General features: G+C 70.5%; 54 protein-coding genes and 4 tRNA genes (1 of these 58 cut by a window edge). 14 read left to right on the top strand and 44 right to left on the bottom strand.

The window, feature by feature from the left end; translation table 11 throughout:
• From IH09_RS12595 to IH09_RS12540, 12 genes are all read right to left on the bottom strand, one after another.
• Window positions 1-379, bottom strand: the 5' portion of a protein-coding gene (locus tag IH09_RS12595; protein WP_190233271.1) for a LuxR C-terminal-related transcriptional regulator. The gene continues 53 nt to the left of window position 1, outside the view; 379 of the gene's 432 nt are visible here — the first part of the coding sequence; its start codon is at window positions 377-379; the stop codon falls past the left edge of the window.
• Window positions 380-852: 473 nt separating this feature from the next.
• Window positions 853-1326 (bottom strand): DUF1707 and DUF4190 domain-containing protein, encoded by a 474-nt coding sequence (locus IH09_RS12590; RefSeq protein ID WP_052856262.1) that lies wholly within the window; start codon window positions 1324-1326, stop codon window positions 853-855.
• A 308-nt stretch (window positions 1327-1634) separates the two neighbouring features.
• On the bottom strand, window positions 1635-5534 hold the full coding sequence (locus tag IH09_RS12585; protein ID WP_052856261.1) for a DNA-directed RNA polymerase subunit beta': 3900 nt from the start codon (window positions 5532-5534) through the stop codon (window positions 1635-1637).
• Between the two features lie 122 nt (window positions 5535-5656).
• Window positions 5657-9142, bottom strand: coding sequence for a DNA-directed RNA polymerase subunit beta (gene rpoB / locus IH09_RS12580; protein WP_052856260.1), 3486 nt, complete (start codon window positions 9140-9142; stop codon window positions 5657-5659).
• Between the two features lie 626 nt (window positions 9143-9768).
• On the bottom strand, window positions 9769-10152 hold the full coding sequence (rplL, locus tag IH09_RS12575) for a 50S ribosomal protein L7/L12 (RefSeq protein ID WP_052856259.1): 384 nt from the start codon (window positions 10150-10152) through the stop codon (window positions 9769-9771).
• A gap of 81 nt (window positions 10153-10233) precedes the next feature.
• The gene (rplJ, locus tag IH09_RS12570; protein ID WP_052856258.1) at window positions 10234-10785 is read right to left on the bottom strand and encodes a 50S ribosomal protein L10; all 552 of its coding nucleotides are present in this window, start codon (window positions 10783-10785) and stop codon (window positions 10234-10236) included.
• A gap of 291 nt (window positions 10786-11076) precedes the next feature.
• The gene (locus IH09_RS12565) at window positions 11077-11931 is read right to left on the bottom strand and encodes a hypothetical protein (protein WP_052856257.1); all 855 of its coding nucleotides are present in this window, start codon (window positions 11929-11931) and stop codon (window positions 11077-11079) included.
• Window positions 11932-12078: 147 nt separating this feature from the next.
• A complete protein-coding gene (gene rplA, locus IH09_RS12560; protein WP_052856256.1) occupies window positions 12079-12795 on the bottom strand; it encodes a 50S ribosomal protein L1 in 717 nt (238 codons plus the stop codon).
• A 106-nt stretch (window positions 12796-12901) separates the two neighbouring features.
• The gene (rplK, locus tag IH09_RS12555; RefSeq protein WP_052856255.1) at window positions 12902-13336 is read right to left on the bottom strand and encodes a 50S ribosomal protein L11; all 435 of its coding nucleotides are present in this window, start codon (window positions 13334-13336) and stop codon (window positions 12902-12904) included.
• A 168-nt stretch (window positions 13337-13504) separates the two neighbouring features.
• Window positions 13505-14404, bottom strand: coding sequence for a transcription termination/antitermination protein NusG (nusG, locus tag IH09_RS12550; protein WP_052856254.1), 900 nt, complete (start codon window positions 14402-14404; stop codon window positions 13505-13507).
• Window positions 14405-14475: 71 nt separating this feature from the next.
• The gene (gene secE / locus IH09_RS12545; RefSeq protein ID WP_052856253.1) at window positions 14476-14772 is read right to left on the bottom strand and encodes a preprotein translocase subunit SecE; all 297 of its coding nucleotides are present in this window, start codon (window positions 14770-14772) and stop codon (window positions 14476-14478) included.
• A gap of 109 nt (window positions 14773-14881) precedes the next feature.
• Window positions 14882-14954 (bottom strand) — tRNA-Trp (locus tag IH09_RS12540).
• Window positions 14955-15133: 179 nt separating this feature from the next.
• Between IH09_RS12540 and IH09_RS12535 the strand changes: the two genes are divergently transcribed.
• Both IH09_RS12535 and IH09_RS12530 read left to right on the top strand, forming a co-directional pair.
• A complete protein-coding gene (locus IH09_RS12535; protein ID WP_052856252.1) occupies window positions 15134-16372 on the top strand; it encodes a pyridoxal phosphate-dependent aminotransferase in 1239 nt (412 codons plus the stop codon).
• A 177-nt stretch (window positions 16373-16549) separates the two neighbouring features.
• Complete coding sequence (locus IH09_RS12530) at window positions 16550-17569, top strand: adenosine deaminase (protein WP_052856251.1); 1020 nt, start codon at window positions 16550-16552, stop codon at window positions 17567-17569.
• A gap of 22 nt (window positions 17570-17591) precedes the next feature.
• Here IH09_RS12530 and IH09_RS12525 read toward each other — a convergent pair whose 3' ends face one another.
• The 6 genes from IH09_RS12525 to IH09_RS12500 all read right to left on the bottom strand — a co-directional run bounded on the left by IH09_RS12525 (window position 17592) and on the right by IH09_RS12500 (window position 20132).
• Entirely contained in the window at window positions 17592-18647 is a 1056-nt protein-coding gene (locus IH09_RS12525; RefSeq protein ID WP_052856289.1) for a UDP-N-acetylmuramate dehydrogenase, read from the bottom strand.
• A 62-nt stretch (window positions 18648-18709) separates the two neighbouring features.
• Entirely contained in the window at window positions 18710-19144 is a 435-nt protein-coding gene (locus IH09_RS12520; protein ID WP_052856250.1) for a MaoC family dehydratase, read from the bottom strand.
• Window position 19145: 1 nt separating this feature from the next.
• Window positions 19146-19598, bottom strand: coding sequence for a MaoC family dehydratase N-terminal domain-containing protein (locus IH09_RS12515; RefSeq protein WP_052856249.1), 453 nt, complete (start codon window positions 19596-19598; stop codon window positions 19146-19148).
• A gap of 88 nt (window positions 19599-19686) precedes the next feature.
• On the bottom strand, window positions 19687-19851 hold the full coding sequence (gene rpmG, locus IH09_RS12510; protein ID WP_006604855.1) for a 50S ribosomal protein L33: 165 nt from the start codon (window positions 19849-19851) through the stop codon (window positions 19687-19689).
• Between the two features lie 88 nt (window positions 19852-19939).
• A tRNA-Met gene (locus IH09_RS12505) sits at window positions 19940-20012 on the bottom strand.
• Window positions 20013-20059: 47 nt separating this feature from the next.
• Window positions 20060-20132, bottom strand: a tRNA-Thr gene (locus IH09_RS12500).
• Between the two features lie 182 nt (window positions 20133-20314).
• Between IH09_RS12500 and IH09_RS12495 the strand changes: the two genes are divergently transcribed.
• Together IH09_RS12495 and IH09_RS12490 are read left to right on the top strand one after the other, a co-directional pair.
• Window positions 20315-21601, top strand: a complete 1287-nt coding sequence (locus IH09_RS12495; RefSeq protein ID WP_052856248.1) for an amidohydrolase family protein — start codon at window positions 20315-20317, stop codon at window positions 21599-21601.
• Between the two features lie 102 nt (window positions 21602-21703).
• Window positions 21704-22366, top strand: a complete 663-nt coding sequence (locus tag IH09_RS12490; RefSeq protein ID WP_052856247.1) for an NAD(P)H-binding protein — start codon at window positions 21704-21706, stop codon at window positions 22364-22366.
• Window positions 22367-22496: 130 nt separating this feature from the next.
• Here IH09_RS12490 and IH09_RS12485 read toward each other — a convergent pair whose 3' ends face one another.
• Both IH09_RS12485 and IH09_RS12480 read right to left on the bottom strand, forming a co-directional pair.
• Complete coding sequence (locus IH09_RS12485; RefSeq protein ID WP_240151136.1) at window positions 22497-25094, bottom strand: SpoIIE family protein phosphatase; 2598 nt, start codon at window positions 25092-25094, stop codon at window positions 22497-22499.
• Window positions 25095-25502: 408 nt separating this feature from the next.
• Window positions 25503-25584 (bottom strand) — tRNA-Tyr (locus tag IH09_RS12480).
• A 188-nt stretch (window positions 25585-25772) separates the two neighbouring features.
• On the opposite strand from IH09_RS12480, the gene IH09_RS12475 reads away from it, so the two are divergent.
• Window positions 25773-26261: a YajQ family cyclic di-GMP-binding protein gene (locus IH09_RS12475; protein WP_052856245.1), complete on the top strand. Its 489-nt coding sequence runs from the start codon at window positions 25773-25775 to the stop codon at window positions 26259-26261.
• 28 nt (window positions 26262-26289) lie between these two features.
• Here IH09_RS12475 and IH09_RS12470 read toward each other — a convergent pair whose 3' ends face one another.
• Together IH09_RS12470 and IH09_RS12465 are read right to left on the bottom strand one after the other, a co-directional pair.
• On the bottom strand, window positions 26290-27612 hold the full coding sequence (locus tag IH09_RS12470; RefSeq protein ID WP_052856244.1) for a tyrosine-type recombinase/integrase: 1323 nt from the start codon (window positions 27610-27612) through the stop codon (window positions 26290-26292).
• Window positions 27605-28465 carry a helix-turn-helix domain-containing protein gene (locus IH09_RS12465; RefSeq protein WP_190233270.1) on the bottom strand — a complete coding sequence of 287 codons (861 nt, stop codon included), beginning with the start codon at window positions 28463-28465 and terminating at the stop codon, window positions 27605-27607. Before IH09_RS12465 ends, IH09_RS12470 begins: the two co-directional genes overlap by 8 nt.
• A 96-nt stretch (window positions 28466-28561) precedes the next feature.
• Here IH09_RS12465 and IH09_RS12460 point away from each other — a divergent pair, with 96 nt between their 5' ends.
• From IH09_RS12460 to IH09_RS12445, 4 genes are all read left to right on the top strand, one after another.
• Window positions 28562-28780, top strand: a complete 219-nt coding sequence (locus tag IH09_RS12460) for a helix-turn-helix transcriptional regulator (protein ID WP_052856242.1) — start codon at window positions 28562-28564, stop codon at window positions 28778-28780.
• A gap of 143 nt (window positions 28781-28923) precedes the next feature.
• The gene (locus IH09_RS12455) at window positions 28924-29241 is read left to right on the top strand and encodes a hypothetical protein (RefSeq protein ID WP_052856241.1); all 318 of its coding nucleotides are present in this window, start codon (window positions 28924-28926) and stop codon (window positions 29239-29241) included.
• A complete protein-coding gene (locus IH09_RS12450) occupies window positions 29238-30284 on the top strand; it encodes a bifunctional DNA primase/polymerase (RefSeq protein WP_052856240.1) in 1047 nt (348 codons plus the stop codon). Before IH09_RS12455 ends, IH09_RS12450 begins: the two co-directional genes overlap by 4 nt.
• A 125-nt stretch (window positions 30285-30409) precedes the next feature.
• Complete coding sequence (locus tag IH09_RS12445) at window positions 30410-31852, top strand: hypothetical protein (RefSeq protein ID WP_110952246.1); 1443 nt, start codon at window positions 30410-30412, stop codon at window positions 31850-31852.
• 723 nt (window positions 31853-32575) lie between these two features.
• Here the strand turns inward: IH09_RS12445 and IH09_RS38980 are convergent.
• A complete protein-coding gene (locus IH09_RS38980; RefSeq protein ID WP_190233269.1) occupies window positions 32576-32749 on the bottom strand; it encodes a hypothetical protein in 174 nt (57 codons plus the stop codon).
• The gene (locus tag IH09_RS39820; RefSeq protein WP_052856239.1) at window positions 32746-33129 is read right to left on the bottom strand and encodes a hypothetical protein; all 384 of its coding nucleotides are present in this window, start codon (window positions 33127-33129) and stop codon (window positions 32746-32748) included. The genes IH09_RS38980 and IH09_RS39820 overlap by 4 nt, the downstream gene beginning before the upstream one ends.
• Window positions 33130-33312: 183 nt before the next feature.
• On the opposite strand from IH09_RS39820, the gene IH09_RS12435 reads away from it, so the two are divergent.
• Window positions 33313-33591, top strand: a complete 279-nt coding sequence (locus IH09_RS12435; protein ID WP_052856238.1) for a GntR family transcriptional regulator — start codon at window positions 33313-33315, stop codon at window positions 33589-33591.
• Between the two features lie 64 nt (window positions 33592-33655).
• Here the strand turns inward: IH09_RS12435 and IH09_RS12430 are convergent, their stop codons facing one another.
• The 6 genes from IH09_RS12430 to IH09_RS12405 form a co-directional block, all read right to left on the bottom strand.
• Complete coding sequence (locus IH09_RS12430; RefSeq protein WP_318279442.1) at window positions 33656-34792, bottom strand: methyltransferase domain-containing protein; 1137 nt, start codon at window positions 34790-34792, stop codon at window positions 33656-33658.
• A gap of 23 nt (window positions 34793-34815) precedes the next feature.
• A complete protein-coding gene (locus tag IH09_RS12425; RefSeq protein WP_052856237.1) occupies window positions 34816-35730 on the bottom strand; it encodes a radical SAM protein in 915 nt (304 codons plus the stop codon).
• Window positions 35731-35921: 191 nt separating this feature from the next.
• Entirely contained in the window at window positions 35922-36287 is a 366-nt protein-coding gene (locus tag IH09_RS12420; RefSeq protein ID WP_052856236.1) for a hypothetical protein, read from the bottom strand.
• 26 nt (window positions 36288-36313) lie between these two features.
• On the bottom strand, window positions 36314-36550 hold the full coding sequence (locus tag IH09_RS12415; protein WP_052856235.1) for a hypothetical protein: 237 nt from the start codon (window positions 36548-36550) through the stop codon (window positions 36314-36316).
• Between the two features lie 109 nt (window positions 36551-36659).
• Entirely contained in the window at window positions 36660-36935 is a 276-nt protein-coding gene (locus tag IH09_RS12410) for a DUF7848 domain-containing protein (RefSeq protein ID WP_052856234.1), read from the bottom strand.
• Window positions 36932-37186 (bottom strand): hypothetical protein, encoded by a 255-nt coding sequence (locus IH09_RS12405; RefSeq protein ID WP_052856233.1) that lies wholly within the window; start codon window positions 37184-37186, stop codon window positions 36932-36934. The genes IH09_RS12410 and IH09_RS12405 overlap by 4 nt, the downstream gene beginning before the upstream one ends.
• Before the next feature lie 144 nt (window positions 37187-37330).
• On the opposite strand from IH09_RS12405, the gene IH09_RS12400 reads away from it, so the two are divergent.
• The 3 genes from IH09_RS12400 to IH09_RS12390 all read left to right on the top strand — a co-directional run bounded on the left by IH09_RS12400 (window position 37331) and on the right by IH09_RS12390 (window position 39532).
• On the top strand, window positions 37331-38161 hold the full coding sequence (locus IH09_RS12400; protein WP_052856232.1) for a helix-turn-helix domain-containing protein: 831 nt from the start codon (window positions 37331-37333) through the stop codon (window positions 38159-38161).
• The gene (locus IH09_RS12395; protein ID WP_052856231.1) at window positions 38158-38376 is read left to right on the top strand and encodes a DUF397 domain-containing protein; all 219 of its coding nucleotides are present in this window, start codon (window positions 38158-38160) and stop codon (window positions 38374-38376) included. Before IH09_RS12400 ends, IH09_RS12395 begins: the two co-directional genes overlap by 4 nt.
• 409 nt (window positions 38377-38785) lie before the next feature.
• Window positions 38786-39532, top strand: a complete 747-nt coding sequence (locus IH09_RS12390) for an antibiotic biosynthesis monooxygenase (RefSeq protein WP_110952245.1) — start codon at window positions 38786-38788, stop codon at window positions 39530-39532.
• A 48-nt stretch (window positions 39533-39580) separates the two neighbouring features.
• On the opposite strand, the gene IH09_RS12385 is transcribed toward IH09_RS12390, so the two are convergent.
• The 14 genes from IH09_RS12385 to IH09_RS12320 form a co-directional block, all read right to left on the bottom strand.
• On the bottom strand, window positions 39581-39973 hold the full coding sequence (locus IH09_RS12385; protein ID WP_052856229.1) for a YccF domain-containing protein: 393 nt from the start codon (window positions 39971-39973) through the stop codon (window positions 39581-39583).
• A 118-nt stretch (window positions 39974-40091) separates the two neighbouring features.
• The gene (gene htpX / locus IH09_RS12380) at window positions 40092-40955 is read right to left on the bottom strand and encodes a zinc metalloprotease HtpX (RefSeq protein ID WP_052856228.1); all 864 of its coding nucleotides are present in this window, start codon (window positions 40953-40955) and stop codon (window positions 40092-40094) included.
• A 214-nt stretch (window positions 40956-41169) separates the two neighbouring features.
• Window positions 41170-42765: an NADH-quinone oxidoreductase subunit N gene (locus tag IH09_RS12375; RefSeq protein ID WP_052856227.1), complete on the bottom strand. Its 1596-nt coding sequence runs from the start codon at window positions 42763-42765 to the stop codon at window positions 41170-41172.
• Window positions 42765-44384 carry an NADH-quinone oxidoreductase subunit M gene (locus IH09_RS12370; protein ID WP_052856226.1) on the bottom strand — a complete coding sequence of 540 codons (1620 nt, stop codon included), beginning with the start codon at window positions 44382-44384 and terminating at the stop codon, window positions 42765-42767. The genes IH09_RS12375 and IH09_RS12370 overlap by 1 nt, the downstream gene beginning before the upstream one ends.
• 99 nt (window positions 44385-44483) lie before the next feature.
• Window positions 44484-46481 (bottom strand): NADH-quinone oxidoreductase subunit 5 family protein, encoded by a 1998-nt coding sequence (locus IH09_RS12365; RefSeq protein WP_052856225.1) that lies wholly within the window; start codon window positions 46479-46481, stop codon window positions 44484-44486.
• Entirely contained in the window at window positions 46478-46852 is a 375-nt protein-coding gene (nuoK, locus tag IH09_RS12360; protein ID WP_052856224.1) for an NADH-quinone oxidoreductase subunit NuoK, read from the bottom strand. Before nuoK ends, IH09_RS12365 begins: the two co-directional genes overlap by 4 nt.
• Window positions 46852-47538, bottom strand: coding sequence for an NADH-quinone oxidoreductase subunit J family protein (locus IH09_RS12355; RefSeq protein ID WP_110952244.1), 687 nt, complete (start codon window positions 47536-47538; stop codon window positions 46852-46854). The genes nuoK and IH09_RS12355 overlap by 1 nt, the downstream gene beginning before the upstream one ends.
• Window positions 47538-48116, bottom strand: coding sequence for a 4Fe-4S binding protein (locus IH09_RS12350; protein ID WP_052856286.1), 579 nt, complete (start codon window positions 48114-48116; stop codon window positions 47538-47540). The genes IH09_RS12355 and IH09_RS12350 overlap by 1 nt, the downstream gene beginning before the upstream one ends.
• Before the next feature lie 143 nt (window positions 48117-48259).
• Window positions 48260-49225 (bottom strand): complex I subunit 1/NuoH family protein, encoded by a 966-nt coding sequence (locus IH09_RS12345; protein WP_052856222.1) that lies wholly within the window; start codon window positions 49223-49225, stop codon window positions 48260-48262.
• Complete coding sequence (locus IH09_RS12340; RefSeq protein WP_110952243.1) at window positions 49222-50547, bottom strand: NADH-quinone oxidoreductase subunit C; 1326 nt, start codon at window positions 50545-50547, stop codon at window positions 49222-49224. The genes IH09_RS12345 and IH09_RS12340 overlap by 4 nt, the downstream gene beginning before the upstream one ends.
• A complete protein-coding gene (locus IH09_RS12335) occupies window positions 50544-51206 on the bottom strand; it encodes an NADH-quinone oxidoreductase subunit B (RefSeq protein ID WP_052856221.1) in 663 nt (220 codons plus the stop codon). Before IH09_RS12335 ends, IH09_RS12340 begins: the two co-directional genes overlap by 4 nt.
• A complete protein-coding gene (locus tag IH09_RS12330; RefSeq protein WP_052856220.1) occupies window positions 51197-51598 on the bottom strand; it encodes an NADH-quinone oxidoreductase subunit A in 402 nt (133 codons plus the stop codon). The genes IH09_RS12335 and IH09_RS12330 overlap by 10 nt, the downstream gene beginning before the upstream one ends.
• Window positions 51599-51747: 149 nt before the next feature.
• Window positions 51748-52983 carry a MinD/ParA family ATP-binding protein gene (locus tag IH09_RS12325; protein WP_318279441.1) on the bottom strand — a complete coding sequence of 412 codons (1236 nt, stop codon included), beginning with the start codon at window positions 52981-52983 and terminating at the stop codon, window positions 51748-51750.
• A 400-nt stretch (window positions 52984-53383) separates the two neighbouring features.
• Window positions 53384-54730, bottom strand: coding sequence for an EsaB/YukD family protein (locus IH09_RS12320; protein ID WP_052856219.1), 1347 nt, complete (start codon window positions 54728-54730; stop codon window positions 53384-53386).
• A 217-nt stretch (window positions 54731-54947) separates the two neighbouring features.
• Here IH09_RS12320 and IH09_RS12315 point away from each other — a divergent pair, with 217 nt between their 5' ends.
• Window positions 54948-56162: a sensor histidine kinase gene (locus tag IH09_RS12315; RefSeq protein WP_052856218.1), complete on the top strand. Its 1215-nt coding sequence runs from the start codon at window positions 54948-54950 to the stop codon at window positions 56160-56162.
• Window positions 56163-56316: the final 154 nt, after the last annotated feature.

Below are 56316 nucleotides of genomic sequence, written 5' to 3'. Positions count from 1 at the left end.
CGGTGCGCCCCGAGACCCCCAGCTTGCGGTAGATGGAGTGCAGATGGGTCTTGACCGTACGCTCGGCGATCTCCAGCCGGCGGGCGACCAGCCGGTTGGGCAGCCCGGTCACAACCAGCCGGAGCACCTCGCGCTCCCTGGGTGTCAGGGTGTCGACCGGCAGGCGCGTATCAGGGGCCCGCGGACCGCCGTACCGCTCCACCGAGCACTGCTCACGGACCTGAAGATTGTCCTGAAACTGACCCTGCCCGGCCTTCTGCAGGCGCTCCACGGCGAACAGCAGGTCACGGAGCGCGGCTGCCGTACGGTCCAGCGCCGCCGCATCCGCCCCGCCCACAAGAGGTAAAACCTGATCGATCCACGCCTGGTCAACTGACACCGGTACACGACCTCCCCTGTGAATCCACCCAATTGCCCGCAAGCCGCCCGTGCCCGGCGCATGGCGCGACGGTCGGTCAGCCGGGTGTCCAATGATTGGGATAAGCAATGCCGTATTTCACGTGCCGCATCCCGCATGCGCACGGCGGGCGCAAAACGGTAACCCAATGTCACCGTCCCCCAGTTCCCCCATTCCTCACGCTCAGCCTAACAAGTCTTGATCCGAATTCAAGACATGCTCCGAGAGAGCGGAACGCATCCTCCGCATCACCACTCCCGACTCCGGGCCCGCACCCCGCACCGAATACGCGAAACCGCGCGCGCAACAAGAACGCAACAAAGGAAGCCGCTTCTCGCGTGGCGAGAAGCGGCTTCCGGAACAGCGCAAAAACAAAGAAGAAAGCGAGGAGAGGAACAGCCGCGACGACCATGCCTCCCGGCGGACCGGCAGACCCGGTCCCGACGGCCGCGGCCTCAGTGGCCGAAGACGACCGCGAAGGCGATCCCCAGGAGCAGCAACGCCCAGCCGCCGATGCCCAGCCAGCCCATCACCAGGCCGGCGAGCGCCTGACCGTCCCCGCGCTCACCGGTCCGGCGGATCTCCGCACGCGCCTTGTGGCCCAGGATCACGGCCGGGATCGAGGTCAGTCCCCAGGTCGGCAGCGAGAGGATCCCGCAGACCAGCGCACCGGTCGCGGTGCTGCTGGTACGCACCGGCGGCGGCATCTGCATCGGCATGAACGTCGCCGGCACCGGCCGCGGCTCGAACGCCTGCGCAGTCGGACCCTGCGGCAGGTCCGAGACCAGCATCTGGAGCTCGGAGTGGGTCTTCGCCTCATAGGCGCGGCCGATCCGCTGCTCGTACTCGGCCTGCGGCAGCCGCCCCTCGGCGAAGCCCGCCTTCAGCACATCGACCGCACGCTCGCGATCGGCGTGCGAGGCGCGCATGGCCGGCACCTGATTCGACGGCTGAGCGGGCTGCCCGCCCTGCCAGGGCTGAAACGCCACGCGACCTCCCCCGCTCCATAGTGAGCCCTCATCCTGAGCCCTCATCCTCTCATCACAGACGCAATGGAGGGAGGCCAAGTTCCCTCAGGGCACGAAACCGCCGGACACGGCGGCCCGGGGCACCGGTACGGACCCGCGGCACCCCGCACGGAAGGGGGCCGGCGTCCGCCCCGCAACGCCGCAGGGCGGCCACCCCCATCGGGGTGACCGCCCTGCGTACCACGCGCATCCGGACGAACCGGCGGCGCTTACTGGTTGTACGGACCGTAGTCGTAGTCCTCCAGCGGGACCGCCTGGCCGGAGCCGGTGCCGAAGGGCGAGTAGTCGATGTCGTCGTAACCGACGGCCGAGTACATCGCGGCCTTGGCCTCCTCGGTGGGCTCGACCCGGATGTTGCGGTAACGGGACAGACCCGTACCGGCCGGGATGAGCTTACCGATGATGACGTTCTCCTTGAGGCCGATCAGGGAGTCCGACTTGGCGTTGATCGCCGCGTCGGTCAGCACCCGGGTCGTCTCCTGGAAGGACGCCGCCGACAGCCAGGACTCGGTGGCCAGCGAAGCCTTGGTGATACCCATCAGCTGCGGACGGCCGGAGGCCGGGTGGCCGCCTTCCGCCACCACACGACGGTTCTCACCCTCGAACTTCGTACGCTCCACCAGCTCGCCCGGCAGCAGCTCCGCGTCGCCGGACTCGATGATCGTCACGCGGCGCAGCATCTGCCGGATGATGATCTCGATGTGCTTGTCGTGGATCGCCACGCCCTGGTTGTTGTAGACCTTCTGGACCTCGCCGACCAGGTGGACCTGGACGGCCCGCTGGCCGAGGATCCGCAGCACGTCGTGCGGGTTGATCGCACCCACGGTCAGCGGCTGGCCGACCTGGACGTGGTCACCCTCGCCCACCAGGAGACGGGCACGCTTGGAGACGCCGTAGGCGGTCTCGTCGCTGCCGTCGTCCGGGGTGACGACGAGCTTCTTGGTCTTCTCGGTCTCCTCGATACGGACGCGGCCGGCCGCCTCCGAGATCGGGGCGACACCCTTGGGCGTACGGGCCTCGAAGAGCTCGACGACACGCGGCAGACCCAGGGTGATGTCGTCACCGGCCACACCACCGGTGTGGAAGGTACGCATCGTCAGCTGGGTGCCGGGCTCACCGATGGACTGGGCGGCGATGATGCCGACCGCCTCACCGATGTCGACCAGCTTGCCGGTGGCCAGCGAACGGCCGTAGCAGAAGGCGCAGGTGCCCACCGCGGACTCACAGGTCAGGACCGAACGCGTCTTGACCTCCTCGACACCGTGCGCGACGAGCTGGTCGATGAGGACATCGCCCAGGTCGACGTTGGCGGGGCCGATGACCTTGCCGTCGACGACGACGTCCTCGGCCAGCATCCGCGCGTACACGCTGGACTCGACGTCGTCCGCCTTGCGCAGGACGCCGTCGGCACCCTTCGAGGCGATCCGCAGCTTCAGACCGCGCTCGGTGCCGCAGTCCTCCTCGCGGATGATGACGTCCTGCGAGACGTCCACCAGACGACGGGTGAGATAACCCGAGTCGGCGGTACGCAGGGCGGTGTCCGCCAGACCCTTACGGGCACCGTGCGTGGAGATGAAGTACTCCAGCACGGACAGACCCTCACGGAACGACGCCTTGATGGGCCGCGGGATGGTCTCGTTCTTGGCGTTGGACACCAGACCACGCATACCCGCGATCTGACGCATCTGCATCATGTTTCCGCGAGCACCGGAGTCCACCATCATGAAGATGGGGTTGGTCTTCGGGAAGTTCTCATTCATCGCCTCGGCAACCTCGTTGGTCGCCTTGGTCCAGATGTTGATGAGCTCCTGCGTGCGCTCGTCCTTGGTGATCAGACCGCGCTCGTACTGCTTCTGAACCTTCTCGTCCTGCGCTTCGTAGCCGCGGACGATGGCCTTCTTGGCCTCCGGGACGACGATGTCCGAGACGGCGACGGTGACGCCGGACCGGGTCGCCCAGTGGAAACCGGACGCCTTCAGGTTGTCGAGCGTCGCCGCCACGATGACCTTGGGGTAGCGCTCGGCCAGATCGTTGACGATCGCGGAGAGCTGCTTCTTGCCCACCGAGTAGTCGACGAACGGGTAGTCCTCGGGCAGCAGCTCGTTGAAGAGCGCACGGCCCAGGGTCGTCCGCAGCCGGAAGCTGTCACCCTGCTGCCACTCGGGCTCGCCCTCCTCCTGCACCGGCGGGGTCCAGCCACGGGGCGGGACGGTGCCGATCGGGAAGCGGATGTCGACCTTGGCCTGGAGCGAGAGCTCCCGGTTGTCGAAGGCCATGATGGCCTCGGCGACCGAGCCGAAGGACCGGCCCTCACCAATGACCTCGCGCTCCTCTTCATCCGTGGTGAGGAAGAAGAGACCGAGCACCATGTCCTGGGTCGGCATGGTGACCGGACGGCCGTCGGCCGGCTTGAGGATGTTGTTCGAGGACAGCATCAGGATGCGGGCCTCGGCCTGGGCCTCCGCGGACAGCGGGAGGTGGACGGCCATCTGGTCACCGTCGAAGTCCGCGTTGAACGCGGTGCAGACGAGCGGGTGAATCTGGATGGCCTTGCCCTCGACCAGCTGCGGCTCGAACGCCTGGATACCCAGACGGTGCAGGGTCGGCGCACGGTTCAGCAGCACCGGGTGCTCGGCGATGACCTCTTCGAGCACGTCGTAGACGACCGTGCGGCCGCGCTCGACCATGCGCTTGGCCGACTTGATGTTCTGCGCGTGGTTCAGGTCGACCAGGCGCTTCATCACGAACGGCTTGAAGAGCTCCAGCGCCATGGCCTTCGGCAGACCGCACTGGTGCAGCTTGAGCTGCGGGCCGACGACGATGACGGAACGCGCCGAGTAGTCGACTCGCTTACCGAGCAGGTTCTGACGGAAACGGCCCTGCTTGCCCTTGAGCATGTCGCTCAGGGACTTCAGCGGACGGTTACCGGGACCGGTCACCGGGCGACCACGACGACCGTTGTCGAAGAGGGCGTCCACGGCCTCCTGGAGCATGCGCTTCTCGTTGTTCACGATGATCTCGGGCGCACCGAGGTCGAGAAGCCGCTTCAGACGGTTGTTGCGGTTGATCACGCGGCGGTACAGGTCGTTCAGGTCGGAGGTCGCGAAGCGGCCACCGTCCAGCTGCACCATCGGACGCAGGTCCGGCGGGATCACCGGGATGCAGTCCAGCACCATGCCCTTGGGGCTGTTGCGGGTCTGGAGGAAGGCGGAGACGACCTTGAGGCGCTTGAGCGCCCGGGTCTTCTTCTGGCCCTTGCCGGTCCGGATGATCTCGCGGAGGCGCTCGGCCTCCTCCTCCAGGTCGAAGGTCTCCAGTCGCTTCTGAAGCGCGGCGGCACCCATGGAACCGTCGAAGTACGTGCCGAAGCGGTCACGCAGCTCGCGGTAGAGCAGCTCGTCGCCCTCAAGGTCCTGGACCTTGAGGTTCTTGAAGCGGTTCCAGACCTCGTCGAGGCGGTCGATCTCGCGCTGCGCACGGTCACGCAGCTGCTTCATCTCACGCTCGGCGCCCTCGCGCACCTTGCGGCGCACATCGGCCTTGGCGCCCTCGGCCTCCAGCTCGGCCAGGTCGGTCTCGAGCTTCTTGGCGCGGGCCTCCAGGTCGGAGTCGCGGCGCTGCTCGATCTGCTGACGCTCGACGGAGACGTGCGCCTCCAGCGAGGGCAGGTCGCGCGTACGGCGCTCGTCGTCCACCCACGTGATCATGTAGGCGGCGAAGTAGATGACCTTTTCGAGGTCCTTGGGCGCGAGGTCCAGCAGGTAGCCCAGCCGGCTCGGCACGCCCTTGAAGTACCAGATGTGGGTAACGGGAGCGGCCAGCTCGATGTGGCCCATCCGCTCACGACGCACCTTGGCGCGAGTGACCTCGACGCCGCAGCGCTCGCAGATGATGCCCTTGAAGCGGACGCGCTTGTACTTACCGCAGTAGCACTCCCAGTCCCGGGTCGGACCGAAGATCTTCTCGCAGAAGAGTCCGTCCTTTTCGGGCTTGAGGGTGCGGTAGTTGATGGTCTCCGGCTTCTTGACCTCGCCGTGGGACCACTGACGGATGTCGTCAGCGGTAGCGAGGCCGATCCGCAGCTCGTCGAAGAAGTTGACGTCGAGCACTGTCGTCAATCCCACCTTCGGGGGTTCCCCCGACAATTGTCGCTGCCAGGGTCGAGTCTCAATCATGGTCTGGGGGTCCGGGGTTAGCCGGGGCCTCCGTCAGGAGGCCCCGGCCAGACCCGTCAGACCTCTTCGACGCTGCTCGGCTCGCGCCGGGACAGGTCGATACCGAGCTCCTCCGCGGCGCGGAAGACGTCCTCGTCGGTGTCCCGCATCTCGATGGACATACCGTCCGAGGACAGCACCTCCACGTTGAGGCACAGGGACTGCATCTCCTTGATGAGCACCTTGAAGGATTCGGGAATGCCGGGCTCGGGGATGTTCTCGCCCTTGACGATGGCCTCGTAGACCTTCACGCGGCCGGTCACGTCGTCGGACTTGATCGTCAGCAGCTCCTGGAGGGCGTACGCGGCGCCATAAGCCTCCAGCGCCCACACCTCCATCTCTCCGAAGCGCTGGCCACCGAACTGGGCCTTACCACCCAGCGGCTGCTGGGTGATCATCGAGTACGGACCGGTCGACCGCGCGTGCAGCTTGTCGTCGACCAGGTGGTGCAGCTTGAGGATGTACATGTACCCGATCGAGATCGGGTCCGGGAACGGCTCACCGGAGCGGCCGTCGAACAGCCGCGCCTTGCCGGAGCCCTTCACCATGCGCTCGCCGTCGCGGTTCGGGATCGTCGACTCGAAGAGTCCGGAGATCTCGTCCTCGCGCGCACCGTCGAACACCGGGGTGGCGACGTTGGAGCCGGGGGCGACCTCGTCGGCGGAGATGGCGTGGAGGCGCTTCTTCCAGTCCTGGTCGTCACCCTCGACCTTCCAGCCCTGGCTGGCGAGCCAGCCGAGGTGGATCTCCAGGACCTGTCCCGGGTTCATTCGGGACGGGACACCCAGCGGGTTGAGGATGATGTCGACCGGGGTGCCGTCCTCCAGGAACGGCATGTCCTCGACCGGCAGGATCTTCGAGATGACGCCCTTGTTGCCGTGCCGGCCGGCGAGCTTGTCGCCGTCGGTGATCTTGCGCTTCTGGGCGACGTAGACGCGGACCAGCTGGTTCACGCCCGGGGGCAGCTCGTCGCCCTCTTCGCGGTCGAAGACGCGGACGCCGATGACCTTGCCGATCTCACCGTGCGGCACCTTCAGCGAGGTGTCGCGCACCTCGCGCGCCTTCTCACCGAAGATCGCGCGCAGCAGGCGCTCCTCGGGGGTCAGCTCGGTCTCACCCTTGGGCGTGACCTTGCCGACGAGGATGTCGCCGGCCACGACCTCGGCACCGATACGGATGATGCCGCGCTCGTCGAGGTCCGAGAGGACCTCCTCGGAGACGTTCGGGATGTCCCGGGTGATCTCCTCCGGGCCGAGCTTGGTGTCACGGGCGTCGACCTCGTGCTCCTCGATGTGGATCGAGGAGAGGACGTCGTCCTGCACGAGGCGCTGCGACAGGATGATCGCGTCCTCGTAGTTGTGGCCCTCCCACGGCATGAACGCCACGAGCAGGTTCTTGCCGAGCGCCATCTCGCCTTCGTCCGTGGACGGACCGTCGGCGAGGACCTGGCCCTCGATGACCCGCGCGCCCTCGTCCACGACGACCTTCTGGTTGAAGGAGGTGCCCTGGTTGGAGCGGGTGAACTTCGCGACGCGGTACGTGGTGTACGTGCCGTCGTCGTTGGCGACGGTGACGTAGTCCGCGGAGACCTCCTGGACCACACCGTCCTTCTCCGCCTTGATGACGTCACCGGCGTCGACCGCGCAGCGGTACTCCATACCGGTGCCGACCAGCGGGGACTCCGCCTTGATCAGCGGAACCGCCTGGCGCATCATGTTCGATCCCATGAGCGCGCGGTTGGCGTCGTCGTGCTCCAGGAACGGGATCATGGCGGTCGCCGCCGACACCATCTGGCGCGGCGAGACGTCCATGAAGTCGACCTCTTCGGCGGTGACGAGGTCGACCTCGCCGCCACGGCGGCGGACCAGCACACGCTGCTCGGCGAACCGCATGTCCTCGGTCAGCGGCGCGTTGGCCTGCGCGATCAGGAAGCGGTCCTCCTCATCGGCGGTGAGGTAGTCCACCTCCTCGGTGACCTGGCCGTCGACGACCTTGCGGTACGGCGTCTCGATGAAGCCGAAGACGTTGACCCGGCCGTACGAGGCGAGCGAGCCGATCAGACCGATGTTCGGGCCTTCCGGCGTCTCGATCGGGCACATGCGGCCGTAGTGCGAGGGGTGCACGTCACGGACGTCCAGGCCGGCCCGCTCACGCGAGAGACCACCCGGGCCGAGCGCCGACAGACGGCGCTTGTGGGTCAGACCCGACAGCGGGTTGGTCTGGTCCATGAACTGGGACAGCTGGCTGGTGCCGAAGAACTCCTTGATGGAGGCGACGACCGGCCGGATGTTGATCAGGGTCTGCGGCGTGATCGCCTCGACGTCCTGGGTGGTCATGCGCTCGCGCACGACGCGCTCCATCCGCGCCAGACCCGTGCGGACCTGGTTCTGGATGAGCTCGCCGACGTTGCGCAGACGGCGGTTGCCGAAGTGGTCGATGTCGTCGGTCTCGACGACGATCGTCCGGCCGGACTCGCCGGTCGTCTCGGTCTCACCGGCGTGCAGCTTGACCAGGTACTTGATCGTCGCGATGACGTCGTCCGTGGTGAGCACGCCGGCGTCCAGCGGCTCGTCGCCGCCGAGCTTCTTGTTGACCTTGTAGCGGCCGACCTTCGCGAGGTCGTAGCGCTTCGGGTTGAAGTAGAGGTTCTCCAGCAGCGTCTGCGCGGCCTCACGGGTCGGCGGCTCGCCCGGACGCAGCTTGCGGTAGATGTCCAGCAGCGCGTCGTCCTGGCCCTGGGTGTGGTCCTTCTCCAGGGTGGCGCGCATGGACTCGTACTCGCCGAACTCCTCCAGGATCTGCTCGGTCGTCCAGCCGAGAGCCTTGAGCAGAACGGTGACGGACTGCTTGCGCTTGCGGTCGATGCGGACACCGACCATGTCGCGCTTGTCGATCTCCAGCTCCAGCCAGGCACCACGGGACGGGATGACCTTGGCCGAGAAGATGTCCTTGTCGGACGTCTTGTCGATGGAGCTGTCGAAGTAGACGCCCGGCGAGCGGACCAGCTGCGAGACGACGACACGCTCGGTGCCGTTGATGCAGAAGGTGCCCTTGTTCGTCATGAGCGGGAAGTCGCCCATGAAGACCGTCTGGGACTTGATCTCGCCGGTCTCGTTGTTGGTGAACTCGGCGGTGACGAAGAGCGGAGCCGCGTACGTGAAGTCGCGCTCCTTGCACTCGTCGATGGAGTTCTTCGGGGGCTCGAAGCGGTGGTCGCGGAACGTCAGCGACATCGACCCGGAGAAGTCTTCGATCGGCGAGATCTCTTCAAAGATCTCTTCGAGACCGGACTTGGTGGGGACTTCCTGCCCACTCTCCAGCGCAGCCTCGACGCGACCCTTCCATGCGGCATTGCCGAGCAGCCAGTCGAAGCTTTCGGTCTGCAGCGCAAGGAGGTTCGGAACCCCGAGGGGCTCCTTGATCTTCGCAAAGGAGATGCGCAGCGGGGCGGTGCTGTCGCCGTTGTTCGTATTGGCAGTCGAGGCGTTGCGCGAGGCGGCCAAGAGGGGGTCCTTCCGAGGGCTCGGACTCACTACGCGCGTACCGGTCCCGAATCGAGCGATCTAGGGAAGGCCCAGGTCAGGGCGGATCTTCCGGCAGTGCTCGGGCTCGGGCATGCCCCTGGTGACGGGCAGGGAGCAGCTAACAGGCAGCGCAAAGGGTCAGTGTAGCCACTTGGCACACTGATGTCCAGAGCGAGATTCCGGAGACCGGTTCAGCACCGTGATACCGATCTTCTCCCTCCGGGAGGTAACACCCTCCGATCCGGAGGAGTCCCTCGTTGTTCTTCTCTTCGCCCAATGCCCTGCGCCTGCCGAAAGCCCTGCGCCAGTGGCGCACACCGATGCTTCCCTCTTCGTCGGCGATCCATGCCTCGGACCCTGGATCGCTTCTGCGCCGCGTCCCGAGAATTGCGCGCCACGACCGGTTCGTCAAGGCCCCTCGCCTCCGGAGAGATCGTCACACGGGGCGCGTCCGGGCAACGAAGATCACCATACTCGCACTCCGGCCCGAGGCAACGCAGCCGTGGCGAGCACGCCGAAGGGCGACCACCCGCATGGGTGATCGCCCTTCGCTGTGTCCCGGGGCGCCTGAGGCGCTCAGAACGTGAGTCGGAGACTCAGTGAGGTCACTTGACCTCGACGGACGCGCCGGCGCCCTTGAGGGACTCGGCGGCCTTCTCCGCGGCGGCCTTGTCGACCTTCTCCAGGACGGGCTTCGGGGTGCCGTCGACGAGGTCCTTGGCCTCCTTCAGGCCCAGGGAGGTCAGCTCACGCACGACCTTGATGACCTGGATCTTCTTGTCACCGGCGCCGGTGAGGATGACGTCGAACTCGTCCTGCTCCTCGACCTCGGCGGCGGCCGGGGCGCCCGGGGCACCCGCGGCGACGGCGACCGGGGCGGCAGCCTCGACGTCGAACTTCTCCTCGAACGCCTTCACGAACTCGGAGAGCTCGATGAGGGTCATGTCCGCGAACTGCGCGAGCAGGTCTTCCTGGCTGAGCTTCGCCATGGTGGCGGTCCTTCCACTAATTCGGCTGGTGCCGGATGTACATGTCGGCGGGCGTACGGGCCCGCTGGACTACGGGGTGGGTTACTCCGCAGCCTCGGCGGGAGCCGGCGTACCGGCACCGCCCTGCTCGACCTTGCTGCGAAGCGCGTCCGCGGTGCGGACGAACTTCGTGAGCGGGGCCTGGAAGGTCGCCGCGGCCTTGGCCATGGACGCCTTCATGCCACCCGCCAGCTTGGCGAGCAGAACCTCGCGGGACTCGAGGTCCGCAAGCTTCTTGATCTCGTCGGCGGTCAGCGCCTTGCCATCAAGGACACCGCCCTTGATGACGAGATTCGGGTTCTCCTTGGCGAAGTCACGAAGACCCTTCGCCGCCGTGACCGGGTCACCGGTGACGAAGGCGACAGCGGTCGAGCCCTTGAAGTGCTCGTCCAGCTGAATCCCGGCCTCATTGGCCGCAATCTTGGTCAGCGTGTTCTTCACCACACGGTACTGAGCGTTCTCACCGAGCGAACGACGCAGCTGCTTGAGCTGCGCAACGGTAAGACCGGTGTACGCGGTCACTACAGCAGCGTTGGAGTTGCGGAACTTGTCCGTGATGTCCTCGACGGCTGTGACCTTGTCGGGCCTCGCCATGAGCCTCGGCCTCCTTCCGGGTGATGAGGACCGCGCAGAAGGGGCTGGGCAAAACAAACGCCCCGGCGCAGGCGCACGGGGCGTGACTCGACCAGACATACATCCAGGAGTTCATCCACACATACCTGCGCAGGCCGTCCGCAGCTAGCGGATCCTTCGGCCACCGTACGCCCGAGATCAGGCGCACAGAGACAACCAGCGGTCTTTGGCTTCTCGCACACGGTACGGGAGCGGCCCGCGCTCAGGCAAATCGGCCGAGAGGGGGCGCCGGCGACGACGCCCCCGGTGCGGCTAGCCGGCCACCTTGTCGAAGTCCACGGTCTCGCTCGCCGGCGGCTCGGTCACCGCGACCTTGGTGCCGTAGTCCGAGTAGTACACCATCGAGTCGAAGGCGCTCGCCATGCTGTCGCTCCGCTCGCGCTTCTTGACCAGCAGGTTCTCCGAGTCGATCCAGAGATCGATGGTCTCGCTCTCCCTGCCGGTCTGCTGCATCTGCTGCTGGAGCGCCTTGCGGTCCGCCTCGCTGAAGGACTTGGACTGCATACGGGTCAGCTCGGACACCGTGAGCGTGCCGGTGTAGCGGGTCGCCTGGACACCGCGTACGTCCTCTTTGCCGGCTTCCTTGACCTTGCCCGAGGCGATCAGCAGCTCGACCGCGCGGGTCGGGTTGTTGTTCTGCATCTGGTCCTTGAGCAGCGCGCCGGCCGGGCCCAGCTTCCGCGTCAGGGCGTCGTAGTCGTACTTCACCCAGGACTTGCCGCCCACCGGCAGACCGGCCGCGCCCATGTTCATGTACATCGCCTGCGGCGTGTAGAGCGCCTTGACGGGCTTCCCGGCCACCGGGGACTGCCCGCCCGCCTGGGTGATGTCGACGTCCATCCGCATGCCCTGGGACCAGTCCAGCGCGCCCTTCATGGACTGCGTCGACGGGCCGTTCTTGACCGTGCCCTCGACCTTCGCGGACTTCTTGCCGTCCGTCTGCTGCGAGGCCGTCCGCAGCGAGGCCAGCGCGAGCTCGAGCGGAGACTTCTTCACCACCGCCGTGTCCGACGCCGCTTCGCCTCCGCCCTTGCCACCGCCACAGGCCGTCAGACCCGCCATCACCACGACGCCTGCCACAGCGGCGACCATTCGCTTGTTACGCATGTGAGGCTCCCCCTTTACATCTCTTTTATGGACCTCGGGGGCGACTGTAGCCGAGGGCACCGACACCGAACGCGTCAGACCCCGCTCCCTGACGGGGAGCGGGGTCTGACGGCAATGTCACGCGCTACGAGGCGCCGATCGGCGAGATCAGACGGCTTCGTCCTCGACGAGGAGGTTGCGGGTGCGGTTGGCGTCCAGCGGGATGCCAGGGCCCATCGTGGTGGTGATGGTGGCCTTCTTGATGTAGCGGCCCTTGGCGGCCGACGGCTTCAGACGGAAGATCTCGTCCAGCGCCGCGGCGTAGTTCTCCACCAGCTTGGTCTCGTCGAAGGAGACCTTGCCGATGATGAAGTGGAGGTTCGCGTGCTTGTCCACGCGGAACTCGATCTTGCCGCCCTTGATGTCGTTGACGGCCTTGACGACATCCGGGGTGACCGTGCCGGTCTTCGGGTTCGGCATCAGACCACGCGGGCCGAGCACGCGGCCGAGGCGGCCGACCTTGCCCATGAGCTCCGGGGTGGCGACGACGGCGTCGAAGTCCAGGCGGCCCTTGGCCACCTCGTCGATCAGTTCGTCCGAGCCGACGATGTCGGCGCCGGCGGCTTCCGCGGCCGCAGCACGGTCACCGGTCGCGAAGACCAGGACCCGGGCGGTCTTACCGGTGCCGTGCGGGAGGTTCACGGTGCCACGGACCATCTGGTCGGCCTTGCGCGGGTCGACACCCAGACGCATGGCGACCTCGACGGTCGCGTCGAACTTGACGGACGAGGTGTCCTTGGCGATACGGACGGCTTCGAGCGGGGCGTACAGACGCTCCGAGTCGATCTTCGCGTCCGCGTTGCGAAGAGTCTTGCTGCGCTTCACTGCTGCTCCTGAACAGTTGCGTCCACCCGGCTGCCGCCGGATGGCGGATGGAGTCGTGGTGCGGGCCAGCGCCTGGCCCTGCCACGGGGTGCCTACGAGGTGGCGGTCAGCCCTCGACCGTGACGCCCATGGAACGGGCGGTGCCGGCGATGATCTTCACCGCGGCGTCCAGGTCGTTGGCGTTCAGGTCGGGCATCTTGGTCGTGGCGATCTCGCGCACCTGGGCGCCGGTGATCTTGGCGACCTTCTTGGTGTGCGGCTCGCCGGAGCCCTTGTCCACGCCCGCGGCCTTCAGGATCAGCTTCGCGGCCGGCGGAGTCTTCGTGACGAAGGTGAAGGAGCGGTCTTCGTAGACCGTGATCTCCACCGGCACGACCATGCCACGCTGCGACTCGGTCGCGGCGTTGTAGGCCTTGCAGAACTCCATGATGTTGACGCCGTGCTGGCCCAGCGCGGGGCCGACCGGCGGAGCCGGGTTCGCGGCACCGGCCTGGATCTGGAGCTTGATGAGCCCCGTGACCTTCTTCTTCTTGGGAGGCATGCTCTCTCCGGGTCCTAGTGAGAGTTGTTTCGCCTCATCATCCGGTCATCCGGATGGAGGCATACCGCACAACGATAACGGGTATGGTCCTGCGGCCAAAAACCGAGCAGGTCAGAAGGGCTCCAAGAGCCCGTCTGACCTGTGCGGTGGCTGTTGGTCCGGAAGAACCTAGTTCTTCTGGATCTGGTCGAAGCTGAGCTCGACCGGGGTCTCGCGGCCGAAGATCTCGACGAGGCCCTTGACCTTCTTCGAGTCGGCGTTGATCTCGTTGATGGTCGCCTGGAGCGTCGCGAACGGACCGTCGGTGACGGTGACGGAGTCGCCCACCTCGAAGTCCAGCACCTGGACCTCGACCTTGCGGGACGGCGCCGGCCTGCCCTCGGCCGCGGCGGCCTCCTTGGCGGCCTTCTCCTCGGCCTCCGGGGCGAGCATCTTGACGATCTCGTCCAGCGTCAGCGGGTACGGGTCGTATGCGTTGCCGACGAAGCCGGTGACACCCGGCGTGTTGCGGACGACGCCCCAGGACTCATTCGTCAGGTCCATGCGCACCAGCACATAGCCCGGGAGCTTGTTCTGGCGGACCGTACGGCGGTCACCGTTCTTGATCTGGACGACCTCTTCCTGCGGCACCTCGGCCTGGAAGATGTAGTCCTCGACGTTCAGCGAGACGGCGCGCTGTTCGAGGTTGGTCTTCACGCGGTTCTCGTAGCCCGCGTAGGTGTGGATGACGTACCACTCACCGGGGAGGGTGCGCAGCTCGTCACGGAGGGCGGCCACCGGGTCGACCGGCTCCGGCTCCTCCTCCACGGGCTCCGCGGACTCGTCCTCGGCTGCCTCGCCGGCGGCCTCGTCCTCGTCCGCCGCCTCGTCCTCGACGTGCATCGCGGCTTCCTCGGCGGGCTCGCCGGCAGCAGCTTCCTCGGCGTCGAGCTCGTCGGCACCGTCGGCGTTCTCGACGATCTCCAGAGCGGTGTCGTCGCCCTCGACCTCGGCCGAGACGGCCGCGTCAACGTCGGCCTCTGCAGCCGCGACGGGCTCGGCGGCGTCGTTCAGGTTCGGGTCAGACACGTGGCTGCTTCTTCCTTGCTTCAAGGGGTTGAACATGCGAAAAGGCGCCCGCTGAGACGCCCTCCGCGGGGTCAGCCGAAGACGTACCCGACGACTCGGTTGATTCCCAAGTCAATCACGGTTACGAGACCGATGATGATGACAACGAAGACGATCACCACGGAGGTGTACGTCGTCAGCTGGTTGCGGGTGGGCCAGACGACCTTGCGGAGCTCCGCCACAACCTGGCGGTAGAAAAGCGCAAGACGCGCGAAGGGGCCCTTTTTGCCACGCTTGCCGCCACGACGGGGCTTCTTCTCGGATTCCGCGGCTTCGTCCTCGGAACGACCGCGCTCAGGCATGTCGATGGAGCCCAGGGCGTCCGTCACTCGTCCTCACCTGAATCCGGGTCGTGGCCGTGCCGCGCCCGGTAGAGCCGCACGGCGGTGCATTTCAGTACGTACGCGTGCACGCACCTTGGTGAAGAAGTGCGTGTAGCAGGGCCGGAGGGACTTGAACCCCCAACCGCTGGTTTTGGAGACCAGTGCTCTACCAATTGAGCTACGACCCTTTGCAGTCCCCCAACCTACCGCATACGGCCGACCGCACTGGGTGCGTGAGCCGCGGCGACCTGATGGGAGCCAACGGTCAGCGAGTGTACGTGCTTCGGGGCCGGGCGTCGAACAGGAGGCCCCGGGCCGGTCCACAACCCGTGTGCCGGGCCCTCCGGCGTTCTGGGACGATGCCTGTATGAGCGCTGCCACACCTTCCGCACCGTCCCCCGCCGACCGACGGGTTTCGGCCCGCATCGGGGCGATCTCCGAGTCCGCGACCCTCGCCGTCGACGCCAAGGCGAAGGCTCTGAAGGCCGCCGGCCGTCCGGTGATCGGCTTCGGCGCGGGTGAGCCCGATTTCCCCACGCCCGACTACATCGTCGAGGCGGCCGTCGAAGCCTGCCGCAACCCGAAGTACCACCGCTACACCCCGGCCGGCGGCCTCCCCGAGCTGCGGTCCGCGATCGCCGCCAAGACGCTGCGTGACTCCGGCTACGCGGTCGAGGCCGCGAACGTCCTGGTCACCAACGGCGGCAAGCAGGCCATCTACGAGGCGTTCGCGGCGATCCTCGACCCGGGCGACGAGGTCATCGTCCCGGCGCCGTACTGGACCACCTACCCCGAGTCGATCCGCCTCGCGGGCGGCGTACCGGTGGAGGTCGTGGCGGACGAGACGACCGGCTACCGCGTGTCGGTGGAGCAGCTGGAGGCCGCCCGCACGGAGCGCACCAAGGTGCTGCTGTTCGTGTCGCCGTCCAACCCGACCGGCGCGGTGTACACCCGCGACCAGGTCGAGGCCGTCGGCCGCTGGGCCGCCGAGCACGGCCTGTGGGTGCTGACCGACGAGATCTACGAGCACCTGGTCTACGGCGACGCCGAGTTCTCCTCGCTGCCGGTGGTCGTCCCCGAGCTGCGCGACAAGTGCATCGTCGTCAACGGTGTGGCGAAGACCTACGCGATGACCGGCTGGCGCGTCGGGTGGGCGATCGGCCCCAAGGACGTCATCAAGGCCGCCGCGAACCTCCAGTCGCACGCCACCTCCAACGTCTCCAACGTCGCGCAGATCGCGGCCCTCGCGGCGGTCACCGGCGATCTCACGGCCGTCGAGGAGATGAAGGTCGCCTTCGACCGGCGGCGGCGCACGATCGTGCGGATGCTCAACGAGATCGACGGTGTGCTGTGCCCGGAGCCGGAGGGCGCGTTCTACGCCTACCCGTCCGTGAAGGGCGTGCTGGGCAAGGAGATCCGCGGCAAGCGCCCGCAGTCCAGCGTCGAGCTGGCGGAGCTCATCCTGGAGGAGGCAGAGGTCGCGGTCGTCCCGGGCGAAGCCTTCGGCACCCCCGGCTACCTGCGGCTCTCGTACGCGCTCGGCGACGAGGACCTGGTCGAGGGCGTTTCGCGGATCCAGAAGCTGCTGGCCGAGGCCACGGCGTGAGCCGGCCTCCCGCGGCGGCCGTCCGGCGCCCCGGGAGCTGACCGTCGCGAGCGGGCGCCCGGGGCATGCCGGGCGCCCGTTTCCGTGCCCCGGCGGGCGCCCGCTCGCGTGTTCTGCCGGGCATCCCTTTGGAAAAGGCCCTACCGGCGCGGCGGGTGCGTGCGGCAAGATCTCCGGATGGAGAGCGTTCGTGATGTGCGTCGATTGCCGAAAGCCCACCTGCACCTGCATTTCACGGGTTCGATGCGGGCCACGACCCTGCTGGAGCTCGCCGACAAGTACGGCGTCCATCTGCCGGAGGCGCTCCGCAGCGGTGAGCCGCCCCGGCTGCGCGCCACGGACGAGCGGGGCTGGTTCCGCTTCCAGCGGCTGTACGACATCGCACGGTCGTGTCTGCGCTCGCCCGAGGACCTCCAGCGGCTGGTGCGCGAGGCCGCCGAGGAGGACGTCCGCGACGGCTCCGGGTGGCTGGAGATCCAGGTCGATCCGACCTCGTACGCACCGCGGCTCGGCGGGCTGATCCCGGCGCTGGAGATCATCCTGGACGCGGTCCGCGGCGCCTCCGCGGCCACCGGTCTGGGCATCCGCGTGGTGGTCGCCGCGAACCGTATGAAGCACCCGCTGGACGCCCGGACGCTGGCCCGGCTGGCGGTGCGCTACGCCGACGAGGGTGTCGTCGGCTTCGGCCTCTCCAACGACGAACGGCGGGGCTTCGCCCGGGACTTCGACCGCGCCTTCGCCATCGCCCGGGACGGCGGTCTGCTGGCCGCGCCGCACGGCGGCGAGCTGGCGGGCCCGGCGAGCGTGCGGGACTGCCTGGACGATCTGCACGCCGGCCGGATCGGGCACGGCGTCCGGGCCGTGGAGGACCCCGTACTGCTGAACCGGCTGGCGTCGCGGGGGGTGACCTGCGAGGTGTGCCCGGCGTCGAATGTGGCGCTGGGGGTGTACGAGAAGCCGGAGGACGTACCGCTGCGGACGCTCTTCGACGCCGGGGTGCCGATGGCGCTGGGCGCGGACGACCCGCTGCTGTTCGGCGCCCGGCTGGCCGCGCAGTACGAGATCGCCCGCCGCACACACGGCTTCACCGACGCCGAGCTGGCCGAGCTGGCCCGGCAGTCCGTCCGCGGCTCCCGGGCCCCGCAGGACGAACAGCAGCGCCTGCTGACCGGCATCGACGCCTGGCTGGCGGCCTGACGGCCGGGCCGCCGCCGTTCTCCTACAGGCTGACGCCCACCGTCACCGGCTCGTTGACGAGCAGCACGCCGAAGGCCGCGTGCACGCCGTCGCGGACCTCGCGGGCCAGTGCGAGGAGGTCCTCGGTGGTGGCCGCGCCGCGGTTGGTGAGCGCGAGGGTGTGCTTGGTGGAGATCCTGGCCGGGCCGCTGCCGTAGCCCTTGGTGAAGCCGGCCCGGTCGATCAGCCAGGCCGCGGAGGTCTTCACCCGGGAGTCGCCGTCCGGGAAGCCGGGCGGGGTGACGTCCGGGCCGAGGCGGTCCTGGACGCGGCGGACGAAGGCGGCGTGCTCGGCCTCGGTGAGGATCGGGTTGGTGAAGAAGGAGCCGGCCGACCAGGTGTCGTGGTCCGCGGCGTCCAGCACCATGCCCTTGCCGGCCCGCAGCGCGAGGACGGTCTCCCGCGCCTTGGCGGCCGGGACGCGGTCGCCCGCCCCGACGCCGAGGGCGCGGGCCGTCTCGGGGTACTTCAGGGGCGCGGAGAGGCCGCCGGCGTCTTCCAGGGCGAAGCGCACGCGCAGCACGACGAACCGGTGGGGGTCCTGCTTGAAGCGACTGTGGCGGTAGGAGAAGCCGCAGTCCGCGTTGCGGAGCGTGACGGTCTCCTCGGCGCGCCGGTCGTAGGCGACGACCTCGCTGATGGTGGCGGACACCTCCTGGCCGTACGCCCCGACGTTCTGGATCGGGGTGGCCCCCGCGGAGCCCGGGATGCCGGCCAGGCACTCGATACCGGCCAGTCCGGCGGCGACCGCACGGGCCACCGCGTCGGACCAGTTCTCGCCGGCCGCCAGCGTCAGGTTCGTCCCGTCGAGCGCGAACCCGCGGGTGGCGATGCGCAGTGCGGTGCCCTCGAAGCCCTTGTCGCCGATGACGAGGTTGCTGCCGCCGCCGATGATCAGCAGCGGAGTGCCGGTGTCGTCGGCTTCGCGGACGGCGGCGATGACCTCGTCGTCGGTGGTGGCCGTGACCAGGCGCCGCGCCGGGCCGCCGAGGCGGAAGGTGGTCAGCGGGGCGAGAGGGGCGTCGTGGAGTTCCTGCACGCGCACAAGAGTACGGGGGCGGTCCGGCCGTCCCCAGCCGGACCGCCCCCGGCGGCAACGCTTCAGGCGAGGCGGACGACGGCGCGGGACATGCCCAGCACCTTCTGGCCCGCGCTGGTCGCGGTGAGGTCGACGCGGACCGTCCGGGCCTCGTCGTCCAGCTTGGCCGCGACCTTGGCGCTGACCTCGATCAGCGCGCCGGTCTCGTCGTCGGGGACGATGACGGGCTTGGTGAACCGCACGCCGTACTCGGCGACGGCGCCCGGGTCACCGGTCCAGTCGGTGACCACCCGGATCGCCTCGGCCATCGTGAACATGCCGTGCGCGATGACGTCCGGCAGCCCGACCTCCTTGGCGAACTTCTCGTTCCAGTGGATCGGGTTGAAGTCGCCGGAGGCGCCCGCGTACCGGACGAGCGTGGCGCGGCTCACCGGAAAGGACTGGGCGGGGAGTTCGGTGCCGACCTCGACATCGTCGTAGGAGATCTTCGCGGTCATCTCAGGCCCCCTCGGCGGCGCGGGCCACCAGCTTGGTGAAGGCGGTCACGACGTGTTCGCCCGCCTCGTCGTGCACCTCACCCCGGATATCGAGGATGTCGTTGCCCGCCATGGACCTGACCGCCTCGATGGTGGAGGTGACGGTCAGCCGGTCGCCGCTGCGCACCGGGCGGGTGTAGGCGAACCTCTGGTCGCCGTGCACCACCCGGTTGTAGTCGAGCCCGAGCTGCGGGTCCTCGATGACCTGCCCCGCGGCCCTGAATGTGATCGCGAACACAAAGGTCGGCGGTGCGATCACCTCGGGGTGACCGAGCGCCTTGGCCGCTTCGGTGTCGGTATAAGCGGGGTTGGTGTCGCCGATCGCCGCGGCGAATTCGCGGATCTTCTCCCGACCGACCTCGTACGGCTCGGTGGGCGGGTACGTGCGACCTACAAATGACTGGTCGAGAGCCATGGGCCTCGCAACCTCCCTGTCCTGATGCGGTGATAACGCCGTGAGGCCGCCCCCATCGGATGGGGACGGCCTCACGGACGAGCCTGTGTTATCGCGTCTCGCGGTGCGCGGTGTGCGAGTTGCAACGAGGGCAGTGCTTCTTCATCTCAAGACGGTCCGGGTCGTTACGCCGGTTCTTCTTGGTGATGTAGTTCCGCTCCTTGCACTCCACGCAGGCCAGCGTGATCTTCGGGCGGACGTCGGTGGCAGCCACGTGAGTGCTCCTTGACGGACAAATGGACGGATGAACGCATAAAAGAGTAGCCGATCGGAGGACCGACCCCACAATCGGCTACTGTAGGTAGCGGTGACCGGACTTGAACCGGTGACACAGCGATTATGAGCCGCTTGCTCTACCGACTGAGCTACACCGCTGTGATGTAAGAGTTCCCCGCCCGAAGGCGGGATACCTCACACATCAGAGCCCCAATACGGAATCGAACCGTAGACCTTCTCCTTACCATGGAGACGCTCTGCCGACTGAGCTATTGGGGCGAGCGATGAAGACATTACACGGACCGCAGCCAAAGGTGAAATCCGTATCCGGGCCCTGCCCCAGCCGCCCCGCGCACCACACCGGTACGACTATTCCGCGCCTGCTCGAAGCTCTCCCGGCCGCCCCATAGGCTCGGACGAACGCTGCGTGATCTTGCACGCCCGTGCCTTCGAGGAGCGCGATGTCCGACAGCAGTTCACCGCAGCCGCATCCCCAGCCGGACAGGCCGGACCAGCCGGGCGGCCCCGCCGGCACCGCCCGGCACCCCAAGCCGGACGCGGGCGCGCTGGTCCTGTGCGGCGCCCGGCTCGCCGACGGGCGCACGGTGGACGTACGGCTCGGCGGCGGGTGCATCGAGGCCGTCGGGACGACCGGCAGCCTCGGCCCGTACGGCGCCCGCATCGACCTCGCCGGCTATCTCCTGCTCCCCGCCCCCGCCGAACCGCACGCGCACTGTGACACCGCGCTGACGGCGGACTGCGACGGCCCCGCCGCCGACTCCCCCGAGGACGTCCAGCGGCGTACGACGGAGGCCGCGCTGCTGCAGCTCGGGCACGGCGCGACCGCCTGCCGCAGCCACGTCCGGATCGGCGACGTACAGGGCCTGCGCTCGCTGGAGGCGGTGCTCCAGGCGCGCCGGTCGCTGCGCGGGCTGGCCGATCTGGCGGCGGTGGCGGTGCCCCGGGTGCTGACCGGCGTGGCCGGCGCGGACGGGCTGGCGATGCTGCGGGACGCGGTGAAGATGGGCGCCTCGGTCATCGGCGGCTGCCCGGACCTGGACCCCGATCCGGCCGGGTACGCCGAGGTGGTCCTGGAGCTGGCCGGCGAGCACGGCTGCCCGGTGGACCTGCACACAGACGGTGACGACCCCGCGCGGCTGGCGCGCTTCGCGGCGATGGCCGGCGGACTGCGGCCGGGGGTCGCGATCGGGCCGTGCGCGGGCATGGCGCGGATGCCCCGGAGCGTGGCGACCCGGGCCGCCGAACAGCTGGCCGCCGCCGGTGTCGCGGTGATCTGCCTGCCGCAGGGCGACTGCACGGGCCTGGAGCGGCACGGCTCCCGGGTCTCCCGGCCGGCCCCGGTCCGGCTGCTGCGGGCGGCCGGGGTGCGGGTCGCGGCGGGCAGCGGGGCGCTGCGCGATGTGGCCAATCCGGTGGGCCGCGGCGATCCGCTGGAGGCCGCGTATCTGCTGGCGTCGCTGGGTGAGGCCACGCCCGAGGCCGCGTACGAGACGGTGAGCACGGCGGCGCGGGCGACGCTGGGCCTGCCGGAGGTCCGCGTCGAGGCGGGCTTCCCCGCCGAGCTGCTGGCCGTCCGCGGCGAGCGGATCGCCGGGGCGCTCTCGCTCGCCTACAGCCGGATCGTGGTGCACCGCGGGCGGGTGGTGGCGCGTACCAGCGCGGTGCGCGAGTACTGCGACTCGGCGGCCGAGGTGGCGCTGGAGCTGCCCCGGCAGTCGCAGCGCTGACGCCGGGGCCGGCCCGGTCGTCCCGCCGTCCGGTCGTCCGGAGTGGCCGACGCCGCCCCGTCCCGGCGGTGCGGCGCGGGAGTTGCGCGTACGGTCGGCATCATGCGCATTGTCATCGCAGGTGGACATGGTCAGATCGCGCTTCGGCTGGAGCGGTTGCTCGCCGGGCGCGGGGACGAGGTCGCGGGCATCGTCCGGCGGCCCGGACAGGCCGGGGACGTGCTGGCCGCGGGAGCCGAACCGGTGGTCTGCGACCTGGAGTCGGCGACGGTGGCGGATGTCGCGCGCCATCTGGAGGGCGCGGACGCGGCCGTCTTCGCCGCGGGCGCGGGCCCCGGCAGCGGCGAGGCCCGCAAGGACAGCGTGGACCGCGGCGCCGCGGTCCTCTTCGCGGACGCGGCCGAGGCGGCCGGGGTGCGGCGCTTCGTCGTGGTCTCGTCGATGGGCGCGGACCGCGAACCCCCGGCGGACACCGACCCGGTCTTCGCGGCCTACCTGCGCGCGAAGGGCGCCGCGGACGCGGACGTACGCTCCCGCGCCGGACTCGACTGGACGATCCTGCGCCCCGGCCGGCTGACGGACGACGTCGGAACGGGCCTGGTGACGCTGGCCGACGCGACCGGCCGCGGCGCGGTGACCCGCGACGACGTGGCAGCCGTGCTGGCCGCCCTGCTCACCGAACCGGCCACCGCCGGCCGGTGCCTGGAACTGGTCAACGGCGATGTCCCGCTGGCCGACGCGGTACGGGCGGTGGCCGCGCACTGAGGCGGCGTGCCGGCGGGTGCCGGTCCGCTCCTGCGGGTGAGCGACCGCCGCACAGGTGACAGGCCACCGCCGTAAAGCCCGGCCGGTACGCGCTCGGCCGGGCCGTACGGCGGCGGTGCGGCGCGCGCCCTCAGAAGAGCGGCTGTTCGGCCCAGATGACCTTGCCTTCCGAGGTGTACCGGGTGCCCCACCGTTCGGCGAGCTGGGCGACGAGGAACAGGCCGCGGCCGCCCTCGTCCTCCGCGGCCGCGTAGCGCAGATGCGGTGAGGTGCTGCTGGTGTCGGAGACCTCGCAGATCAGGCTGCGGTCGCGCAACAGGCGTACGTGGACCGGGCCGGAGGCGTGCCGGATGGCGTTGGTGATCAGCTCGCTGAGGATGAGTTCGGTGGTGAACACCGCATCGTCCAGGCCCCACCGCGTCAGCTGCCGGCTGACGTCGGCGCGGGCGCCGGCCACGGCCGCGGGGTCGGTGGGCAGCTCCCACTCGGCGACCTGACCGGCCGCCAGGACGTGGGTGCGGGCGACGAGCAGGGCGATGTCGTCACTCTGCTCGGCGGGCGGCAGCACGTCGAGCACCGCCTCGCAGATCTCCTGCGGCGACCGGCCGGGGGCCGCCAGCGTGCGGCTGAGGATCTCCAGCCCGGCGTCGATGTCCCGCCTGCGGTCCTCGATCAGCCCGTCGGTGAACAGGACCAGGCTGCTGCCCTCGGGCAGCGGCAGTTCCGTGGCCTCGAAGGGCATACCGCCCAGACCGAGCGGCGGGCCGGCGGGGAGTTCGGGGAACCGTACGGTGCCGTCGGGGTGGACGAGGGCCGGCAGATGGTGGCCCGCGCGGGCCAGGGTGCAGACTCCCGAGACCGGGTCGTAGATCGCGTACAGGCAGGTGGCGCCCGCGATCACGGGTTCCCCCTCCGCGGCGGACGCCTCCTGGTCGATGCGGCCGACCAACTCGTCGAGATGTCCGAGGAGTTCGTCCGGCGGCAGATCGAGGGAGGAGAAGTTCTGCACCGCCGTGCGCAGCCGGCCCATCGTGGCGGCGGCGTGCAGACCGTGGCCGACCACGTCGCCGACGACCAGGGCGACGCGGGCGCCCGGCAGCGGGATGACGTCGAACCAGTCGCCGCCCACCCCCGACTGGGCGGGCAGGTAGCGGTAGGCGATGTCGAGGGCGTTCTGCTCGGGCAGGCCGCGCGGCAGCAGGCTGTGCTGCAACGTCACGGCCAGGGCGTGCTCGCGCGTGTAACGGCGCGCGTTGTCGATGCACACCGCGGCGCGCGCCGCCAGCTCCTCGGCCAGCGACAGATCGTCCGCCTCGTAGGGGCCGCTCTCCTCGGTACGCCAGAAGTTGACGATCCCCGTCAGCACGCCCCGGGCCTTCAGCGGGACGGTGATGAGCGAGTGGAACCCGTAGTCCAGGACCCGCTCGGCGTGCGCGGCCCCCTGCGTACGCCAGTCGACGGCGGTCCGCAGGTCGGGGACGAGCACCGGATGCCCGCTGATGAACCCCGTGGCCTGCGGAGTGGGCGCGGCGTACGTCACCGGCTCGCCCACCGGGTACAAGGGGTGGTCGTCCCGGGCGCCGCGGACCGCCACCCGGCGCACCTCCGCCGCCGAGCCGCGCACCGCCACCGGCGGCTCCTCGCCCCGCAGGACGGCCGGGGCGAGATCGACGCTGACGTAGTCGGCGAACCGGGGGGTGGCGACCTCGGTGAGCTCCTCGGCGGTACGCGCCACGTCGAGCGTCGTCCCGATGGCGACGCTCGCGTCGTACAGCAGCCGCAGCCGGCCGCGCGCGACCTCGGCCTTCCCCGCGAGCGCGCGCAGCTCGGTGGTGTCCCGCAGGGTGGCCACGCTGCCGGGCGGGCCGCCCCGGCGGTCCGTGGGCCGGTGGTTCACCGCCAGCAGCCGGTCCCCGACGGGGAGCACCTCGTCGGTGGCGACGCGCCGGGAGGCCAGCAGTCCGGCCGCGCGGGCGTCGAGGCCGAGGTCGGTGACGCGGCGCCCCTCCGCGTCCGGGGGCAGGTCCAGGAGGCGGCGCGCCTCGTCGTTGGCGAGCAGGACCCGGCCGTCGCCGCCGATGATCACCACGCCCTCGCGCACCGCGTGCAGTACGGCGTCCTGGTGCTCGTACATCCGGGTCATCTCGGCCGGGCCGAGTCCATGGGTCTGCCGCTGCAGCCGCCGGCTCACCAGCGCCGCGCCGCCGGTCGCCAGGACGAGCGCGGCGGCGCCGGCGCCGAGGAGCACCGGCAGCTGACGGTCGATCGCGCTGCTCACCCGGCTGACCTTGATGCCGGACGCCACCAGGCCGACGACCGCGCCGTGCGCGTCGGTGACCGGGACCACCGCCTGCTCCTCGTCGCCCAGCGGGCCGTGCACGCTCTCGGTGGTGGTGCGGCCGGCCAGCGACGGTCCGATGGTGCCGACGAACTTCTTCCCGATCTCGGCCGGCAGCGGGTGGGTGTAGCGGATGCCCTGCCGGTTGAGCACGGCGATGAAGTCCACCTGGCCCTTTTTGCGTGCCGCTTCGGTCAGCGGCTGGAGCACCGCGGTCGGGTCGGGGCCGCGCAGCGCGTCCACCAGTCCGGGCCCGTGGGCGAACGCCTCGGCCGCGGCCAGCGTACGGTCGCGGGCCGCCTGGAACCTGTCGCTCCGCGCCTGGAGCAGCAGCGTGGCCACCGCGGCCACCACGAGCAGCAGCACGATCAGCAGTTGCAGCACGAACATCTGCCCGGCGACGCTGCGGACGCCCGCCAGCGACTTGGGACGCCGCGCCGACGGCACCCGCGAATCCGGGCTCCGCTCTCGCCGCTCGCGCCTGTGCCCCGGGAGCCAACTGGCGAGCCATCGGCCCGTGAGCCCCCAGGAACGGCTCCGGATTCGGGCCATACCCCCATATCTACCCCGCCACTCCCCCCGCCGCGAGCGCTACGCACCGGCACGGCCCACGGGAGCGACCGGCCCGGTGAACCGGTCACCCGCCGCACGGACGCCGCGAAGCCGCCGGAAATTCGCCGCTGGAGGGAGCGAGCGGGGCGAAGAGCGCAGAGGGCGCGAAGAGGGCACGAGGAAAACCGCATGGCAAAACGGCCCCTGAACTGCATTAATGCAGTTCAGGGGCCGTTTTTCCACCTGTGGCGGCGCCAGGATTCGAACCTGGGAAGGCGAAGCCGGCAGATTTACAGTCTGCTCCCTTTGGCCGCTCGGGCACACCGCCAGGGTTTGCTGCCTGGAGGCCCGCTGTAAGGCGGTTTTCCGGGGCAACGACGTAAACCATACCCGATGGCTGGGGGTGGTTCGCCACTCGATTCCGCACTGCTGGATCACGGGTGGGTGGCTAGGCTTGCGGGGCGGTCCGGATGGGCCGTACCCCTGACGGATCTACGTACGAGGAGCCAACTCAATATGGCCGACTCCAGTTTCGACATCGTCTCGAAGGTCGAGCGGCAGGAGGTCGACAACGCCCTCAACCAGGCCGCCAAGGAGATCTCGCAGCGCTACGACTTCAAGGGCGTGGGCGCGTCGATCGAGTGGTCGGGCGAGAAGATCGAGATGCGGGCCAACGCCGAGGAGCGGGTCAAGGCCGTGCTCGACATCTTCCAGTCCAAGCTCATCAAGCGCGGGATCTCGCTGAAGTCGCTGGACGCGGGCGAGCCGCAGCCCTCGGGCAAGGAGTACAAGATCTTCGCCTCGATCGAGGAGGGGATCTCGCAGGAGAACGCGAAGAAGGTCGCCAAGATCATCCGCGATGAGGGCCCGAAGGGCGTCAAGGCGCAGGTGCAGGGCGACGAACTCCGGGTCACGTCGAAGAGCCGGGACGACCTCCAGGCGGTGCAGCAGCTGCTCAAGGGGAAGGACCTGGACTTCGCGATCCAGTTCGTGAACTACCGGTGATCAACCGGCCTGACCTGCACGAACGCAGCTAGGCAGACTTTGCAGGGCACAACGGGGGCACATCGCCGAGGACAGCCTCGACGGCGGCCCGCGTTGTGTCTTCCTCATCGGGCCACAGGTGCGTATACGTGTCGAGCGTGATCGATGGCTTCGTGTGCCCGAGACGCTTCTGCACGGTCTTCACGTTCTCACCGTGCTTGATCAGCAGCGAGGCGTAGAAGTGCCGCAGGTCGTGCAGGCTGGCGCCTTCGGGGATCACTACCCGGGCCGGTTCGCGCCCCTCGGGCTTGCCGGCGCGTACCCATGCCGCGTGTGCAGTGTCGTACGCCTTGGTGAGCGCCTCGCCCGCAAGCTTGCGGGACCTCCCCCACACCTGCGACCAGGCGCCGCGCCGGAACACTTCGCGACGCTGATTGAGGAAGAGGAGCCGCGCCGTGCGGGTCCGGGGTTTCCGCGGGTCCGTACGATCCTCGATCTTCACGCCATGCGCCGGGAACTGTTCGAGATGCGCGGCGAGTGCGTCGACCACTGCTTTCGTGAGCGGCACCGTGCGATAGCTCTGATGGGTCTTGGGTTCGCCGAGGTACGGCTCGCCGTCGTCCGGGTCGACGAGTTGCTGACGCACCTTGGCCTCCCGGCGCAGGAAGTCGATGCAGTCGACCTCCAGGCCGAACAATTCCCCTTGGCGCAGCCCCGATGACGCCGCGAGCAGGTACAGGGCGCGGAATCTCGGCGCCGCCGCTTCGATGAGCGCCCGTACCGCGTCGTTATGCAGGGGCGTGACCTCGACTCTCCGCTGACGCGGAAGCCGGACGCCGTCACACGGGTTGCTCGCGATGATCCGGTCCCGTACGGCCGACTTCAGGGGCGTGACCAGATAGGCGTACGTGACCTCTAGAGTCGAGGGCGCGAGCACCTGCGAACGGTCCTTGATCCAGGCTTGTATGTCCGACGCCCGTATGCCGGCAACCGGGCGATCACCGAACATCGGATAGATGTGATTGCGCAGCCCACGCTCAACACGTGACGCCGTGGTGGGCCGGTGCACTGCGGACATGCGCCACCGCTCGGCGACGGCTCGGAAGCTCTCCTTGCCGGCCGAGGGGTCGATGTACAAGCCGCGATCGAGGTCGGCCTTGATGGTGGCCGCGCGCGTGTCGGCGTCGGCCTTCTTTCCGAAGTTCTCTTTGCACTGCTTCCCGCCGGCGTCACGCCAGCGGACTTGCCACCGCTTCCCCTTGCCGTGGTCGCTGCTCGGCACGAGCTTGCGCGTCTTGCTGGTGTGCTCGCCGCACTCCTTGTCGTCCTTACCCGGACGGGACTTGTGCCAGCGGTCGTAAACCTCAGCCATCCGTTTCCCTCCGCTTGCTGGACAGACCCTCTGCCGCTGTGGGTGCCGTGCGTTCGTGCTGCGTACTACGCCGTCCCCCGTACGCCTTCACGACTGGTTCCAGCTCGGCCAAGAGCGCTCGTGTGATGTGACCGCGTGCGGACTGGAGGGCGCGCCTCCCTTCCGGTAGGTCGCCCCGCTCACGTAGGCGCGCCTCGCGTTCCGCGGCCAAGCCGTGCCCCCAGGTCTCGCGCGCCGCGTAGGCGACGTAATGCGGCGTGACGCCGAGTCGCTTCGCCGCCTTGGCCTCCGCTTCATCGGGCTTGTCCTGCGTGTAGCGCACCTGTGCGTCGGCCGGCCAGGGGGAGCGCTCCGACAGCTCTGTCACCACCTGCGCCACGCGGCTGGCCAACTCCTCTCCGGTCTGGTCGCTCCACCCCTTCACGTGCCAGCCGCCGGGGGTCCGCAGGGCGCGGGCACTGGGGCTGTAGTCCCCGCCGAGCACGCGCCGCACCTCGCGGTCGTAGACGCCCAGGTCGGGCGTCAGCCAGACCGTTCCCTCGGGCAGCAGCTCCCCCAACGGGCGCCCATAGATCAACGGCAGTACGACCAGCTCGACGGCGGAAAGCGCGCGCTGCCCGCGCTCAATCTGGCCCACAGTTGGGCGGTGCCACGAGAGCCCGAGCTGTTGCGCAGTCCGCGCCACGTCTTCGGCTGTACGCCCCTCCTCCTCCCGCACGCGCTGCAACTGTCGGCCGATCGCCTTACCGAAGGCCGGGGCCTCTTCCAGTGCCCGCGTCCACTGTTCGTCGACGCCACCGGCGGCTGTGGAGCCGCCTTCCCGTTCTCGCTCGTTGCCATCACTTCGACTCATGGAGCGAAAGAATACCTTCCGCTGGACACGAGTGCGAAAGATCGTTAAGTTTCGAGAGAACGATTTGATAACGCTTCAGCCGGAGGAATCGACACCATGTCTCGCGCTCAACTCACCAGCCTCGCCGCCCCGAAGCACCGCAAGCTCGCCACCGCGCAGGAGCTCGCCGACTACTGCGGCGTACCGCTCACCACGGTCTACCAATGGAGTCACCGCGGGGGCGGCCCCCGCATGATCAAGGTCGGCCGCCACCTGCGCGCCCGCTGGGAGGACATAGAGCGCTGGCTCGACGCCCACGCCACCGACGCCGCGTGATGCGCACCCCGCTCGCTCACCCCACCAACAAGGGCCGCCGGCGCAGCCACGCCGACGGCCCGAACGCCCTCGCCCACCACTTCACCAGTGACCAGCGGCACCGGGTGTCTCACCACCCGGGCCGCTCTGAAGGACGCATCACCGTGCAGACTACGCACCCCCGCAGCTCTCTCACCCCGCCCGCCATGGCCTACAGCCTCCCCGTCCGGCACGGATGGGTCGCGCTGCCTCAACCGACTCGGGAGTTCGGTGGGCTAGCCCCTGTCCCGTATGGCTACCGGGCTGACGTCTACATCGGGGCCGCGCGCGATATCGATGCGTACACCGCTCAGCAGCTCGCCTCCGCCCTGGTGAACTGCGCGTTCTACAGCGTGCGCGGCACCGATCCGCAGGGCCTCGCCGCCGTTGGTGACGCGCTGTCTGCCCTGATCGGCGACGTCGCAGCGGGGAGGACCGTTTGAGTTCCCCGGCTCCCGATCCGCTGCGCGTCGCCCTGTGGCTGGCCGGCCAGGGCTACGCCGTGCACCCGCTCGCCCCTGGCTTGAAGGTGCCCGTGCGCGGCTGCGGCCGCTGCTCCCCCGGTGCCTCCGACCGCCCCAACCCTGCCTACGTTGAACGCGACGGGCGCACTTGCCCCTGCCACGCCCAGGGGCTCCCTTGTCATGGGGTGCTGGCCGCCACGACTGACCCCAACCGCCTCACTACCTGGTGGGCGAACATGCCCGCGGCCGGGGTGGGTGTGGCCGCCGGGCCGTCCGGGCTGGTGATCCTCGACGTCGATTGCCACGGCGGAGAGACGCCCATCGATCCCGAGCGGCTGCTGCCCGGCGTTGAACTGCCCGGCGACATAGCCTCAGGCAGTGTCGTTGACGGCCGCGACGTTCTTGCGCTGCTGGTGGAGGCGCGACGCGCCACGCTGCCCGGCTGCGCCCCGGAAACCCTCACCGTCCGCACCCCCTCGGGTGGGCTGCACTACTGGTTCCGGGTCCCCGCCGGTACGCAGTGGCGCCCCCAAGCAGGGGCGCTTGGCTGGCAGTTGGACGTGCGCGCCGGATCGTCGTACGCCGTCGCCCCGGGCACGGTCACCCGTCAGGGCACCTACACCGCGCTCGGGGACTGCCGCACGGTCGCCGAGTTGCCCGTGTGGCTGGCCCGTGATCTCGACCGCACCGGGCACCGCGTACGCCCTGAGCGGCCCCGCGTCGTCCTGCCCTGGCGCCCCCGCCGGATGGGCAACGGGTACGTGGCTGCTGCCGTTGAGGCAGAACTGCGTGCAGTCGCCGAGGCGCAGCCCGGCACTCGGAACGGCACGCTCAACCGCGCTGCGTTCAGCCTGGGTACCTTGTGCGGCGCCGGCCGCCTCGACCGCGCCCAGGTCACCGACGTCCTCACCGACGCCGCCCGGCATGCAGGGCTGCCCGAACGCGAGGCCGAGACCGCGATCCGTTCCGGACTGGCCGCCGGCCAGAACCACCCGCGCACCATGACCGGGGCCGCCGCGTGACTCCTGCCCCGACCTTCAACCCCGCAGCCGCGGCGCGCTCCATCGTCCCCTTCCCCCGATCGGAAGCAGGCGCGGAGCCGCCCCGTGCTCCGAAACCTGAGCGGAAGCCGCCGCAGGCCGATCTGTTGCGCGTACTCGGACAGAACCGCTTCCGCTACCTGCGCCACAACGGCGCCCCCTACGCCGTCCCCCACCACGGCCCGCCGGTCGCCGTACCGCTGCGTGGCACCGCCCACAGCGGATCAGGGAGTCTGCGCCAACACCTCATCCGGGTATGCGTGACCGAGCACAACTTCACCCCCTCGCAGTCCGCGCTCGCTGACGCACTGGCCGCCCTCGACGCGCTCGCCATGAACGCCCCCGAGACCGAGCTACCCCTGCGCATCGCCCCCGACCCGGACGACCCCGCGGTGACCTGGCTCGACCTCGGCCGCCCCGACGGGGAATCGGTACGCCTTGCCCCAGATGGCTGGACGCTTACCCTCCCCGATCCCGAGGCCGGGCCGGTGTGGCGGCGCAGCAAGCTGATCGCCCGCCTACCGCGCCCGGACCGTCCGGCCGGCGGCTGGCAAGCAGGCATCGAGGAGTTCGCCACGCTGCTGCCGTTCACGCCCCAGACGCTGCCGCTGGCCGTCGGCTGGCTGCTCGCTGCCCTGCGTCCCGGCATCCCCCGGCCCGTCGCCTATCTGACGGGCGAACAGGGCACGGGCAAGAGCACGTCGGGACAGATGCTCGCCGGCGTCATCGAGGGTCCACGCGCGCCGCTGCGCCAGGCGCCCGAGAACCCGCGGGACCTCGGGCCGACCACAGCGGCCGGGTGGGTGCTCGCCCTCGACAACCTCTCGGGCATGCACGGCTGGCTGTCCGACGCCCTGTGCCGCATCGTCACCGGCGACGCCCAGGTAACCCGCGCCCTCTACACCGACGACGACGTGAACGTACTCACCTACCAGCGCCCTGTGCTGCTCACCGGAATCGACCTCGGCGCGCTCCGCAACGACCTCGCCGAGCGCATGCTGCCCCTCGAACTTCAACCCATCCCACGAAACAAGCGTCGCACCGCCGGAGCCCTGTGGGCCGCTTACGAGCGGGCGCACCCACGCATCCTCGGAGCGCTGCTCGACCTCGCCGCCGCCGTGTGGTCAGAACTTCCCCATGCTGCGGCAGAGTTGACCGAGCGTCCGCGACTGGCTGACTTCGCCGAACTGCTGCACGCCCTCGACCGCGTCACCGGCTGGCACAGCCTCGACGCCTTCAACAGGGCACAGGACACGCTCAACGATGCCGTTCTCGACGGTCACCCGGTCGCCGCCGCCCTGCGAGCATGGACGGCCTCTCCCGCCTTCCCCGCCGGTGGCTGGCGCGGAACCATGACGGAGCTGCACGACCTGCTTGGCGACCGAGGCGGGAAGTTCACCAAGGGATGGCCCCAAACCCCCGCCATCCTCAGCGCCCGCATCCGCCAGGTTGCCCCCGCACTCCGCTCCCGCGACATCCATGTCAGCCGCGCCACGGGCAGCAACAAGAACGGCAAGCTGTGGGCCATAACCTACGCCCCAACGCCATAACCCACCCCCGCACGACGCGCCCCGGCACGGCACCCGCCGACCGGGGCGCAACCACGTCCGGGGGACGCATGGGGGACGACGGGGGACGCGCCCAAGGTCACCAGGCGTCCCCCACTACGCCCCGCTTCTGCCTGCGGAAACGGACGAACGACCCCAGGTGGGGGACGCGGGGACGCCTCACCCCCTCTCCTCTCTGTCCCATTGAGGAGAGGGGAGAGGAAAGTAGAGAGCAGCCCAGAAACAGCGTCCCCTACGTCCCCGCCGTCCCCAGCCCGCCGCGGAAGTGTCCCGCCGCGACCGGTCGTGTCCTTGCCCGCGCCCGCGCGCGCGAATATCACACCGCAACGACACTTCCACCCAAGGCGTCTGCGTGGCGCCGCGCAGAAGGTTTCCGCCGCCAAGCGCCATTGTTGACGTCAGCCCCAACGATGCCGCCACCATGTCAGGGGTGCATAGGGGATGGTCCCGCCGCGACGCGGCGTCAGCAGCACATCGACCATTTTGGGGGCGCCCTCAAAATGGTCACCGCAATGGGTCCTGGGGTGCCTCCCCTCCCCCACTGCAAGCGTGTTGTGGGTCGGCAGATGTACGGGGTTGGGCCCCGCACTCCGGTACGGCTCACCTCTCCGTCGTCACCAATTCGCCCAACGCCAGGCGCATCTGTGCGCAGGAACGATGAAACCCCCGCCCGAGGACCGGACGGGGCAAGGTGTAGCGCTTCAGTCAGCCGCGTAGCGGCGCGGCGGCCTCCCCAGGAAGTGGGCCCGGGATCAGGCGGGGCGCGCAGTCCGGGCAGGCGTACAGCGTCACGCTGGGGCCGCTCGCCCGTTCGACATAGCGCACCGCGACCGGGGCAAGGGTCAGCCGCTCACAGCGGCAGCAGACAGCGCCGCTCACGCTCCCACCGCCACCCTGGCCGTACGGGCACCGGGCCGGACGTGCACGCCGTGAATCGTGGCCGGGCCCACGTCGATACCGCGTAGGGCCATGTCGAGCGCCCAGCGCCGTTCAGCCTGGGCCCGCTGCTTCGCGTCGTCCGGCCGCCTGCGGGGCTCCGCAAGCACGTACGGACGCACGGGGCTGATCGTGTCCACGAACGGATGCTTCTCGGCCGCCTCGCGGGCATACGGGCTCTTGCGCTCCGGCAGCAAGCGCAAGGGCCGCGAGGACGGGGCAGGCGCCGGTTCGGGCGTGGGGGCAAGGGTGGCGCGGTGCTTCCCGCGCGCGGGGATCAACAGCGCGAGGAGGCGCACAAGGCGCACGATAAAGTCAGTCACGTTCGTCAGCTCCCTAAAGCTGATGGGCCATGCCCCCGGACGTTCGCCGCGTCGCGGGGGTCTTCTTGTGGGCTGACCCTAGACCTACCTGTAAAGGCCTGTAAAGGCCTGTAAAGGCCTGTAAAGGCCTGCGTGAGCCTGTCAGAGAGTGCCGGTATGCCGCCGGCCGGATACCTTCGGCCCATGGAGTACGGGCCGGATGACCAGGTAGAGCGCGACGCGCCCGACGCGCCGTTTCAGCAACTCGCGGGGATCTTGCGCGCACGGGTGAAACGCGGCGACTGGAAACCCAACCGCGCCATCCCCGGCGAGAACACCCTCGCCGACGAGTACGGGCTTTCCCGCCCGACCGTCCGCCGGGCGATTGCTGTACTGGCCGAGGAAGGGCTCGTTTACGCGGTGTCGGGGCGCGGTACCTACGTAGCCGAGCGGAAGCAGGACGGGGCCACCCCGAGCACGTAAGGCTCCGTCCGTCCGTTACGGGGAACAGCGGGCGGACGGAGCGGCAAGGGGTACGGGCGCCGTTCTATTCGATGGTGGCCACCCATTCGCCTCGTTCGATGTGGCACACGCCGTCGGGCTCGACGCGGACGCGGGAGCCGTACAGGCCGAGACTGCCCTCGGTGTTGAACTTGTGGCGGATGCGTTCCAGCTCGCCCCACAGCCGACGGGGGCCGCCCTGGTGAACGGTCGGGGGGGCGGTCCGGTGCGCCTCGGCGCGGGCCCACGATCCGTCAGTGTGGATCATGTACGCCGTCTGGTGCCCGTCTGGGCCCTCTTCGTGGCGGTGCATAATCCCGGGGGCGGTGAGTTCGAGCATGGTCCACAGGTCCCACGCCTCCATCACTTTCAACACGGGGTAACGGCCCGTGCTGACCTCCTCGCCCTCTTTGTTGCGGAGTTCGAGGAACCACTCGGCGCGGCCGGGCGGGTAGTTGTCGCCGTGGCGTGTGGTCATGAATCCGGCCCAGTCGCGTTCGACGCGGCCGACCGCGCCGCCGTCCGTAGTCTTCTCTACGCCGATGATGAGGCAGGTGTCGGCGATGTTGGTCACCAGCCGTCCGCCCGTGCGCAGAGCCGCGAGCAGCGTCGGCGGGATACGGGGCAGTGACACCGTGCACACGATGCGGTCCCACTGGCCAGGTAGCGGCTCCATCACGTCCGCTGTCAGCGCGCGGGGGGCGAGGCCGGCGGCGTCCAGCCGTTCGGCCGCGGCCTTGGTCAGGTAGGGGTCTACGTCGATTGTGGTCACGCGCTCGTTGCCGAACCGGTGGGCGAGGAGTGCGGCGCCGTATCCCGATCCGGTCCCCACGTCGAGGATGTCGAGGCTCTCAGCAGGGCGGACGTGGCGGTACATCTGCAACGTCAGCGAGGGCAGTGTTGCCGATGAGGTGGGCAGTCCCTCGGGGTGGTCGTCGGGGTGGGCGTGGTCTGCGTGCAGGGGGCCGATGCGCGTAAGAACGGTCATGTCGCTGTAGGCGACGCGCATCCACAGGTCCGGATCGGCCGGCCCGTCGGCCAGTACGGGGCCCGTCGGCTCTTTCCACCACCAGCGGGGTACGAACAGGTGGCGGGGCGTGCCCGCGACGGCGCCACGCCAACGGGACTGTGGGTGTGTCACTTTCTCCGCCAGCATGGCGGCGTGCTTGTGCCAGTCGGTCAACGTTGTCTCCCTGGTAGTGGGTGTCAGACGGGGAACTTGGGCAGACAGGCGGGCTGTCCCGGCTGGCATGCGGAGTCGTCGGGAGCACATCCGGTCTGGCCGGGGGACGGCTGGCAGGAGTCCTCTTGGGGGGTGCAGGTGTCGGGGACACAGGTGCCGGCGTTCCTTGGGATCGTTGCCATCTGGTCGGCCCATGCGGGCCCGGTCAGGATCTCGGCGAGTGACTGTTGCCGGATGGTGCCGGCGGTCATCCAGCGGGACATGACGCACGGGGTGACGATGCCGTCGGGGTTGATGGCGGCGCGGTCGGAGCCGCAGCGTCCGCACAGTTCCGCCGGGCTGTGGATGTTCACGCCGGTGGTGTTGCCGTTGCCGATGGCGCGTACGCGGTCAATGCCGATGTGTCCTGTGACGCCGAGTTGCCGCAGTTCGGCGAGGGCCCCGTTGACGTTCTGTTCTTCGAGGACGTGGATGATGCCGGCGCGCAGCGGGATACCGCGGCGGATGGCTTCGGCGACGTTCGCCTTTGTACGGGCGTAGGAACCGCGCCCGCCGGTGATCTTCTCGTGTTCGGCCGCGTGATTGCTGTAGTAGCTGGTGGCGAGGGTGACACCGTCCTGTTCGAACGCGTGCCACATCGAGGGGCGGATGTGAATGAGGTTGGTGAACACCTCTACACGGATGCCCAGGGACAGCGCGCGATTGATGAGCTGCGGAAGGTAGGGGTGGAGGGTCGGTTCGCCCCCGATGTACTGCACCATGGTCACGCCGAGTTCGCTGGCCTGCGCCAAGAGTGCGAACCAGTTTTCGCGGGTCATGGTGCCGTGGCTGCCGGTCGGTCCCGACTGTGCGTAGCAGTGCGTCTTGCAGGTGTTCTGGCACTGGCCGGTGATCTCCAGCGCGAGCGACGTTACGCCAACGGCGGTGCGCTCATCCATGACTGTCAACGCGATCTCCTTCGGTTGATGTTCCGACGTTGGACCGGCCGCCCTCTTCGGGGGAAGAGGGCGCCAGGGTGACCGTTCCGGCCCGTGGGCCGTGCGTGGGAGACATGGGACAACGGGGCGGAACGGAGTGGTACCGGCGGCCGGGCGGGGCTGTCCTCCTTCTCCCGCCGGGCCGCCGGGGTTCAGGGGCGGCCGGGTGAGCCGCGGGGGTCGACCACGTCGAGCAGCACCTCGACGGCCTCGGCCATCGCCACCAGGCCCATGTCCGTCTGGCCGTACAAAGCCTCGGTGAGGTGCTTCACAGCCAGCGCTACCGGTTCGTCGTCACAGGCGCTGGGGTGTCGACGAACGATGGGCACCAGGACCGCGGCATGTGTCCGCAGACGGGGGCGTGAGCGGTAATCCAACGGATCGGCGTCGGCCGCGGCCTGCTTGATCGGTGCGTCGGGCTGCTTGATGCTGACCGAAGCGGGCGCGCCGTGGGCGTCCACACAGGCGGTGGTGATCGCGGCCGGCGGGGTGATGCCGATCAGTGCGAGGACCGACAAGGGTCGCCATAAGGAATCGCGGCCGCTCATCTCGCCGCTTCGATCGCATCTGGCGACGTCGTCCATTCAAGGCCGCCGCCCTCGGGCGCCAGCCATGCCACCGGCGGCGCGTTCGGCACCATGATGACCAGGCCGTACCGGTTGTCTTTCGAGTCCGGCGCGATGGCGCGCAGAACGCCAACCCGGTCGTCGTGTGCGTGGTCAACGACCAGGCGACCAATCAGCGGGTGCGACTGGTGGCCGAGTCCCAGTGAGGTGGTCATCGCGTGCCCTCCAAGGTCACCGGTAACCCGACGTCGAGGGCACACTCGGAACAGATGGTGATGTCGACGCGGCCGAGTACGGGAACCGCGGGACGGGCCAGGGCGAAAGTCACGCCGTACCCCCGTTCGCCCGCACCAGCTCGCCCATCCCCGTCGGGGGCTCCATGACCGCGTAGTCCGAGAAGATCCGGAAGTAGCGGCGGTGCCCGGTCTCCTGCGCGTGCTTGCGCATCCACTCCTCCACGCCGTCAGGAGTGAGCTGCGGACCGGACTCGGCCTCACACTGCGAGTCGTCTCCGGATACGCACTCGGCCTCGTAGGTGGGCTCTGCTGACTCGTCCTGGCCGACGGTGAACGGGACGTAGCGGAACACACGCCAGGTCATGCCCTCGCCCCCTTCCGTCGCGCGCTCCCGTCGGGCCGGAGTGCGGCGGCAAGCGCGCGGGCCGTCCCCACGTTGCAGCGCCCCAAGTCGATCAGCGCGAGCGGGGCAGGCCCGACGCAGGTAGCGGCGTCGAGTCCGAGGGACGGCAGTTGCACCCCCGCCGCCTTGAGCGCATCGCGCAGTTCATCGCGCGCCTGTTCGGCGTCTCTGACCTTGTCCATGGCCGTCTGCTGCCTGCCTACCGTCGTCATGCCTGCCACTCCGTAGCCGTTGGTCGTTCGTCCCTCACGCTGAGCGGGTACTTACGTTGTGTACTCCCAGCATCACCAGCGCGACGTACGCTCAACAGACCGGAAGCCATTCCAACGGAAGCGGAATACTGGGGAGTTGAATAAGTGAGCGAGGCAGTCGACCAGGCGCGCGAACCCGCGAACGGTGCCGCCTACTTCGGCGTGGAGACCAAGGCGCTACGGGAAGCCTTGGGGCTGTCTCAAGGGAAGTTCGCGGAGAAACTGCACTACCAACAGGCGCAAGTCAGCAAGGTTGAAAACGGAACCGTGCTCGCGTCCGAAGCCTTCGCAGAGGCTATGGACCGTGTCGCCGGAACGCCGGGCGTGTACGCCCGTCTTCGCGCCAAGCTGGGCAAGCAGGGGCATCCTGAATGGTTCGTGCCGTACATCACCCTTGAGGAGTCCGCGAGCGGGATCACGGACTACTCATGCACGTTCCTTATAGGCCTGTTGCAGACCCCGGAGTACGCAGCAGCCGTCATACGCGCCGCTTTTCCACGCGAGACAGAGGACCAAATCAAAGAGCGCGTCGAGCTACGCATAAGGCGGCGGGCCGTCATTGAGCGTGATGAACCACCGCTCTTGTGGGTCGTGATCCATGAAGCTGTCTTGCGTGCGTGCGTCGGTGGTCGTTCCGCCCTGATCGGGCAGCTTGAACACCTGACCGTGCAGATGACATCACCCCATGTCACGGTTCAAGTGCTGCCGTACAAAGCCGGCGCCTCGCCCAGCCACTTGCCGTTTACGCTGCTCTCGTTGAACGGCGCACCCCACGCGGTCTACACCGAGACCCCCACCCATGGCGGTCAAGTGGACGACAGCTCCGGCGTGGTGGCGAAGGCCGTTGGCATGTTCGATCGGCTTCGCATGGCGGCACTGTCCGAAGAAGAGTCGCTGACCCTAGTTCGCAAGATCATGGAGGATCACGCCAAATGAGCAGCACGCCCGACCCTCAGCCCATGCGGTGGGTCAAGAGCACCTATAGCGGCGGCGAGGGACAGTGCATTGAATGGGCACCCGCCCACGCGCACGCAACGGGTGAGTTCCTGGTCCGGGACAGCAAGGACCCGCACGGCCCGGCGCTTACCTTCGAATCGTCCGCTTGGTCGTTGTTCGTCACCGCCGTCAAGGGCGGGGAGTTCCCCGTCTGACTCCCGAGCAGCCCCCAAGTATGCGGCCCTCGCCACGCAGCGAGGGCCGTTGTCGTATTGGCAGGCGCGCCCCACCGGTCGCTACTTGCAGCGGGCCGAGTGCCGCATGCCCTCCCGTGCCCCGAGGGCACAGTCAGGGCACAAGGGCGAGGAAAGGCCCGGAAAACGGCGGCAACTACTGAACGTAGTTTTCGCAGCTCACGGGCCCTTCCGAAGCAAGATCGCAGGTCAGACGATCAAGCGGGAAGTCCGTGAACTACCGGTAGGCACTCCCGGCCGGCGGCGGGCCGCCGGTGTCGGAGAGGTGGCCGGGTGGGGCGGTGTGCCGTGGGCGCGCCGCCCCGCCGGTATGCCGGGGCCCCACCCATGGGCTTGACCTCAACTTTGGTTCAGGTCGCAGGGTGGCGGCATGACTTCACTTCATGACGAGGGCACCGGACATGCCGGGCGCCCCGGATACGACGAGCAGCCCGGATTTCTTGTCGACGCTTTTCCCACGATCCGGCGTCCGGATGCCGGAACCGTGCTGATCGGTGAGTGGGACGCGGGCGGCCCCGAGGGGCAGCGGGCCGTGCTGGACGGTGTCGCGCGCGCCTGGGCGCGGACGCCGCTGCCCACGGGCTTTCTGTCACGGGTGCTGCTCGCCGGGACGGACGGCCGCAGCGTGCTCAACTACGCGCAGTGGACGAGCGATGCGGCGCACCAGGAGTTCGTCCGGACCGAGCGCACGGGGCTGCGGGAGCGGGTCGCGGCGGCGCTGGACGGGGCCGGCGTGGCCGGCGATCCCGGTCCCACGCGCTTCCGGCTGCACGGCAGCCTGCTGCGGGACGAGTCGCCGGCGCCGGGCTGCGTGGTCCGCGTCGCCTTCCGCACGACGGGGCACGGCGCCGCCCGGCAGCTCGTCGACGGTCTGCTGGACATGTTCGGCGGCCGGCAGGGCGGCGACGGCGGGATCGCCTCGCACTTCCACATCAGCGAGGACGGCGGACAGGTCGTCAACTACAGCGAGTGGACGGACGCGGAGTCGCACGAGCGGATCGTCGGCACCGCGTTGCGCGACGGCGGGCGGGTGATGGACTTCATCGCGAGTGTGCCGGGCGTGGAGCCGCAGGGGTTCCGGCGCTACACGGCCCCTCGGGGGCTCGTACGGGTGTGAGGCCCGGACGGGGCGAGGGGCCGGGGCGCTGTCGGTGGGCCGGGGCGGTCAGCGGGTGGCGAACGGCTGGTCGGTGGGGACGATGTCGCGGCCCAGCGGCATCAGGGAGACGGGGATCAGCTTGAAGTTGGCGATGCCGAAGGGGATCCCGATGATCGTCACGCACAGGGCGATGCCGGTGACGATGTGCCCCAGGGCCAGCCACCAGCCCGCGAAGATGATCCAGATGACATTGCCGATCGCCGAGCCGACCCCGGCGTCATGGCGCATGACGGTGGTGCGGCCGAAGGGCCACAGGGCGTAGCCGGCGATCCGGAAGGACGCGATGCCGAAGGGGATCGTGATGATCAGGATGCAGCAGATGATTCCGGCGACGACATAGCCGATCGCCATCCAGAATCCGCTGAGGACCAGCCAGAGAACGTTGAGGATGAGCTTCATGATCGGCAGCCTTCCACGGGCACGAATGTGTCTGCCGTGCCAGACGCTCCGGCCATGGTAAATCGTTGCAGTCGAAGGGCGATATCAGACCTGAGGGGGACACCGGCGGGCATGCACCCTAGGGGCGGTGGCCCGCCATCTGTTCGAGACGGGTGATGCGCTCGCGCATCGGGGGGTGGGTGGAGAAGAGCTTGGACATGCCCTCGCCCGCCCGGAAGGGGTTGGCGATCATCATGTGGCTGGCGGTCTCGATGCGCGGTTCGGGGGGCAGCGGGAGCTGCTGGGTGCCGGCCTCCAGCTTGCGCAGGGCGGAGGCGAGCGCCAGCGGGTCGCCGGTGAGCTGAGCGCCCGAGGCGTCCGCCTGGTACTCGCGGGAGCGGCTGACGGCGAGCTGGATCAGTGAGGCCGCGATCGGGCCGAGCAGCATGATCAGCAGCATGCCCACGATGCCGGGGCCCTCGTCGTCGTCGGAGCGGCCCACGGGAATCAGCCAGGCGAAGTTCACCAGGAACATCACCACGGAGGCGAGGGCTCCCGCGACGGAGGAGATGAGGATGTCGCGGTTGTAGACATGGCTGAGCTCATGGCCGATGACGCCGCGCAGCTCGCGTTCGTCGAGCAGTTGGAGGATGCCGTCGGTGCAGCAGACGGCGGCGTTGCGCGGATTGCGGCCGGTGGCGAAGGCGTTGGGGGCCTGGGTCGGGGAGATGTAGAGGCGCGGCATGGGCTGGCGGGCGGCCGTGGAGAGCTCGCGGACCATGCGGTAGAGCTTGGGTGCCTCGAACTCGCTGACGGGGCGGGCGCGCATGGCCTTGAGGGCCAGTTTGTCGCTGTTCCAGTACGCGTAGGCGTTGGTGCCCAAGGCGACGACGACGGCGATGATCAGGCCCGTACGGCCGAAGAGGCTGCCGATGACGATGATGAGTGCGGACAGTCCCCCGAGGAGTACGGCGGTCCTGAGCCCGTTGTGCCGGCGGTGCACGGTACGCCCTCCAAGCGGTGCGGCAGGGGAACCCTTTGCTTCGTTTCTCCACTCTCCAGTGGACCCTTACTCACTGGTCAACGCGAGATGTGGAGAGCTAGTTCCCTTGTGCACGCGGGGCGCGGCGGCGCGAGGCCGGGGCGGTGTACGCGGCGGTGTACGGCCGTCCGGGTGGCTGCGGACCCGGCGCGGGACCGGCGCGGCCCCGCAGCGGCTAGAGGAGGGCGCCCGAGGCGAAGCGGAGGACGAGCTGCGGAGCGCCGGAGAGGGCGATGCCGAGGACGGCGGCGAGGGCGATGGCGGTGGTCAGTGTGGCCGGGACCGCGGCCCGGAGCGGCGCCGCGGCGGCGGCTTCCGCGGGCTCTCCCACCGGCTCTCCCGTTGGCCGTTCGGCGCCTTCCCCGGCTCCCCGGAAGAGGACCGCGGTCCACTGGAGGTAGTAGTAGAGCGCGATCGCGACGTTGACGGCCATGACGACGGCGAGCCAGCCCAGCCCCGCGTCGACGGCCGCGGAGAAGACCGTGACCTTGGCGAAGAGGCCGATGACACCCGGCGGCAGACCGGCGAGGCAGAGCAGGAAGAAGCCGAGGGCGAGGGCGGCAAGCGGATGCCGGGCGTACAGGCCCCGGTAGTCGGCGATGCGGTTGGCGGGGCGCGTACGGGCCACCAGGGCGGCGACGGCGAAGGCGCCGAGGTTCACCGCCGCGTACATCAGGGCGTAGGCGACGGTGGCGCCGATGGCGTGCGCAGGATCGCCGGTGTAACCGGCCGCCGCGATCGGGACCAGGAGGTAGCCCGCCTGGCCGACCGAGGACCAGGCGAGCAGCCGGACGGCGCCGTGCCGGCGGTCCGGGTCCTGGCGGAGGGCGGCGACGTTGCCCGCGGTCATGGTGAGCGCGGCGAGGACGGCCATCGCCGGACCCCAGACGTGCGCGTACGAGGGGAAGCCCCGGACTGTGACGAGGATCAGCCCGGAGAAGCCGACGGCCTTGCCGACGACGGAGAGGTACGCGGCGATGGGGAGCGGCGCGCCGACGTAGGTGTCGGGCACCCAGAAGTGGAACGGGACGGCCGCGGTCTTGAAGGCGAAGCCGACGAGGGTGAGCGCGACGCCGGCGGCCGCCAGGGTGGCCAGCCGGGGGTCCGGCAGGGCGGTGAGGGTGTGCGCCACCTGGGAGAGGTGGAGGCTCCCGGTGGCCGCGTACAGGAAGCTCACGCCGAGCAGCGTCACGGCGGTGGCGACGACCGAGGACAGGAAGAACTTGAGGGCGGCCTCCGAGGAGAGCCGGTCGCCGCGCCGCAGTCCGACCAGGGCGAAGGCGGGCAGTGAGGCGACTTCGAGGGCGATGACGAGGGTGGCGAGGTCCCGGGAGGCGGGCAGCAGGGCCGCGCCGGCCGCCGAGGAGAGCAGCAGGAACCAGTACTCGCCGGCCGGCAGGCGGTGCTCCTTGACGGCGTCGACGGAGAGCAGCGCGGTCAGCAGCGCGCCGGCCAGCACCAGGAACTGGATGACCAGGGCGAACGGGTCGGCCACATAGCTGCACACCTCCGCCGCGAGCGCGGAATGCCCGCCTGCCGGGGCGGTGGCGGGCGACGGCTGGGCGAGGCAGAAGGTGGCGCGGTGGCCGCCCAGGAGGGGCAGCAGCGAGAGTGCGGCGAGGGCGAGCCCGCCGGTCGCGATCCAGCCCAGCAGCGGCTTCCTGGCCGCGGGGAGGAAGAGGTCGGTGACGAGCACCACCAGGGCGGCGGCCGCGGTGAGGGTGGGCGGCGCGATGGCGAGCCAGTCGACGGACTGGACCAGGGACGTCATCACTTACCGCCTCCGAGGAGCTGCTGGACGGCCGGGTCGGTGAGGCCGAGGAGGGCCGCGGGCCAGAGTCCGGCGAGGACGGTGAGGACGGTCAGGGGGGTCCAGGCCGCGTATTCGTAGCCCGCGATATCCGCGACAGCGGGGGCGGGTGCGGGTGCGGGAACGGGGGCGCTGTCGGGCGCGGGCCCGGCCGGTGTCGCGGCCGGGGTGCCGCCCATGCAGACGCGGCGGACGACGAGCAGCAGGTAGGCGGCGGTCAGCAGGGTGCCGAGGCCGGCCAGCACCATGAAGGTGAGGAAGGCGGGGCGGCTGAGGCCCGCGGCCGGCCGGAACGCACCGAACATGGCGAGCATCTCGCCCCAGAAGCCGGCCAGACCGGGGATGCCCAGGGAGGCGACGGCGCCGAAGGCGAGCAGCCCCCCGAAGCGCGGCGCCCTGCCGTACAGGGCCGCTCCGGTGCGGCCCGCGAGCCGGTCGAGGTCGGTGCTGCCGCAGCGGTCCTTGAGGGCGCCGACCAGGAAGAAGAGCAGACCGGTGATCAGGCCGTGCGCGATGTTGGCGAACAGCGCGCCGTTGACGCCGGTGGGGGTCATGGTGGCGATGCCGAGCAGGACGAAGCCCATATGGCCGACGGAGCTGTACGCGATCAGCCGCTTGAGGTCGCCCTTGGCGCCCTTGCGGACCAGGGCGAGGCAGGCGAGCGATCCGTAGACGATGCCGACGGCGGCGAACGCGCCGAGGTACGGCGCGAAGGTGTGCATCCCGTCGGGCGTGATGGGCAGCGCGATACGGACGAACCCGTACGTACCCATCTTCAGCAGGACACCGGCCAGCAGCACCGAGCCGACGGTGGGGGCGGCGGTGTGCGCGTCCGGCAGCCAGCTGTGCAGCGGCCACAGCGGGGTCTTCACGGCCAGTCCGATGCCGACGGCGAGCACCGCGACGAGCTGAACCGTGTGGCTGAGCTGGGCTTTCGGGCCGTTGTCAGTGGCGAGTGCCACCATGTCGAAAGTGCCGGATTTCACGCCGATGAGGAGGAGGCCGAGCAGCATCACGACGGAGCCGAGCACCGTGTAGAGGATGAACTTCCAGGCGGCCGCCTGCCGTTGCGCACCGCCCCAGCGGGCGATCAGGAAGTACATCGGGATGAGGACCGTCTCGAAGGCGAGGAAGAACAGCACGAGATCGAGGACGGCGAAGGTGGCGAGGGTGCCGGCCTCCAGAAGGAGCAGCAGGGCCACGAATGCCTTGGGTGACGGGCCCGTTGGCATCCGGAAGTAGCTGTAGAGCGCGCAGAGGAAGGCCAGCAGCGCGGTCAGGACGACAAGGGGGAGCGAGATGCCGTCGACGCCTAGGTGGATGCGGATGCCCAGGGCCGGGATCCAGCTGATGTCCGTGGTGGCCTGCATACGGCCGGGATGGCCGTGGTCGAAGCCGGCGGCCAGCGCGATCGCGACGGCGAGGACGGCGCCGGTGACGGTCACACCGTGGCGCAGTACGGCCTGGTCGGGGCCGCGGCCCCGCAGTCCGGGCGGGGCCGGCAGCAGGGCGCCGACCGCGCCCAGCAGGGGGAGCACGACGAGTGCCGCGAGGAGGAGTTGCAGAGCGGTGGGGTTCACGGGTCAGGCGCTCCTCAGGGGTTCGGCTCCGGCGAGCCCGGCCGCGAGGGGGGTCGGCTGGGGGTGCGGGGTGCGTGCCCCGGGAGTGTGCGGCATCGGTCAGGCTCCCGTGCCCGTGGCGACGAGGACGGCGGCGACGGCCAGGACGAGCGAGCCCGCGAGCAGCGCGCCGAGATAGCTCTGCACGTTGCCGGTCTGGGCGCGGCGGACGGCGGCGCCCAGCCAGCCGGGGGCGGTGCCCGCGCCGCGCACGTAGGTGCCGATGACCTCGCGGTCGAGGAAGCGGACGAGCGTGGCGGCGGCGCGGACGGGCCGGACGAACAGGGCGGTGTAGACGGCGTCGAGGTGGAAGCCGGTGGCCGCGTGGCGGCGCAGCGGGCCGAGGAGGAGGCGGCTCGGGTCGGCCGGGTCCTGGGCGCCCGCGATGTCCGCGTAGGGCGGGGTGTGGGTGGCGATGGCCAGTTCCTCGGAGAGCCCGGGGGACGCGTCCGGGGCGGCGACGGCCACCCCGATGGGCGTCCGGGCGGCCAGCGCGATGGAGTGCCGCCAGGCCGCGTAGGTGACCAGGCCGCCGATGAGGGCGGCGCCGGTGGCCAGGACGGAGGTGGTCAGGGTCGGTGTGAGCGAGCGCCCGTCGAACCAGTCGGGCAGGAAGGGGGCGCCCAGGCCGAGCGCGGCCGTGGGGATGAAGAGCACCCACAGCACGGCGTTCATGGCGAGCGGCTGCCTGCCGTGGTCGGGGGCCTCGGCGCCGCTGCCCCTGAAGGCGAGCAGCCACAGGCGGGTGGCGTAGGCCGCGGTGAGGAGGGCGGTGACCAGGCCGGAGATCAGTACGGTCCAGCCGACGGCGCCGGGGATGCCGGGCACCGCACCGGTGGTGGCGTGCTCGGCGGCGCCCAGGACGGCTTCCTTGGAGAAGAAGCCGGCGAACGGCGGGATCGCGGCGAGCGCGAGCAGTGCGACGGTGCCCGTCCAGAAGGCGTCCGGGATGCGCCGGGCCAGGCCGCTCATCCGGGACATGGCGGCCAGCGAGTTGGTGCCCGCGGCGTGGATGATCACGCCCGCGCAGAGGAAGAGGAGGGCCTTGAAGGCGCCGTGCGACAGGAGGTGGAAGACGGCGGCGCCGCGGTCTCCGACGGCCAGCGCGCCGGTCATGTAGCCGAGCTGGCCGACGGTCGAATAGGCCAGCACGCGTTTGATGTCGTCCTGGGCGAGGGCCGCCAGACCGGAGCCGACCATGGTGACCGCGGCCAGGACGGCGAGCACGACGAGCGCGGCCGCGGAGGCGGCGAAGACGGGGAGGAGCCGGGCCACGAGATAGACACCGGCCGCCACCATCGTCGCGGCGTGGATGAGCGCCGAGACGGGGGTCGGACCGGCCATCGCGTCCGGGAGCCAGGTGTGCAGCGGGAACTGCGCCGACTTGCCCGCGACACCCGCCAGCAGGAGGAGCGCGATCAGGGTGGGGTGGTCCAGGCCGTCCCGGGCTACGTGGCTGAGGATGCCGGTGATGCGGAAGGTGCCCGTGTCGGCGGCGAGCGCGAAGATGCCGAAGAGGAAGGGGACATCGCCGAGCTTGGTGACGAGGAATGCCTTGAGGGAGGCGGCGCGGGCGGCCTCGGTCTCCCAGTAGTGGCCGACGAGGAAGTACGAGCAGATGCCCATGACTTCCCAGCCGACCAGCAGCACCATCAGATCGCCGGTGTAGACGACGAGCAGCATCGCGGAGGTGAAGAGAGAGACCAGCGCGGCGTAGGAGGGGTAGCGCGGGTCGTCGCGCAGATAGCCGGTGGAGTAGATCTGCACACAGCTCGCGACCACGCCGACGAGTACGCCGATGAGCGCGGCGAAGCCGTCGATGTGCAGGGCCAGGTCGATGGGGACCGAGCCGGTCGGGGTGAGCCGGGTCGCGACGTCGGTGGCCGTGCCGCCGCCCTGCCCGAAGGCGACGGCGATGGCGAGCAGGGCGGCGGCGAGCGTCGGCAGCACGGCCAGCGGCCGGACGAAACCGGGGTGCCGGCGCCCCAGCAGGAAGCCCGCGACGGCCCCGAGGAAGGGCAGCAGGGGGACGAGGACGGCGGTGGTCGTGAGCGTCACGCGGTGGCCTCCGCCTTGGTGTCCGGCTGCTGCGGGTCCCGGTCCGCCGCGTCCGCGTCGTCCGCCCGTTCGGCGAGGTCCCGGAGCCGGTCGAGGTCGGAGCTGCCGCGGTTGCGGTAGACGAGCAGCACGATCGCCAGCCCGATGCCGATCTCGGCGGCGGCGAGCGCGATCGTGAAGAGGGTGAGCGCCTGGCCGGCGTGCAGGGTGTCGCGCAGCCAGACGTCGAAGGCGACGAGGTTGAGGTTGACGGCGTTGAGCATCAGCTCGACGGACATCAGCACCAGGATCACGTTGCGGCGCGCGAGCACGCCGTACAGACCGGTGCAGAAGAGGAGGACGGCGAGGACGGCCGGATAGGCGAGATGCATCAGCGGTCCTCTCGCGGAGCGGGGCCGGCGGTGTCGCCGTCCCCACCGGCGGGCGCGGCGGACGTGCCGGATGCGGCGGACGCAGCCGACGCGGCCGGTGGTGCGGCGATGACCGACGGAGTGGACGTGGCCGATGCCTCCGACGCGGCGGGCGGTTCGCCCTTCTTGCGGGAGAGCACGATCGCGCCGACGAGCGCGGCGAGCAGCAGCACGGACAGCGCCTCGAAGGGCAGCACCCAGTACTGGAAGAGGCTGCGCCCGGAGACCTCGGTGGAGCCCTGGACGGTGTCGAGGCGGATCCAGGTGGCCCGGAACGCGTCCACGACGACCCAGACCAGCGCGACGGCCGAGGCGATGGCCACCGTGAGGGCGGCCCAGCGGTTGCCCGAATCGGCGTCCGGGGAGCGGCCGATGGGCGCCTTGGTGAGCATCAGGCCGAACAACAAGAGGACGACGACGGAACCGACGTAGATCAGGACCTGCACCCAGGCGATGAACTCGGCCGTGAGCAGGAGGTACTCGACGGCGATCCCGCCGAGGGCGACGACCAGCCACAGGGCGGCGTGCACCAGTTGCCTGGTGGTGACGGTGACCACGGCCGCGCCGAGGGTGACGATGCCGACGAGGAGGAAGGCGATCTCGACGCCGGTGGGCGAAAGGAAGCCGGGGCTTGCGGCGGCGAGCATCACGATTCCTCCCCGGGCACGTCCCGTTGCCCCGGCTGATCCGGCCCGGCCTGCTCTTCCGGCCCGGCCGGTCGCTGTTCCCGTTCCGCCTGCCGTTCCTGTTCCGCTTCCTGCTGGGCGGCGAGTTTGTCCGCGGCCTTGCGGGCGGCGGCGGCCTCCTTGGGCTCCTCGGCCGCCGGGTCGAGCGCGGGCGGCTCGGGCACCGTCCACATCCACTCGCGCAGCCGGTCGCGCTCATGGGTCAGCTCAAGGATGTCCGTCTCCGCGTACTCGAACTCCGGGGACCAGAAAAGCGCGTCGAAGGGACAGACCTCGACACAGATACCGCAGTACATGCACAGCGCGAAGTCGATCGCGAAACGGTCCAGCACATTGCGGCTGCGCTCGCGCCCGCCGGGGGCGGCGGGCGGCATCGTCTCCTTGTGGGAGTCGATGTAGATGCACCAGTCGGGGCATTCGCGGGCGCACAGCATGCAGACCGTGCAGTTCTCCTCGAACAGCGCGATGACGCCGCGGGTGCGCGGCGCCAGGTCGGGCTGGGCGTCCGGGTACTGCTGGGTGACCGACCGCTTCGTCATCGTCCGGAGGGTGACGGCCAGGCCCTTGGCGAGCCCGGACCCGGGGAAGCCGCCCTTCTTGCCCGGCTTTCCGGCCGGCCGCGCGTCCGGTGCGGCGTCCGGCTGCTTGCCCGGCGCGTCGGCCGGATCGTGGTACGTGGCCATCAGGAGATCAGCACCTTGACGACGCCGGTGAAGGCGATCTGGGCGAGAGCGAGCGGGATCAGGACCGTCCAGGCGAGCTTCTGCAGCTGGTCCTCGCGGAGGCGGGGGTAGGTGACCCGCAGCCAGATGACACCGAACGCGAGGACCGCGGTCTTCAGCAGCGTCCAGAGCCAGCCGAGACCGTCCGCGCCGAACGGGCCGTGCCAGCCGCCGAGGAAGAGCACCGAGGTCAGCGCGGCGAGCACGACGATCCCGGCGTACTCGGCGAGCAGGAAGAGCGCGAACCGCAGTCCGGTGTACTCCGTGTACGCGCCGAAGATGATCTCCGAGTCGGCGACCGGCATGTCGAACGGCGGGCGTTGCAGCTCGGCGAGGCCCGCGGTGAAGAAGACCAGGCCGCCGACGAGCTGCCACGGCACCCACCACCAGTGGAAGGCGTCGAGGATGCCGGGGAGCGAGAGCGTGCCGGCCGCCATCGCGACGGACGCGGCGGCGAGCAGCATCGGCAGCTCGTACGCGAGCAGCTGCGCGGCCGTCCGCAACCCGCCGAGCAGCGAGAACTTGTTCGCGGAGGCCCAGCCCGCCATGAGCGAGCCGAGCACGCCGACGCCCATCACGGCGAGGACGAAGAACAGGCCCGCGTCGAGGGCCTGTCCGACGGCGTTGTGCGGGCCGACCGGGATGGCGACGAGGACCAGGAGGTACGGCAGCAGGGCGACGGCGGGCGCGAGCTGGAAGATCCGCCGGTCGGCGCCGGCCGGGACGATGTCCTCCTTCTGCGCGAACTTCACACCGTCGGCGACAAGCTGCGCCCAGCCGTGGAAGCCACCCGCGTACATGGGCCCGAGCCGGCCCTGCATATGGGCCATCACCTTGTGCTCGGTCTGCCCGATGACCAGCGGAAAGACGAGAAAGACGACGAAGACGGCGAGGAGGCGCAGCACGATGGCGAGGGTGTCGCTCATGGGGTGTCGCCTCCTGCCTGGTCATGGGGGGTGGGGTGGGCGCCGGGGCCGTCCTGCTGGTTCTGCGGCTGGTCCTGTGCCGGCTCGTCCGGCTGGTCCGGCTGCCGATCCGGCTGCTCCGGCTGCGGCTCTTCCGTCTCCGGCTCCGGCTTTCCCGGCTCCGGCTGCGCCGTCGGCTCGGTGAACGCCGGGCGCGCGTGGTGCCAGGGGGCGTCGGAGGCGGGCGGGGTGGCCGCCGGGGCACCCTCCTCGGCCGCCGCGCCCTTGTCCGGGGCGGCTGTCTCGGTCGGCGTACCCTCCGCCGGTGCCACCTGCTGCTGGCTGGCCGAACCCTCGCTCGCGGAACGCGTACGGCGTGCGGGACGGTCCGTACGCGCCGGGCGTGCGGGACGTTCGGGGCGCGCGGGACGTCCGGCCACGCCCGAGTCACCGGCCGCCGCCTGGGTCCCCGGGGCCGCCTGGGACTCCGGGACCGTCCGGGACTCCGGGGCCGCCGTGGCTTCGGTGCTCGCGCCCGGCCCCGTACCGGTCTCCGGGCCCGCCGCCCGCTGGCCGGCCGATCCCTCGCCGGCCGTCCGTGTACGGCGGACCGGACGCTCGCCCGCGGCGGCGCCGGCCGCTCGCGCACCCCGCGCCTGCCGTGCGGGCGCGGGCGGCAGCTGGCCCTTCAGCGGGCCCCATTCGTTCGGGTCCGGGACACCGGGCGGCAGCATCTGGCGGCGCTTGGGCCCGCCGTGCTCGGACTCGCCCGGCTCCTTCGCGCCCGGCCACGCCTTGGCGACCCGCGCCGCCAGCACGAAGTCCTTGCGCAGCGGGTGGCCCTCGAACGTGTCGGGGAGCAGCAGCGGTACGAGGTGCGGATGTCCGGTGAAGTCGACGCCGAACATCTCGTGGGTCTCCCGCTCGTGCCAGCCCGCGCCCGCGAACACCCCCACGGCGGTGGGCAGCACCGCGGCGTCGTGCGGGACGGTCGTACGGACGAGCAGGCGGTGGACGGTGCCGGGGCGGGCCACGTCCGCGAGGTGGGCGCAGATCCGGAAGCCGGTGCCCGGCTCGTCGACGGCGCTCAGCCAGTCGAAGTAGGTGCAGCCGAGGTCGTCGCGGGCGGCCGTCAGCGCCGTGAGCCAGCGGTCGGCCGGGACGTCGACCGTCAGCAGGTCGTAGGCCAGTTCCGCCGTGGCCCCCGCGCCGAAGATCTCGCTCGCGGGCCGCGGCAGCCAGCCGACGACCGGTTCGGCGGCAACGGGCTCGGCGGCGGACGCCGCGGCGGGCTCGGCGACCGGCTCGGCCGGCTCCCCCGGCTCGGGCCGCTGCTCGCTCATCGGGGCCCCTCCCCCGGCGTCGTGCCACCGCCCGGCTTCGGCGCCGGCGGCGCCACCAGCCCGCTGCGCAGCGCCGCCGCCGAAGGCCGCGCGGCGCCGCCCCCGTGCCCGTACCGCTCCCCCAGCGACTCGCGCGCGATCTTCTCCTGGAGCTTGAGGATGCCCTGGAGCAGCGCCTCCGGCCGCGGCGGGCAGCCCGGTACGTACACGTCCACCGGGATGATCTGGTCGACGCCCTTGGTGACGGAGTACGAGTCCCAGTAGGGGCCGCCGCAGTTGGAGCAGGCCCCGAAGGAGATGACGTACTTCGGCTCGGGCATCTGCTCGTAGAGCCGCTTGATCGCGGGCGCCATCTTGTCGGTGACCGTGCCGGAGACGATCATCAGGTCGGCCTGGCGCGGACCGGGCGCGAACGGGATCACGCCGAGCCGGATGAAGTCGTGGCGGGCCATGGACGCGGCGATGAACTCGATGGCGCAGCAGGCCAGACCGAAGTTGAAGACCCACAGGCTGTAGCGGCGGCCCCAGTTGAGGACCACCTTCATCGGCTCGGGGGCCAGACGGGCCAGTGTGCCCAGGCGCCGCGGCTCCGGCAGGTAGACGGGGACGGCGCACTCGGCGTCGCCGGCGGAGCCGTCGGAGGCGGGGGTCACGTCCATTCCAGGACGCCCTTCTTCCATGCGTAGAGCAGGCCGACGGTGAGGAAGCCGAGGAAGATGAACATCTCCACGAGCGTCGTGCCGCCGAAGCCGGGGGCGGCGAAGACCGTCGCCCAGGGAAAGAGGAAGATCGAGTCGACGGCGAAGATGACGTAGAGGAAGGCGTAGACGTAGTAGCGGACCTGGGTGTGTGCCCAGCCCTCGCCGACGGGGTCCACGCCGCATTCGTACGTGAGCAGCTTCTCGGGCGTCGGCACCACGGGCCGCAGCAGCCGCCCGGCCCCGAAGGCCACGGCGACGAAGAGCACACCGATCACGGCGATGAGCCCGACGACCGAATAACTCTGGAAATAGTCCGCGGCGACGGTGGTGCGTACGGTCGCGTCCGGCACGTCCGCCCCTCGCTCCCTGACTGCGCTTGTTCAACGACTTCGACGATCTGTACGCACGGGAGTCTAGGCCCTGCACCGCCCACCCTGACCAGCCGCGTCACGCCGATGGCAGGAAGTCCCCGCTTCTTCCGGCCCGGTCACCCGCACGTTCACCGGGGCGGGCCGGGGGCGGGCATGCCGGGACCCGAGGGGCTTCCGTAGGCCGTGGAGACCGCCGGGGACGGCAGGACCGGCGGAGCTGACGGGACCGGGGGGACCGACGGGACCGGCAGGGCTGCCGGGGCGGGCGGGGCTGCCGGAGCCGGCCGGGCGGTGGGGACCGGCCGGGCGGTCGGGGGCATTGGGCCAGGGGGAGGTGTCGGGGCGCCAGGGGTCGTAGAGGTGCCAGGGGACGCGGGTACGCCGGACGACGTGGGGGCGGGTGCGCCGGGGGCGGCGACCGGTGCGCCCGCTCCGGTGCGGCGTCGGCCCGGGGTGCGCGAGACCGCGCGGTTCATCACCTCGGCCGCGATCCGCGCCGCGGCCTGGAGCGTCCGCTCGCCGAGCAGATCGGTACGGATCGCGCCGCCCGCCGCGAGATGGCGGTCGTACGGCAGCGGCAGCACGACCGCGCCGCCGATGCCCAGATGCTCGGCGGCCCTGCGGAGGTCAAGTCCCGTATCGGGCGCGGCATGGCTGACCACCACGACCGTCGTCGGCAGGATGCCGGGGTGCACACCGCCCACCCAGTCCAGGACGGCGCGGGTGGCCACCACGCCCTCCGGGGTCGCCGGGGAGACCAGCACCCGCGCCTGCGTCGTCACCAGCGCGGTGCGCGCCACCTCGGCGGGCAGCGTCTCGCAGTCCACGACGGTGGTGGCGAAGTACCGGCGCAGCGAGGTCATCACCACCCGGTACGTCTCGATGTCCAGCCTGGTGCCGATGGCGCCCTGGCTGCCGGGCAGCAGCCAGCCGCCGCCCGGGAACGGCAGCAGATACCCCGTCAGATCCGTGATCAGCATGGCCGGGTCGACGATCTGCGCCAGGTCGCTGCCCGACCAGCGCACCTCCCGCGCGCCCAGCCGGTGCGGCAGCGTCCCGAGCGCCGGGTCCGCCTCGACGGCGAGCACCGGGTCGGAGCGGTAGTGCGCGTAGGTGAGGGCCAGCAGGGCGGCGACGGTGGACTTGCCCGCGCCGCCGCGGATGCTCGACACGGATATCTGCCGCCCGGAGGTCACCGGCTGCTGAATGGCGTACGCGGCCTCCGTCACGGCGGCCGTCTCGGCGGCCGGTGACGACGCGATGGCCCGGCGCACCACCCGCCCCGCCCGCTGGACGACGTTCTCCCCGTGCCGCGGCTTGCCCCGCAACGCCTCCGCCTCGGGCGGCAGCAACGGTACGGACACGGGGGTCGGAGCGGCGCCCGGCCCACGGACCAGGGGAGAGGAGGAAGGGGTGGGCGCGGGGGCCCGTACCGGTACCGGTCGCCCCACCGGACCGCCAGGCCCGCCCCGCCCTTCCGCCCCGCGCGGCCCGTACGGACCGTCCGGCCCATGCGGCTCGCGCGACCCGTCGGGGCCGTACGAACCGTCCGGTCCGTCCGTACCGCCGTAGGGCCCGTGCGCTCCGTACGACCCATGCGCTTCGCGTGGCGCGTACGTCCCGTCCGGCCCGTACGGCCCCTGCGATCCGTTCCATCCGTCTGCTGACATGACCCCTCTGCCCCTGCCGCCGTCTCCGCCGCTGCCGCTGCCCCCACCGCTCTTCCGGGCATCCGGCCCGGACCGTTCGGAACGCTCAGATCGCTCAGAACATGTGCGGCAGCCGGCTGTAGACCCCGAACGCCCCGAGCGCGACCGGAATCAGCGCCACCACCCCGGCCGACTCGACGAGGTTCGTCAGCCGGCGCAGCCGGACCCGGACATGCTCCGGTACGCGCACCATGAGCGCCACCAGGGGCAGCACCGCCAGTACGCACAGCGCGGCCAGCGCCCCCGCCGGATTGTCCGCACCGGCCGCCCACCGCACCACCAGGCACACCGCCACCGCGGTGCCGGCCGCCAGCAGCGCGATGACCTCCACCGCCAGCGGATACGCGCGGGACCGCGAGCACAGCACCACGCACAGCAGCACCGCGGCCGCCACCGACCAGCCGTCCTGTGACCCCGCGGCGAGGACCCCCGCCGTACCCGCCGAGACCGCCATGGTGACGGTGGCGAGCGCGAGTCCGCGGTGGGTCGCGCCCAGAGCGGTGGCCACCCGGTGCCTGCTGACCGGTGTGCCGCCGGAACGCCGGTCGTCCAGCCGGGTCAGGCCGGCCCCCCTCAGGGCCAGCCGGGGCAGCCAGCCCAGGACCAGCACCGATACCAGACCGAGCGCGACTCCCGTACGCGGCACGCTCGTCAGCGCCAGCCCCGCTTCCCAGGCGCCCACACCGAGCGCGACCACCGCCGCCCCGATGAGGCCGCCGCGCCCCAGTTCCGTACCGAGTCCCAGCAGGGCGAGCGCGGCGGCGACGGTCAGTCCGACGGCCGCCGGCCGTACCGCGCCGTCCGTGGTGGCCTGCCATGCGGCGAGTACCCCGAGCGTGCCGCCCCACAGGAGCAGCGCGGCACCCGGCGCCCGACGGCCGCGCCGCCCAGCGGCCACTCCGGCCGCCGCGGCGCACACCGCGACGGCGCCGAGCCAGCCGGCGGCGCGGTCCGGCCCGTACCAACTCCCCGCGGACACCCCGGCGATCAGCGCCAGCAGCACGCTCGCCGCACCGGCCGTCCAGGTCCGGCTGCGGTCGCCCCACCGCCAGCCGCGCACCTCGAAATCTTCGGCGGCCTCGTCGGCGGGGCCGGGTGCGTCCGGCGCCGCCGGTCCCCCGGTCTCCCGTACGAGCCGCAGCACGGCGCCGTCGGGCACCTCCGCCGACGCCAGCGAATCGTCCGGCGAGAGCACCGCGCCCGCCTCGGTGACCAGCCGTCGCGACGGCGTCCCCGGGTCCGGCCGGTCGCCGAGCAGCCGCGCGATTTCGGGCAGCAGCACGCCGATGGGTTCCTGCGCGGGCAGCGCGAGATCGATCCGCCGCCGCTCACCGACCAGGGTCACCCGGCTGAGCGGGGCCCCCTGTTCCGCCTGTTCCGCCCCCGTACGCATGCTCACCATGCGGTCGCCCCTCCCCCGCTTCCCTGCCGCACACCCTACGGTCCGCCGTCCCCTCCCCCTACAGCCGCTCTCCGGCCAACCGGTCTTGCGCGCACGCATCGGTTCGGCGGAGCGACCGGCCCGAGGCGACGCGGGGCGGCGGGGGTAGGGGAAACCCCACCCCCGTTACCCTACGTACCCCATGGCACGCCGGGCCGCGGGCAGGCAGGCTGGGGGTATGACAGACAGTTCCCGGACCAGCACTGCCGATGACGCCGTCGACGGCACCGTCCTGCCGCCGCCCAGGGCGCCCCTCGGTCCCTCCACCTGGCGGGAAATGGCCTACCTGCTGTCCAACTTCCCGGTGGGTGTGGCCGCCTTCTGCGTGCTGGTGGTGTGGCTCGTGGCGGGCATCGGGCTGTCCGTCACGGTGATCGGGCTGCCGCTGCTGGCGTCGGGGCTGACGGCGTGCCGGTGGTTCGGGAGGCTGGAGCGGGCGCGGGCCCGTGCGCTGCTCGGGATACAGGTGGCGGAGCCGAGCCCGGTGCGGCCGCGGCACCCGGGGTTCTTCCCGTGGCTGTGGACGTGCCTGAAGGACCCGGTCGGCTGGCGGCACGCCCTGTACTCGTTCGTCCGGCTGCCGTGGGCCATCCTCACCTTCGCCCTCACGCTCGTCCTGTTCTTCGTGGGGTGGCCGGCGCTGCCGTGGGTGGCACGCTGGCTGTCGAACGTGGACCGGGCGATGGTGCGCGGGCTGCTCTCGCCGTCCGACGAACTGGAGCGGCGGATCGCCGAGCTGGAGTCGGACCGCGTGACGGTCACCGACACCGCGGCGGCCGATCTGCGGCGCATCGAGCGCGATCTGCACGACGGTGCGCAGGCCCGGCTCGTCGCGCTCGCCATGGGGCTCGGCCTGGCGAAGGAGAAGCTGCTGGAGGACCCGGACGCGGCGGCGGCGATGGTGGACGAGGCGCACGGCGAGGTGAAGCTGGCGCTCCAGGAGCTGCGCGACCTGGCCCGCGGCATCCATCCGGCGATCCTGACCGACCGGGGGCTGGGGCCCGCGCTGACCTCGCTGGCCGGACGCTGCACGGTACCGGTCAGGGCCGCCGTGGACCTGGCCGAGCGGCCCGCCCCCGCCATCGAGGGCATCGCCTATTTCACCGTCTCCGAGCTGCTGCAGAACATCTCGAAGCACAGTGCGGCACGGCAGGCGACGGTCGAGGTGTGGCGGGCCGAGGACCGGCTGATGATCCAGGTGCGGGACGACGGACGGGGCGGGGCGCGGCTGGACGGCGGCACCGGTATGTCCGGGCTCGCCGAGCGGCTGGGGTCGGTGGACGGACTGTTCGTACTCGATTCGCCGGTCGGCGGGCCGACGCTGGTGACGGCCGAACTGCCGTGGCGGGCACGGACGCTGAACGAGGCCACGGGCCGGGCGGTGCGCGGCTGAACGACTGATCGGCTGAGCCGCTGAGCGGCTGAGCGGCGGGCCGAGCGCACGGGCCGGACGGGTGCTGGCCCGGTGCCGGCCCTTCGGCATGTCCCCGTACACCGCCGATATCACCCCGGACCTGGGCAAATACGCTCAACCCCCAGACCGGGGG

It is taken from the genome of Streptomyces celluloflavus, assembly GCA_000720995.1.
Taxonomy (GTDB): Bacteria; Actinomycetota; Actinomycetes; order Streptomycetales; family Streptomycetaceae; genus Streptomyces; species Streptomyces celluloflavus.
The sequence above is the reverse complement of the archived record's forward strand: the minus strand, read 5'-3'. Positions and strand labels throughout refer to the sequence as shown.

What these genes read in the sequence shown, in the direction of transcription:
- IH09_RS12590 (WP_052856262.1), bottom strand. Translation starts at nt 1,326, where the DNA reads ATGCGCGCCTCGCACGCCGATCGCGAGCGTGCGGTCGATGTGCTGAAG.
- rplL (WP_052856259.1), bottom strand. Translation starts at nt 10,152, where the DNA reads ATGGCGAAGCTCAGCCAGGAAGACCTGCTCGCGCAGTTCGCGGACATG.
- rplJ (WP_052856258.1), bottom strand. Translation starts at nt 10,785, where the DNA reads ATGGCGAGGCCCGACAAGGTCACAGCCGTCGAGGACATCACGGACAAG.
- IH09_RS12565 (WP_052856257.1), bottom strand. Translation starts at nt 11,931, where the DNA reads ATGCGTAACAAGCGAATGGTCGCCGCTGTGGCAGGCGTCGTGGTGATG.
- rplK (WP_052856255.1), bottom strand. Translation starts at nt 13,336, where the DNA reads ATGCCTCCCAAGAAGAAGAAGGTCACGGGGCTCATCAAGCTCCAGATC.
- IH09_RS12535 (WP_052856252.1), top strand. Translation starts at nt 15,134, where the DNA reads ATGAGCGCTGCCACACCTTCCGCACCGTCCCCCGCCGACCGACGGGTT.
- IH09_RS12530 (WP_052856251.1), top strand. Translation starts at nt 16,550, where the DNA reads ATGGAGAGCGTTCGTGATGTGCGTCGATTGCCGAAAGCCCACCTGCAC.
- IH09_RS12520 (WP_052856250.1), bottom strand. Translation starts at nt 19,144, where the DNA reads ATGACCGCGAAGATCTCCTACGACGATGTCGAGGTCGGCACCGAACTC.
- IH09_RS12515 (WP_052856249.1), bottom strand. Translation starts at nt 19,598, where the DNA reads ATGGCTCTCGACCAGTCATTTGTAGGTCGCACGTACCCGCCCACCGAG.
- IH09_RS12495 (WP_052856248.1), top strand. Translation starts at nt 20,315, where the DNA reads ATGTCCGACAGCAGTTCACCGCAGCCGCATCCCCAGCCGGACAGGCCG.
- IH09_RS12490 (WP_052856247.1), top strand. Translation starts at nt 21,704, where the DNA reads ATGCGCATTGTCATCGCAGGTGGACATGGTCAGATCGCGCTTCGGCTG.
- IH09_RS12485 (WP_240151136.1), bottom strand. Translation starts at nt 25,094, where the DNA reads ATGTTCGTGCTGCAACTGCTGATCGTGCTGCTGCTCGTGGTGGCCGCG.
- IH09_RS12475 (WP_052856245.1), top strand. Translation starts at nt 25,773, where the DNA reads ATGGCCGACTCCAGTTTCGACATCGTCTCGAAGGTCGAGCGGCAGGAG.
- IH09_RS12470 (WP_052856244.1), bottom strand. Translation starts at nt 27,612, where the DNA reads ATGGCTGAGGTTTACGACCGCTGGCACAAGTCCCGTCCGGGTAAGGAC.
- IH09_RS12465 (WP_190233270.1), bottom strand. Translation starts at nt 28,465, where the DNA reads ATGAGTCGAAGTGATGGCAACGAGCGAGAACGGGAAGGCGGCTCCACA.
- IH09_RS12460 (WP_052856242.1), top strand. Translation starts at nt 28,562, where the DNA reads ATGTCTCGCGCTCAACTCACCAGCCTCGCCGCCCCGAAGCACCGCAAG.
- IH09_RS12435 (WP_052856238.1), top strand. Translation starts at nt 33,313, where the DNA reads ATGGAGTACGGGCCGGATGACCAGGTAGAGCGCGACGCGCCCGACGCG.
- IH09_RS12425 (WP_052856237.1), bottom strand. Translation starts at nt 35,730, where the DNA reads ATGGATGAGCGCACCGCCGTTGGCGTAACGTCGCTCGCGCTGGAGATC.
- IH09_RS12415 (WP_052856235.1), bottom strand. Translation starts at nt 36,550, where the DNA reads ATGACCACCTCACTGGGACTCGGCCACCAGTCGCACCCGCTGATTGGT.
- IH09_RS12410 (WP_052856234.1), bottom strand. Translation starts at nt 36,935, where the DNA reads ATGACCTGGCGTGTGTTCCGCTACGTCCCGTTCACCGTCGGCCAGGAC.
- IH09_RS12405 (WP_052856233.1), bottom strand. Translation starts at nt 37,186, where the DNA reads ATGACGACGGTAGGCAGGCAGCAGACGGCCATGGACAAGGTCAGAGAC.
- IH09_RS12395 (WP_052856231.1), top strand. Translation starts at nt 38,158, where the DNA reads ATGAGCAGCACGCCCGACCCTCAGCCCATGCGGTGGGTCAAGAGCACC.
- IH09_RS12390 (WP_110952245.1), top strand. Translation starts at nt 38,786, where the DNA reads ATGACTTCACTTCATGACGAGGGCACCGGACATGCCGGGCGCCCCGGA.
- IH09_RS12385 (WP_052856229.1), bottom strand. Translation starts at nt 39,973, where the DNA reads ATGAAGCTCATCCTCAACGTTCTCTGGCTGGTCCTCAGCGGATTCTGG.
- IH09_RS12375 (WP_052856227.1), bottom strand. Translation starts at nt 42,765, where the DNA reads ATGACGTCCCTGGTCCAGTCCGTCGACTGGCTCGCCATCGCGCCGCCC.
- nuoK (WP_052856224.1), bottom strand. Translation starts at nt 46,852, where the DNA reads ATGCATCTCGCCTATCCGGCCGTCCTCGCCGTCCTCCTCTTCTGCACC.
- IH09_RS12355 (WP_110952244.1), bottom strand. Translation starts at nt 47,538, where the DNA reads ATGCTCGCCGCCGCAAGCCCCGGCTTCCTTTCGCCCACCGGCGTCGAG.
- IH09_RS12350 (WP_052856286.1), bottom strand. Translation starts at nt 48,116, where the DNA reads ATGACGAAGCGGTCGGTCACCCAGCAGTACCCGGACGCCCAGCCCGAC.
- IH09_RS12345 (WP_052856222.1), bottom strand. Translation starts at nt 49,225, where the DNA reads ATGAGCGACACCCTCGCCATCGTGCTGCGCCTCCTCGCCGTCTTCGTC.
- IH09_RS12340 (WP_110952243.1), bottom strand. Translation starts at nt 50,547, where the DNA reads ATGAGCGAGCAGCGGCCCGAGCCGGGGGAGCCGGCCGAGCCGGTCGCC.
- IH09_RS12335 (WP_052856221.1), bottom strand. Translation starts at nt 51,206, where the DNA reads ATGGACGTGACCCCCGCCTCCGACGGCTCCGCCGGCGACGCCGAGTGC.
- IH09_RS12320 (WP_052856219.1), bottom strand. Translation starts at nt 54,730, where the DNA reads ATGGTGAGCATGCGTACGGGGGCGGAACAGGCGGAACAGGGGGCCCCG.
- IH09_RS12315 (WP_052856218.1), top strand. Translation starts at nt 54,948, where the DNA reads ATGACAGACAGTTCCCGGACCAGCACTGCCGATGACGCCGTCGACGGC.